This window comes from Deinococcus aestuarii, from assembly GCF_018863415.1.
Taxonomy (GTDB): domain Bacteria; phylum Deinococcota; class Deinococci; order Deinococcales; family Deinococcaceae; genus Deinococcus; species Deinococcus aestuarii.
This window is the reverse complement of the sequence record NZ_JAHKSN010000018.1, coordinates 57672-100268: the sequence shown is the minus strand read 5'-3', so window position 1 is coordinate 100268 and position 42597 is coordinate 57672. Positions and strand designations below refer to the sequence as shown.

Genomic DNA, 42597 nt, shown 5'->3' with positions numbered 1-42597 from the left:
AGGAACTCCCTACGACAACGCGAAGATGGAGAGCTTCTACAAGACCCTGAAGACCGAGGAGGTTGACCTGCAAGAGTACGCCGATCTGGACGATGCCCGGCGCCACATCGATGTTTTTATTTACGTCTTAGGCCGGGACGCCCTTCCTGATCAGAATGGGAAGTCAGGCCAGCCCGAACCAGCAAGCCAGATTTTTTTTTAGGCCACTGAAGGCCGTTCCGCAGATCTGGCCGGTTCGGGCGCTCTGCTCGAAGACTGAACGCTATCCAAGGCACAGAAGCCTGCACCGTAAGAACCAGTTCCGAGCGAGCTCGACCTGACGACTTCACCCTACCTCTTGGGAGGTTTGTGATGCACGTACTCGGCCTGGACATCGGCAAGGACACTGTTTTCGCTCACTTGCTCCTGATCGGTGGGGCTCACCATTCGCTCGTGGCGGTGCCCAACACCGCCGCGGGCTTCGACCAACTCCTGCGCTGGGCGGGGAAGCACCATGTTTCCCCAGACGAGCTACACGTGGTGATGGAAGCGACGGGGGTGTACTGGGAGAGCTGCGCGCAGCACCTTCATGAACAGGGCTGCACCGTCAGCGTCGAGAACCCAGCGCGGATCAAATATTTCGCCCGCTCCACGTTGCGCCGTGGGAAAACGGACGCGATGGACGCGGAAATTATCGCCCAGTACGGGTTGAAGATGCAGCCAAAGGCGTGGACGCCACCCAGTCCCGTTCTTCAGGAACTCAAGCTGTTGGTCCGTGAACGGTCCGCACTGCTGGTGACGTTGAACGCCGAGCAGAATCGGCTTCATGCGATGAACCACCGAGCAACAGCGAGCACCACGCTGGTTGGCCTGATCCAGGAACGCGTGGCGTTCCTGAAAACCCAGGTCGAGGCCCTGGAAACGGCGATGCACGAGCTGGTCGAGTCCCAGCCTGTTCTTTGCGAACCCCTCTCCCTGTTGATGACCATTCCCGGCTACGGCTTCTTGACCGCGGCCAGCGTCCTGGCCGAGACCGATGGCTTTGCCCTGATCGAGACGGGGACGCAGATTGCCGCCTACGCGGGAATTGCACCGGCTCCCTTCGAGTCTGGCAGCAGCGTTCAGGGGCGTGGTCGAATCTCGAAGGTTGGGAACGCCCATCTACGCCGCACCGCGTACCTGGCGGCTTCGGGCGCCAAGCACACGAAGGGTCGCATGGGCGAGTTCTACCGCCACCTGCGAGCAGGGGGAAAACCGCCCAAGGTCGCCCTGATCGCCCTCGGACGCAAGTTGTTGCGGACAGGTCTGGCGGTCGTGAAGTCGGGTCAGCCGTATCAGGAAGCCTACTGCCGACCCCAACTCCCCAGCCCTTGACGACCCTGCACCGAGACGCTATCTGCGGACCTCTACAACCGCCGCCGACTGCACTCCAGCTTGGGATACGTCCCACCCGTCGAGTTCGCTGCCTGCTACACTGCCGCCCAGACGTGACTTGCCCCGCGGTCCGCCCGATTGGGTTCACTCCAGGCCCTCGACGCCCTGGTCGATGGCTCGCGTCAACAACTCTTCCAAGTCGTCCGGCAGGTAGCTCTGGGTCATATCCCTCTAGCCTCAGTACCTGACAACTCAGGTTCCGGCGGCTCCTGGCACGGGAAAAGGAATGGTCAGGAGATTCAGGTACGTCTGCTGACGGTGGCGGTTTCAACATGACCAGGAGGGGCGGAACAGATTTGACCACTTCGAGGTAGCAGCCCCCCCCGGCCTACGATTCGCGGTGAATCGGAGGTCAGGATGCTCGGAGGCGCCCAGGTGCGACAAATCATCGAACTCAAGGCCACAGGACAGACCATCAGCGGCATCGCCCGCACCCTCGACCTCAGCCGCAACACCGTCAAGAAGTACCTGCGAGCCCCTGGCCTCCCCCAGCCCAAACCTCGCCCCCAACGGGGAAGCAAGCTCGACCCCTACGTCCCCTACCTCAAGGAGCGCATCGGGCAGGGCGTCCTGAGTGCGGTCGTCCTCTTGCGCGAGGTGCAAGCCCAGGGCTACACCGGGCAGTACACGGTGGTCAAAGACTTTCTCCGCCCATTTCGGCGGACACGGGTGTCCGCCACCCGGGTGACGCCCCGCTTCGAGACCGCGCCTGCGGTGCAGGCGCAGGTGGACTTCGGGCGCTACAGCTACCTGAACCTCGAAGGGCAGACCCGGTCCATCTGGGCCTTCGTGATGGTGCTGGGCTGGTCCCGCGCGCTGTACGTCGAGTTCATCCGCAAGGCCGACACCGCCAGCTTCATCCGCTGTCATCTCAACGCGTTCGCCTATTTCGGCGGACTCACCCAGACCATCCTGTACGACAACACCAAGCAGGTCGTGCTGGAACGTGATCAGAACGGTGAACCCGTTTGGAACGCGCAGTTCCTGGACTTCTCGCTGCGGTTGGGCTTTTCCATCCGGTTGTGCCGCCCCTACCGGCCCCGCACCAAGGGGAAGGTAGAGAGTGGGGTCGGGTACGTCGAGAAGAACTTCTGGCTAGGGGCGCGGTTCGTGGACGACGCCGATCTCAACCGTCAAGCCAGGCACTGGCTTGACCACGTGGCGAACGTCCGCACCCACGGCACCACCCGCGAGAAGCCCGTGGAACGGCTCGCCCAGGAACGCCGATCTCTGACCCCACTCCCTTCACGGGAATCTTTGTCGGTGTTCGTGCGGGAGGTGCGCAAGGTGGCCTGGGACGGGTTCGTGTCGTACGGCGGCAACTTCTACGGCGTCCCGTGGCGCTACGCCGGGCAGACGGTCGAGGTGCAGGCCGACCACCTGGAGGTACAGCTCTTCAGTGGGGGGACGCGCATCGCAGTGCATCCCCGGTCAGCCCAACGGGGGGCGCGCTTCCTGGCGGAAGCGCAGTACGACGGGCTGCCCACCCCTGGAGACGACTCCCGGCGCCGTCGGGCCTTGCTCGCCACCCAGACCGAGGGTCTGTCCGAGATGCAGGTCGAGCAGCGGTCGCTGGCCGAGTACGAGGCGTTGGTCGCCGTCGGGGAGACGGCGACCCTGGACGAGGTGCTGGCGACCGTGTTCCGGGACGGTGAGGCATGATCGCCGTCGAACGATGCCGCACGGCCTTGGAGGCCCTGGGCTTGCCGCATGCGGCAAGCCTGCTGGAGAGCCGCCTGGACGCGGCGGCCAAAAAGGAGCTGCCGTACGCGGACTTCCTGGCCGACCTGTTGCGCATCGAGGTCACGGCTCGGGACGAGGAAGGCCGTGCCAGACGGTTGAAACAGGCCCGCCTGCCTTTTTTGCGGTCCCTGGAGCAGTTCGACTTCGCCTTCCAGCCGAGTGTCGACAAGCGCCTGGTCAAGGAGCTGAGCACGCTGTCCTTCGCCGCCGACGGGCAGAACGTCATCCTGCTGGGCCCGCCCGGCGTCGGGAAGACGCACTTGGCCGTGGGACTGGGCCTGGCCGCCATCACGCATGGGGAGACGGTGCTGTTTGTGCCCGCAGGGCAGCTCATGGAGGACCTGCGCAAAGCGCAGGCCCTGAATCGACTGGAACACCGCCTGCGGTACTACGCCAAGCCCAAGCTGCTGGTCATCGACGAGTTCGGGGTCTGGCCGTATGACCGCTTGGCCGCCAACGCCCTGTTCGGGTTGATTGCGGCGCGGTACGAGCGGGGCAGCGTGATCCTGACGGCGAACAAGGGCTTCGCCGACTGGGGCGAGGTCCTGGGGGACCCGGTGGTGGCGAGCGCGATCCTGGACCGACTGTTGCACCACAGCCATGTGCTGAACATCAAGGGCGAGTCGTATCGCCTACGGGAGAAGAAAAAGTCCGGGCTGTTCCCCAGCGCACTGCTGGGGAACAGTGAGGTCAGTCAGGAGGTGCAGCGGCCGTAAACGTCAGGGGGGTGGTCACACCTATTCCGCCGAAACTGCTCACGACGAAGCCGACATTGACACTGCACCCCGCTGGCTGACCACCGTAGGGCGTCGGCCAAGAGTTCCCAACCGTACTGAGCCACCCCCACAGCCTTGCGTCCATGCTTCTTCACGGGAATCGGTCGTGTCTCCGACCGCCAAGTGCCCACCCGGACCATCCAGACCAACGCCAGGGTGAGCAGTCCGAAGAGCCGCTCGATGCGAGCGGCTTTCACCATGTGCGTCTCCTCCAACCCCAGCCCTCGGGATTTCAGGGCACTGAAGGTGCATTCGATCGTCCACCGCTGCCGATAAACTGCCAGCGTTGCAGGGATGCTCAGGTCAGAAGCGACGATGACGCGCTCGCCCTCTGGGGAGAGCGTCGCCACCACTTGCATCCGGCTCCCGTACACCCAGGCCCGCTCGAACAAGGCGCGCACCTGACCGCATTCCAGAAGCTGGAACGCGTCCCGCACAAACTCGTCATCCAGCCGCGTGTTCTCCCGCAGCCGAATACAGCGGGGAATCCGCCGTTCCCGGAGAAAGGTGAACCAGGCTTGCCCGACGAACTCCCGATCCGCGACCAGGGCTTTCCACCGACGGGCGGGAAGGTCCTGGAGCAGACGGGCCACCAGGCGCATCCGGGCGGTACTGTCGCTGTTGCCGCCGTGCGGCAACGCGACCCAGACGAGCGGGAGCGTCACACCGCTGAGCACCACGCCCAACACCAGCAGGTTGAGTTCAGCCTGACCGTGCTGCCAGTTGGTGCGGTCCAGGGCGAAGAGCAGCTTTCCGGGGGGGAAGGAGCGGGAGGATGACCCGCAACACATCTTCGCCCTGGAGTTGGGGATCGTGCAGGCAGCGCGCCACCCGGCGTGTCTTGGCTTCAGACGAAGCAGCGCCGGGGAGATGCAGGGCCACCCGGCGATGCCGGGTGGACTGAGCTTGCACCAGCCCAGCGATCACATCGGCGACACGTTGCAACGTGTCGCGGCGCAGGTGGGGCAGGTGCGTTTTCAGCAGTTCAGCCAGGGCGGTAACGTCAGGGGGAGCGGCAGTCGGTGTCATGGCGACCCCAACATGCCGCTCTTTGCTCTGCCTGAACGTCCCACGCGGCCTTGCCCCTCCGAGGGGTCGAAAACGGCCGTCAGGACGCTACCTACCTCAAGTTGTCAGGTACTGAGCCCTCTAGCTTAGGCTCGCTGAAGCCAACACGGAGGAAGAATTGAGGAGACGGGAATGTCGGTGTCACGCCAGCGACCCGGTAACCCTGTTCCAACGCAGAGCGTTCATTTAGGCGTAGACCGCCAGCGGGAGCTGTTCTGTTCCCCGCCATTTCCGGTATGTCTGGCACGCGATTCCTCCCGTACTGTGTCTCGAATGAGCCTCGAGTTGCTGGCCGCCAACCTGACCCTCCGGGGCCGGGCCGACCGGCTGTCGCGCCTCAACCCGGACGCGCGGCGCAAGGAGGGCATCCGCGCCGCGCGGGACTCGGACGTGGAGGGTCTGTGGGGGCTGCAGGAGGCGTTCCTCGTGACCTACGGCAGCCGGGGCCGCAGGCAGGCTTCCGGTGAGTCCGGCACCTGGAGGCGTAGGGCCTAGCCCCCAGCAGCGTGCAGGTCTGGCTCTCAGCGGGCCCGGCGCTGTACGCCGCCTTGCGCTGGGCTGGGGCGACCGAGGCCGCCCCCTTCACCAACTGAAGGTCGCCCACGACCCGGTGCCGCGCCGGGAGAAGCGCAAGCCGTACTCGGGCGGGGACGTCGCCACGCTGCTGCATGCGGGCCCACAAGAGGCGGTCATCGTGGTGGCTGGGCGCACATTGCGGGCTACGGGCCAGCGAGATGGCGACGCTGCTCCGCAAGGACATCCACCTGGATGCGGGCAAACCGTATCTGGGGGTGATCGGCAAGCGCCAGGATGTGCGCTCTCGCGCACGGCGGTGCGGGTGCTAGGCGGGTGGCTAGAGACGTCCGCCCACTACGGGCCGCACGTGCTGCCTATCCGCACCCGGCAGGGTGTGGAGAAGGCGCTCGGGCGGGTCTGTGATCAGGCAGGGGTGCGCTACCAGCGCCGCGAGGTGCACAGCCTGCGTCACAGCGCGGGCACTCGGACCTACGCTGAGAGCGGGGACCTACTCGCCGTGCGCGACACACTGCGGCACCGTGACGTGTCGAGCTCGCAGATCTACTTGGACTACGCTAAGGCCGCGAAGAAGGTCAACCGGGACCGATGACCGCCCAGTCGACAGCTACTTGGGCTTCGACGGCTTCGGCGAGGGCTTGGCTGGCTTCGGCTGGGGCTTCGGGGCGTTACCCCTCTTCTGCTCTCTCTGCGCGTTCTCGTTGTTCCCATTCTTCTTCTTCGGCACTACGGCGACCCCCTTACCAGCACTCTAACCCAGGGAGCGGAACACCAGGATTGAAATGAGAATTGCGAGGACCGCCAGGATGATCTGCTGTTGGTTGACCAGCCCGAAACGGTAATTCCGAATATCGTGCATCTGCTGCGTGTTGCTTGTCCAGGTTGACTGCATCTGATAGAGAAGATCCGAGACTTCGCCGTTCGCGTTGCAAGGAAGAGAGGAAGTACGTCTGGGACGTGTGGTAGACGTACTTAGTTGTCACCCTGCATTCTGGCGAGCCGTGACACAGACCCCTCCACCTACCTGTTTAAACGCCAGCGTGCCCGTCGCACCCTGTCCGCAGTGCGGACAGGAAGCCCGTCGCCGCTGGGATGTCACCCGCAAAGCACTTGACGCCCATCTGGAAAATTCGGTCGTCCTTCACGTGACGGTGAGTGTGCACCGTTGCACCCCCTGTTGTCGGTACTTTCGCGTCCAGCCGCCCTTTCTTCGGAAAGGGGCGACGTACACGCAGCGCGTGTACGACAAAGCCCTTCAGACCGTCGAGACGGATGGCCTGCCCTTTTGTCGCGTCCCTGCGCGTCTGGCTCGTGATTTTCATGTGCAGCCCTCCCAGACGACCGTACGCCGTTGGTTCCGGATACCTCTACATGAAGCGCCACCCGCGCCGGACCCCACTGCCTTCAGCGGCGTGCTGTGCGTGGATGAGGTGTACCAACGAGATAAGGCGGTGCTGCTGGCAGTGGACCCGCACGGGAGCGATCCCTTCCTAGCAACCCAGGTCGTGGTTGGCGATCTCCAACCTGCCCATCTGGAGGCGTTTTTCCGGGAACTGGAAGGAGCAGGCATCGTCCCACGCCAGCTTGTGACCGATGAAAGCCGCCTCTATCTGCCGGTGGTGAAGAAGGTGTGGCCCGAGGTCACTCACCAACTGTGCTTGTTCCACGTGGGGAAGAACATGAACGAGCGACTGACCGAACTGTTGCGGGCCTGGCGTCATACGCTGCCGACACCCACCATCGAGAAACAGGGGAGGCAGTCGTTGCGGGGCCGTGTCAAGGATCAGGACTCACCGTTGGCGCAGCGCAAGGCAGCAGCCATTCACGAGGTGTTCCGCGTTCTAGCCCCAAGCACCCGAAAACAGCCGTTAGGCTCAAGCGGTGAGCGGAAGCGGCTGAGGTCAACGTCGTCGCGCCCAAAGGGGGTGGTGTGCTTGCACCGCAGTGGCGTCATCAGGGCCAGCACCTCATCCGGCAAGTGATGCCCTCAGCTCTCCAGGTCATAGCCCTTTATGCGCCCAAGGGTAGAGTAGAAGCCGTGAACGCCTCTGGCGATGACAGCTTGAGGTCCAGCGAGACCGCCCAGGGTCCTGCGCTGCACCCCCTGCGGGAGACGAGTGTTTACCACCCCGTCGCCGTGTATCGCTGTGGCGACACCGTCGTCAAGGAAACCGGGCCCTGGGCGGCCAGCGTCCATGCCCTGCTCGGGCACCTCCAGGACAACGGCTTCCAGGGCGCTCCCCGGGTCGTGGGTACGGGCTTCGACGCGCAAGGGCGCGAAATCCTCACCTATATCGAGGGCGAGTTCACGCATCCCGGCCCGTGGAGCCTGGAGGGCGCCGCTGCGGTCGGGACCCTGCTGCGTCAACTCCACGACGTCACGGCCAGCTTCCATCCACCGCGGGACGCCGTCTGGTTTCCCTGGTTCGGCCGCGCCCTGGGGGAAGGGGCGCGGGTCATCGGGCACGGCGACGTGGCCCCATGGAACATCGTGGCCCGTCAGGGTCGTCCTGTCGCCCTGATCGACTGGGAGCGCGCCGGTCCCGTTGATCCCCGGGTGGAACTGGCGCAGGCGTGCTGGCTGAACGCCAAGCTGCACGACGATCTGGTGGCGGAACTCGAAGGGCTGCCTCCGCTTCGGGAGCGCGCCCGCCAGTTGCGCGCGATGGTGGACGCCTACGGCCTCTCCGCCGCGCAGCGGAGGGGGTTCGTGGAGCTGATGATCGAATTCGTTGTGCATGACACGGCGAACGAGGCCGACGAGGCGAGGATCGGGCCGGAAGGCGGGGCGGCCACCCCGAAATTACTGTGGGGCCTGGCCTGGCGGGCGCGTGCCGCCGCCTGGCTGTGCCGCCATCGCCGCGTCCTCGAGAACGCACTGAGCTGAGCTTGGACGCCGAGACCAGATGCAAGAGGGTGGTGCGGCCTTGACGCACAGCCGGGGCTTCTCCGTATCGTGACGCCTTGACGGCTGTTCTCGGGTGCTTGGGGCTAGAACGCGTCTTCCGGCTACGCGAGGCCGGATTGTCGCAAGGCGCCATCGTGCGCATGACCGGACATGGCATCAACACCGTCAAGAAGTGGTTGGCAGGACCACGACCGCCTGAAGTTGATCCGGGCGCGGTTCAACCGGCGGTCATACTGAGCCCACCCCCGGAGGGGTGGGCGTCCTGGGAGCAAGTGGGGCAGGTGCGGAACAGCTTGTTGGGGCATAAGGGATGGCTGCTGGGCCAGGCGGCTCGCTGGACGGATGAGCAGCGCACTCGGTTTGCTGTGGTGTTGGATTCCCCGCTGGGAGAATCGATGCGAACCGTTCGGGCCCTGATTGAGGGCTGGTACGGCCTGTGGCGCTGTCAAGATGGCAGCCGCCCAACCGTCGCTGAGAGCCGAGCACGCTTTGAGGAATGGTCAAAAGACCCGCGCTTCCACGCAGATGCCGTGCTGAGTGGGTTGGTGAAACGGCTGGCGGGGAAGTTTGAACAACTGGTGCCCTTCCTGAGCGAGCTGTCCTGGCAGGGAACGAATAACGCGGCAGAACGGGTAGCCCGGGCTTTCCGTCGCTGGCAACGTCCACATTACCGCTTGCGAACCCAAGCGTCCCTGGAGCGGCAACTGTCAGGCCGAAGAAGTCGGCTGGGTCAAGACCTTTCGCCTGCGGGCAGATGTACAAGGGGGCGCAACATCACGACCTTGGCGCTTTGAGCTCAGGAGTACAACGCGAACGGCGAAGTCTCAGAAGATCCCGATACGTCTTACACCCTTTGTATACCGCCTCAATCTCCGTTTCCAGCTCGGCGACACTCCATCCCATCCCCTGGACCTTCTGGTTCTGAACGGCGAGCGCCGTCAGGTACACCACCACCAGGATCAGAATGAAGCAGGCGGCGAACAGAAGCCGGTCGAGGTCTTGAATGTTCGAGGTTTTCAGGAAGCTCAGGATCGGGATGGTCGCCAGGGCGACGACTCCATTCTGTCGTGCCCGCTCCTCGGCGACCTTGGCATTCGCCAGCACCCGGTCGAATTCCGCCTTCGAGAAATCCAGCAGCTTCTCGCTAGGTTTCTCCTGGAAAGCGTCGAGAGCTGGGCACACCCACATGAATACCGCGGGGGCAGACGGCTCAGGTGCTGAGGGCGAAGGCGGCTGGAAGTCATTCGCCGCCATCTCATGCAGGTGGTCGCGTAAGGCCTCGGGCAGCTTCCCGCGCAGAGCGTCCTCACTCTCAGCCCCCACGTGCAGGTCGGGCAGATCGGGAAAGCTAGCCTGCCAGCTTCCGCCCTGCTCTTTAATCAGCGCCAGGTATGGGTCTTGCATGACGTCCCCCTGCTCAAACTCTACGGCGCTGGCACGTCAGTCTGCGTAAGACGCCGTAGGCTCTCCTTACCCTCCTTCATCACGGCCAGCAGGCCACCTTGTCCCGCTCCAAGCTCGCCGCGAAGACCTGCATTTCACAGCTCTCATTCTCCTTGGCCTGCAAAAGCCACGCTTCCACGTCCTGCACGCATTTCTCGCGTACCGCATGCACAAAGCGGTGGGTCAGTTCACCCACCGAAGCCAACGCAGGCAGTTTCTCCGTCAGTGCGGACAGAACCTGGTGTTCCTCCGGGCTCAGCTTTTCCGGATCGCGCCAGATCAACCAGGCCAAAGCTTTGGGCGTGAGTCGTAGCCCCCATAAGCGCTCACGCCCATAGACGAGGCACTCGACTCGGGCGGCCTGGGTCTTGGTTGCCTCTGCTCTTGCCCAGAGGCAACCAAACACTCATATCGGCGATCACCAGCCGGAGAGCCGCCGCCTCAGTCCCTCCTCACTCCACTTGGCGTAGATGCGCGCCGTCTCCAGCGCGGAGTGGCCCAGGTGCCGGGCCACGTCATCGAGGGTCGCGCCCTCCCGCATCAGCCGCGTCCCGGCATAGTGCCGCAGGGCGTGGTGCCCCCGGTAGGAGACGCCCGCCCGACCGCACAACCGCTGGAGCCGCTCCACCGCCGCCGGGTAGCTGCCCCCGATCACGGCTTCCCCACGAGGCAAGGAGGCCAGGGCTGCCCGGAGGCTCTCCCCGAACACGACCTTGCGTCGCTTCCCACCCTTGCCCGAGCGCACTATCAGTTCGCGTGCGGCGAGGTTGACGTCCGCCCACTGCAAAGCTAGGGCTTCGCTGATTCGAAGGCCGCCATGCGCGCACAGCAGCAGCAGGGCCTGCATTCGGGGCTCGGCCGCGTCCAACAACGCCCGCACCTCCGCTTCGCTGTAGGGGGAGCGCTTGTCCCACGCTGCCGTCTTGTCGCGAACCGGCTGCACGTCGGAGAACGGAGCAGCCTGACTCGCCTCCGCCCAGCGTAACGCCTTATAGAACAGCCGCACCCCCGCGAGCTGCACCCGGGTACTCGCCGGACTCAGCCCCCCCGCCTCGACCGTCCGGACAAAACGAACTCCATCCTCGGTCGTCATTCGCAGCAGGTTCACCGCCTGCTCCCCCACATACGCTAGGAACCGCCCGACCGCCCAGCGGTAGGCCTTCAAGGTCCGGGGGCTGGTCGCCGTCCCGCTCGCTCCGTGCAGGGTGAGGTACGCCTCGGTCAGACTCCACAGGGCCTCCCCGTCCCGGTCCCTTGCCGCCTCGACTGCCCGGCGTCTCCTCTCTTCAGGCAGCAGGTCACCCCAGCCCTTGGCCCGGTCGAGGGCTGAGCCCCGGTACACGTCGAGTGTCATGACCCCATAGATAACACACCTTAACTCTGGGTCGGGCGCAGAGCAGCGGGGATGTTCAAAACTGTAGGACGGTCAAGCTTTACTTCCTACACTTATGAACATGGCAGGTGAAGGGGCGGAACCGGTGCTCGAACTGTTCGCCCACCACGGCGGGTACCTGACCTCACGGGACGCGGCGCGGGCAGGCGTGCCGGGCGTGACCCTCACCTGATTGTTGCGGCAGGGGGTGATCGAGCGGCCCCAGCGCGGGGTGTACCGCTTGGTGGACGTGGGGACCCAGCCGAAGTCAACGCGGAGGCCGGGGACCTCCTGAAAGTGCAGTTGCGCTTCCCCTATGCCTACCCCTGCCTCGTCGGCGCCCTGCACCTGCACGGGTTGCCTCGGCCTGCCCGGCATCCTCCGTCAGCTGGCCCACCACGTTCGTTCCGTCCTGGACAAGCTCGAGCCCGGCGTGCAGGCGTTCGAACAGGGGAAGGTGGTCCCGCACCCAGGCCAGCAGCGCCCCGGGATGGACGTCGACGGGCAGCGGGAGACGGCGCACGCCGCCGTGGTACTCCTCGGGGGCAAAGCCCTTGGGCCACTCGGAACAGGACCTGAGGACCAGCCTTCCGTTGCGCCTCATGGATATCTTCAAGGGATCAGCCCCCTTGTACCTAATTGAGATTAGGCTAATTTTTGTTATACTGACTCGTGTTTCTGGGACGCCGTCAGGAGTTGACCCTGCTCGAACGGGAGTATGGCCGTCCCCGTCCCTCATTGATTGTCGTGCGGGGGCGGAGACGGGTCGGCAAGTCCACCCTGCTGCTGCACAGTCTGCGGGACCGGCCCTCGGTCTACTACCAGGCCAGCCGCCTCACCGCCGCCGACAACCTGGCCCTCTTCCGGCAGGCCGTTGTCACCGCCCTTGGAGATGATCCCGTGCTGGCCGGGCTCAGCACCTGGCCGGCGCTGCTGGCCTATCTGGCCGAGCAGGCCCGCACCCGGCCCGGCCTCACGGTCGTGCTCGACGAATTCCCGTACCTCGCCGACGCCGAGCCCGCCCTCCCCTCGCTCATCCAGGGGGCCTGGGACCGGATTCAGGCCACGGGCCTGCCCCTCAAGCTGGTGCTGTGCGGGTCGAGCATCAGCTTCATGGCCGAATTGCTCGCCGAGCGCAACCCCCTGCACGGGCGACAGACGCTCGACATCGACCTGGCCCCGCTGTCCTACCGCGAGGCGGGCGAGCGCTTCGGGGACTGGCCCCTCGACGAGCGGCTGAAGGCCTACGGCGTCTTCGGCGGGATGCCCTACTACCTGGCGCTGTGTGACCCGACACGGACCTTGCAACAGAACGTTGAGGAAGTGATCCTCGAACGCGGCGCTCCCCTGCACGACGAACCGACCCACCTGCTCCAGTCCGAACTCACCAGCGTCGCCCGCTACGCCTCGGTGCTGCGGGCGGTGGCGGACGGGTGCACCCAGTGGGGCGAGATCGTCAGCCGCCTGCCGGAACTGGGGTCGGGCTCGCAGCTCGCCCCCTACATGACCCGCCTCGAGGGGCTGCGACTCATTGACGTGAGCCGCTCCCTGGACAATGACGAGCGCGCCCGCAACCGGCGCTACCGGCTGGGTGATCCCTTCCTGGCCTTCTGGTACCACTTCGTGCTGCCTCACCGCTCGGCGCTGGAGGCTGGGCACGTGGACTGGGTGTACGGACAGCGGATCGCGCCGCAGCTCGACCGCTTCCTGGGGGCGACCTTCGAGGGGATCTGCCGGGACTTCATGCGGCGCTACGGTCAGGAAGTGTTCGGGGTGCCCGCCCGGGAGGTGGGGTCGATCTGGGCGGCGGACTACGACCTGGACGTGGCGGCGACGCTGCTCGACGGGCGGGTGGTGTACGGGGAATGCAAGTGGTGGGAGGACCTGGTGGGGCTCAACGTCCTCGGGAAGCTGCGGGAGTCGGCACAGAAGACCCGCTACGGGGGCGGGGAAGCGGAGTTGGCGCTGTTCTCGCGGCGGGGCTTCACCTCCGAGGTGCAGGGAAGTGGCGTGACGCTCGTCGATCTACCCCGGCTGTACGGGGGGCCAGCGGCTTAAAGGCGTGTGGGGTGGTCGGCTCGGCCACTCCCGCGGGGAGGTCAGCTCACCGGGCTGGGCAACCGCGGCAGACCCCGGCGACGGCGCTGGACCCCGGAGCACCTTCATCCTGGACGGTTGGGGCGACGGCCTGCTCCGCCACGCCCACGGGAGGAGGCGACGGTTCCAGGCTGGAGAACGCCCCGTGAGGGGCGTTTTTCGTGTCTACCCGATGCGCCACCTCGCGTAGTTCCGTGTGGGCGGGATAGCCGATGTTCGCCCTCCTGACCTCGGATAGGCTCCGCTGCGGCAGCGTGGAGACTGCCGAACAGGAGACCCGTCATGGCCGAACGTCAAGTCATCAAGGAGCGTGCCCGCCTCTTCCCCCACGAGGGCGCCGACCGCCTCGAACTGTGTAAGGTCGGCGCCTTCCAGCTCGTCGTCCGCAAGGGCGAGTTTCAGGACGGCGACCCCATCGTCATCGCCCCCGAGCGCGCCGTCCTGCCTCCCCACCTCGCCCAGCGGTACGTCAACGCCGAGACCAGCGCCTCGTACCTGCACGGCCCCGAGCACGACCGGGTCGGCCCGGTCCGCCTGCGTGGAGAACTCTCCCAGGGCGTGATCCTCCCCGGCGAGGGGCTGGAGGACCTTCCCTTCGGCGAGGACCTCTCGGGGCACCTGGGCATCACCTTCTGGGAACCGCCCATCCCGATCCACATGGCGGGTGAGGTCGCCCCTCTTCCCGTGGTGGGGCACTACATGCATCACGACGTCGAGCAGTTCGGCATCTACGCCGGGGAGTTCCAGGCGGGTGAACCCGTCCTGGCTCACGAGAAGCTTCACGGCTCGCAAGGCATCTACTACCGCACTGCGGCAGGTGAGTGGCTGGTGACCAGCAAGGGGCTGTCCCGCAACCGCCTCACCCTCAGGGAGAACGCGGGCAACGTGTACTGGCAGGCCGCCCGGAACGTCGGGCTGTTCGAGGCGGCGGACGCGGCCTTCCTAACCGGTGAGGTGCAGGTGTTCGGGGAGGTCGTCCCGGTGCAGAAGGGCTTCACCTACGGGACTCGCCAGCCGACCGTGTTCGTGTTCAAGCTCGTTCACGAGGGCCATGTACTCCCCCGCGCCGAGTGGCCGACGTGGTTCGTGGAGCACGCCGTCCCACTGCTGTACGAGGGACCCTTCGACGTGGCGACCCTGCGGGGGCTGCGCAACGGCCTGGAGACCGTCTCGGGCCAGGGCATGCACATCCGCGAGGGGATCGTGGTGACGCCGCTCGTCCCGCGCCTCACGAGTGACGGGCGGGACCTGAACCTCAAGCTGATCTCCGACGCCTACGCCAAGAAGGAGACCGGGGAGGAGTACAGCTGATGCCTCTGCTGAATGTCATCGACGTGGAAGCGACCTGCTGGGAGGGTGAGCCCCCGCCCGGGCAGCACAACGAGATCATCGAGATCGGCGTGTGTGTCCTCGACCTGGGCACGCTGGAGCGGGTGGAGAAGCGCAGCCTGCTCGTGCGCCCCGAGCACTCCGAGGTCAGCGGGTTCTGTATTCAACTGACGGGCCTCACGCCCGAAGAGGTGGCGAGCGGTCTCCCCTTCTGGGAAGCCTGCGAGGTGCTGCGCCGTGACTTCCAAAGTGCCTCACGCCCGTGGGCGAGCTGGGGCGACTATGACCGCCGGCAGTTCGAGCGGCAGTGTGAGGGGGACGTGCCGTACCCGTTCGGCGCGGGTCACACCAATGCCAAGGGGGTGTACGCGGCCGGGTACGGGCTGAAGCGGGCGGGGATGGTCCGGGCGCTCAGGCACGCGGGGCTGCCGCTGGAGGGCATCCACCACCGGGGGGCGGACGACGCCTGGAACATCGCAGCGCTCATCGCCCGGATGGTGCGCGACGGGGTGTGGCAGCGGGCGGCCCTGCAAGCCCTGACCGACCTCGACCAGGAACTGGGCCTGCTCTGATGGCACCGGGCTGCGCACCCGGGCGTACTCATGGCGCTGGACGGCCGGGCACGTCCAACACCGCGAGCACGGCTGGAAGCCAGGGGCCAGGTCATCAGCACTGCTGGGGCACCTGGTCGTCTGGTCACACCACCACGGCCAGGCCGCCGTCCTCGTTCGTGCAGGGCCCGGAAGATGAGGACCAGGGCACATCGGGCAGCTCCACCGCAGCTCAGGGGCTACGCTGGGGCAGTGAATGCTATCCACCGGAACAACCTCCTCCTGGTGGGGGCGTGGTTCCCCCCCGCACGCCGGGCATGAGATCGGCAGAGGAGCCTGCCCATGAGACTGGTCTGCATCGCCGACACCCACGGCCTGCACGACCAGGTCCGCCTCCCGCCCGGGGATGTCCTGCTGCACGCCGGGGACGTGAGCTGCCATGGTCGGCTCGACGAGATCGGCCGCTTCCTGAGCTGGTTCGGCCGGGTCGGTGACTTCCGGCACCGGGTGATGATCGCGGGCAACCACGACTTCGCCTTCGAGCGCACGCCCCACCTTGCCGAGGGGCTGATCCCGGACAACGTCACCTACCTCAAGGACTCGGGAGTAGAGCTGGACGGCGTGCGGTTCTGGGGCAGTCCCGTCACGCCCGAGTTCATGCGCTGGGCCTTCAATCGCACCGACGAGGAGTTGCGACAGCACTGGGGACAGCTCCCGGCGGGGGTGGACGTCGTGGTGACCCACGGGCCGCCCCGGGGCGTCCTCGACCGCGTGCTGCCGGAGGGTCAGGCCGTCGGGTGTCCGCACCTGGGCTGGGTGATCGAGCATTTGCGTCCCCGGGTCCATGTGTTCGGGCACATCCACGAGGGGTACGGCCGGGAGAAGCGCGGCGGGGTGCAGTACCTCAACGCCGCCGTGTGCGACGCCCGCTACCGGGTGAGCCAGCCACCTCAAGTGGTCGACGTGGGGGAGATGAGCGGGTAGGCGCGACGACCCGCCGCATCGGCTATTCGGGGCAGTTGTGCTGCCGGACAGTCGCTTCGCAAGCACCAGAAAGCGGGAAACGCCGGTGCCCACCCATCAACCCACGCTGGAGGTAGCTTCGGTAATTGCACGGCTGGTCCATTGAAAACGGCAGGCCCACAGGGGAACGAGACCCGATTCCAACATTTTTGTACGTACAAAAATTGCGGAATCGGGTCTTGTCTCCCACAGGTCCTCTCCCTCAGCGCCGCGAGTCGGGGATCACCTCCTCGAGGGGCCGCCACCCGGTCATTCGTTGCACCCGGACAGTCAGGGCCGTCAGCTCCCCACTACCAACGGGGTCGAGCGCGAGGAGTTCCCGCTCGGCCCACGCCAGCCATCCCTGGAACGCCTCGGTCCCGGTGTCGGGGGCGCCCTGCGTCTGGGCTCGCACCCAGTCGAGGTAGGCCCGCAGCCGCTGACCCTCCTCCCAGCGCCGGGCGTAAGCCAGCAACGTCTCCCGGCAGGCCTGCTCCTCCTCACGCCGCCGCCGGAGTTCCGCCTGCCGCTGCGCCTCGAGCATCCGCAGCCGCTGGGTCTCCAGCTCCTGCTGCCGGCGGCGCTCGGCCGCCACCGCCTCGGCCCGCCGCCGCTGTTCGGCCCGCCCCGGCACCGCCCGGAACGCGCCGATGATCCCGGACATCTGGTCCTCCAGCGGGAGGGGTCCGTCGCGCCAGGTGGCTGTGGGCACGTCCCCCGTGGGGTCCAGCACCAGCAGGCTCAGCTCCCCCGTCCCCCGCGCCTTCTGCCGCGAGGGTGTGTCCCAGGTGGAGCGGGCGGGCAACAGGGGCAGCCCCTCCTGCGCCTGAGCCTTCTCCTTGAGGCGCAGCCGGACCTGCTCGCCCCCCACCTCGAGGAAAGTCGAGCGGTGCTGCGCCGTGACCGTCATTCCCGCGGCGCGGGCCTCCTCGATCAGCCGCGACATGACCTGTAAGGCCCGCGGCAGGGCGTCGCGGGAGACCATCAGGTCCAGGGACTCCGTCGTGCCGGTCCAGGGGGGAACGAGGCGACCCCACACGTCGGTGTCCGCCCCCTCGTAGGCCCGCTCGGTGCGCTGCACCACCCGGGGACGGGGGGACGTCTGCGCCACAGGGGGTGGCACAAAGGTGGGCCGCTCAGGCTTGGCCTTCTTCGTCGGTGTCTCACTCTTGGGCAGGGGGACCCGTTTCACCGGCTGTCCCGCCCGCAGCCGGGCCCAGTAGCCGCGGGGCGGCTTGGGAATGTTGCGCCGCGCGCAGGCCTTGGTCAGGGCCGTGCCCGTGATGCCGAGGTCGGCGGCCACCTCCTCGGCCGGTTTGGACCACACCAGGTCGTACAGCTCTTCGCGGGAGGGCCAGGTTCGGAACATGCTCCCAGCATGTCAGGAGCGAGCGCCTGGACACGCACGTTCTTCCAGGTTTTCGTCATCCTGCTCGTCCAGCGAACACTACGGAAGCTGCCGGATCGTCTGCATCGGGAGGAACAGCTTGAGTGGCTGATCCCTGAAGGGGACGAAACCCAGCCGGGCGTAAATTTCCGCCCCCTTCTCGTTCTTGGCGTCGAGGACGACCGCGTAGGACGCTACGGTCTCCGCCGCCCGTGCGGCCTGGCGCAGGGCGTGCAGGATCAGATTGATGCCGATGCCCTGACCACGCAAGTCCTTGTGGATGGCGACGCGGCCCAGGAGGGTCACCGCCACCTGCGGATAGGGAAACCTCTGGGCCTGGGTCCCGCTGAAGGCCTCCTGACGCGGCACGCTGGCGGATGAGAGGGTGTAATACCGTGTCTCCTTCAGATTGAATTGGTCAAGGTAGCTATATATCTAGGCTTATAGGTTTGTACACACCTATACGCCTTCTGCTCCTCCAACCGTGGCCCCTCTCAGGTGAGGATTTGCGCCGCAGGCGGAATGTTCTTTGCCCTAACCTGAGCAGCAAGGACCTCCCCTTGAACACTGCCGACCTGCTCGCTGAACTTGAACCCCTGACCCACCATGCCCGCGTGAGGCGCATGGTCGAGGTCGGTCGCCTTCCCGCCCGGGAGCGGGACGCTCTCCTTGACGAACTGCTCCGCGGTGCCGTGTATGAACGGCGTCTGGCGGCCTTCGCCTGTTTCGGCAGCCGGGACGGGGAGCGTGCCTCTCAGGCAGCCCTCGACCCTTCCCGTCACGTCCACGGTCTCGCCGTCCGGCTCGTGGCGATGCTGTGCTCCGATGAGCAACTCCTGGCCCTTCTGGGGGAGCTGCCCGCCTCCCGCCACCGCCCGATGCTGGGTCGGTGGCGCCAGGCCGGGCGGCCCAGCACCCCCGTCGACACCTGGATCGAGCAGCTTCTGGAGCAGGGCCGGCGGCAGGAGGCCTGGTCCGTCCTGCCGTACGCCTCTTCCACCCTGGTCGAGCGGCTCTTCCCCGAGTTGCTGGACGACGGCGGATGGACGACCGGCCCGGGCTGGGAACGGACGGCCCGCTGGCATCCGCAGGTGGCCGGGCAGGAGCTGCTGAGGCGGGCGCGGGCGAGCACCGAGTTCTCCGCCCTGCTCACGCGTCAGGTGAATATCATCTTGCCCGGTCTGGGGGAGCGTGCGCCGGACCTCGCGCTGGCCCTCGTCCGGGAAGTGGCGCGCACCACCCCCGTAACGGGCCTGATGCTCTGGAAGCTGGCGGTCACCAGACCACAGGAGGTGGCGGCCCTCATGCTGGATTCGGAGGACGCCCCGCCGCCCTTCCTGAACCTGACTCCGCGCCTGCGCCGTCTCCCGCCGGAGGTGATCGAGGCGTTGCTCCGCCGCAGGCCGGGGGTGGTGCCCGGGGCGGAGCAACGCTACGGGAAGTTACGGTCCGAACTCCGCGCGCGGCTGGCCCCGGCCTTCATCGACGTGTTCAGGACGTTGGAAGGGCTCCTGCCCCTGCCTGTCGTGCACCACCTGCCGGCGGAGCTGCGGGTCCGGGAGGCCCGGCGTCACCTCCGCCTGCCCTTTCTCCAGACGCGGGTCCTGCCAAGGCTCCAGTACGCGGCCTTTCTCCCGTGGGAGGAGGCGCGGGCGGTCCTGAACGAGCCCCTGCGGTCACCGGACGCGGAGCAGCGCGCTCAGGCCCTCACCAGCCTGGCCTTCTGTATTCGGTACGAGCGTTCCCGGCAGGTGGAACTGCTGGCCCTCATGACCGCGCGACGCAACGAGCAGGATCCGGTGCGCCAGGCGATGCTGCGGGGTCTGGCCGAGCTGCCCCCCGGCTTGTGGCAGGAGGAGAGCCTCGACGCCGCGGGGCAGGTGATCGGGGACGCGCTGAACGCCGCCGACCTCTCCCACCAGACGGCCGCTTTCGCCGAGCGGTTCGTGCTGGGCCTGCTGCCCTTCCACCCCGGGTGGAGTGCTGCCTGGCTCGCGCGGATCGTCCAGGCTCGCGGTCAGGTGAACCTTGGGGACATGGAGCGTCGCCTGACGAGGACCACGGCACGGGAGGTCGTTGCGGCGCTGCTCCCGGTGCTGCGTTCCTGGGAGACGCGGGAGCGGGAAGGCCAGCTGATCCAGGCGCTGACCGGCCTGGGCAAGTACGTGGCCGACTCCGAAGACCTGCTGCGGATACTGGAGGAACGGGTCCGGAACTCCAGGAGCACCTGGGTCTCGGCGGCGGCGTTGGGGCTGCTTCGGGAGCACGCCCGCGGGCGCTTCGCGGCGCTGGTGCCCCTCCTGCTGCGCCAGGACCCCAGCTGGGCCACGCAGCCGCCCGTGTACGAGCACCTGCACCGCGAGCGCCAGGACCTGCTCACGCCCTTCTTGGGACGCCAGGCTTTCAGTGGACGGTTCAGCACTGGGCTCACCCGCTTCGTCCTGCCCTTCGCGGCGGGCTTCACCCGCTGGACCCTGAGCCAGCAGCAGACCTTCGCCCAGACCCTGATCGAACTCAGTGGGGACGGGAAACGGGATTACCCGGGCGTCTGGCGGGCCCTGCACGGGCTGGCCGCCCTGCCCTCCCCCGTTCCGCGTGGGGGGACCTCTGCTGAGGACCCACCCCTTAAGCGACTTACGACGGTGGCCGACGTCCGGAACACCACCCTGGCGCTGCGGGACACGGCCCTGCGCGCCCTGGGCCGCCTGGACGAGGGACGGGGCGTGCCCGCGCTGCTAGGGGCGCTGGAGGACGACCGCGCCCGGATCGCCATCTACACCCTGCGGCGCCCGCTCCTCGATCTGCCTCCCGACCGGGCGCTGGAACACCTGCTGAACGTCCCACGTGAGCGGGTGACCGTCCTGAAAGAGGTGGTGCGCCTCATCGGGGACCTGCCCGGCGCCCCGGCCTCCCAGGCCCTGCTGGCCTTCGCCGGGCAGGACCTGCACCGGGACGTGCGGGTGGCCCTGCTACGGGCGCTGTGGAACCACCTGAACCGCCCCGAGACCTGGCCCGTCCTGCTGGCGGGGGCCCGGTCCGGGGACGCCGCGCTCAGTGACGGCCTGGTCCGGCTGCCGGGCCAGAACCTCACCGGGGACAGCCGGGAGCGGTATCTGGAACTCCTCCAGGCCCTCCTCACCCACCCCGAACCGCTGGTCAGGGTGGAGACCCTGCACCACCAGCGGCCGGTGACCGACCCGCAGCGCCGGTTGCTCGGCACGCTGCTGGGAAGCCTCGCCTCTCCCCACGAGCAGGAGACGGCGGCGGCCGCAAGGGTGATCTTCGCTTCCTACTCGGCCCGGGATGCAGGGGCCATCGGGGAGGCGTTCACCCGTCTGCTGCCCGACCGCCGTGCCCTGCGGGGGGCCGTCCTCGCACTTCAGGCGGCGGCCTCCGGTTCCAGACGCCGGGCCGCCCCCATCGCCGAGGCCGTGCTCGGGGCGCTGGCCGCCGACCCCCTGACCCTGCCGCTCCAGGTGAGCCTCGCCACCGCCGCGCTGGACTGGGACGTTCTGGGAGAGCGGCTCACGCGTTGGGCCGAGGGGAGCGAACTGCACGCGGAGGCATTGATGTCGGCGGTGAATGCCCTCCGCGCGGCCCGCCACCGTCCGGACGTGCAGGAGGTGGAAGTGCTGGAGCAGGCTCTTGCCGACGGCCCGGAGGGAGCAAGGCGGCTGGCCCTCGAGGCCCTGATCCTGGCAGCGGAGACGGCAGGCGGCTGGACCCCCGAGCGGTTGGGGCGCCTGCGGGCGTACCGGGCGAACTCATCCCTGCTGGTGGCGAGCACCGCGCAGTTCGTCCTGCCCGAACAGGAACTCGCCGAGGGGTGACATCAAAGGCCCCCCCAAACCCTCCTCTGCTGTGCCCGTCGGGAACTCCCGGAGAGAGATGCAATAACTATCTATCTAGGTATGTAGATAGCTTCCTATAAACCTATATTTCAAGCGTAGACGGGTGGATATTCCTTGGAAGGGCGTCTGCCGAAATCGCCCGAGTCAACCCGGGAGGATGCCCTCGAACAGGGTGCCTCGCCGATCCTCGCGAATGACCTGAAGGAGTTCGGGGAACAGGAGGGGCTGCCCCCGCTTCTCACAGCGCAGGTGGTACTCGAAGTGGGCGTGGTAGCGCTGGTTCGGGAGGACGAGGAGGTTGTCCCAGGTGTTGTTGAGGGAATCCCCATCGCGGTGGTGAACGATTTCCCCCGGCAGGAGCGAACGACCCAGCATGGTTTCGGCCACCTTGCGATGTAACAGGACCGTCCGGCCCGTCTCCCGGTCCCAGCATTTGATGTAGCGTTTGCGCCTCCGCATCTCCTCCACCTTTTCTACACTCTAGGAGACTAGGTAGATAGCTCCATAGGGCGTCATCCCTCTAGGTCTGTAACCTACTATAAACCTATAAGTACAGGAAGATATATGCAGAGTGGGATAGACACCTATAACGCTAACCACCTAGACTTGTAGCTATGAAGACGCTCGCCATTCTGAGTCTCAAGGGGGGGGTGGGGAAGACCACCACGGCGCTCTACCTGGCCGCCGTCGCGTCCAGCCAGGGACAGCCCGTGACGGTGATCGACGCCGACAGCGAGCACAGCGCCCACCGCTGGGCCGCCCACGCCGAGCTGCCCTTCGAGGTGATCCAGGGGGAACCGGACCGCCTGGCCCGGCAGGTCAAGGCCGCGGGGGCGACGGGGGGGCTGGTCATCATCGACACGCCGCCCAACTCCCGGGAACTGCTGCTGCGGGCGGGTGGGCTGGCCGACGCGGCGCTCGTTCCCGTCGCGCCCACGGGGCTGGAGGTAGACCGCTTGCGGCCCACACTGGAACTGCTGGCGGACCTCCAGGCGCAGCGGGAGGACCTGGACGTGGCGGTGCTGCTCACCCGCTACAACCCGCGGCGCCGCCTAGCCCGGGAGGCGGAGGAAGCCCTGACCGGGCTCCCCGTCCTGAATGCCCGTATCCGGGAACTTGAGGCGTACAAGGCTGCGTTCGGCGGAACGCCCACCGAGCTGGACGAGTACGCCGCCGTCTGGAAGGAGTTGCAGGAATGACCCGGAGCAAGAGACCCAAACTCGGCGAGGTCCTGCGAGGAGGAGAGCCGGTGGTGGCTGCACCTGTGACAACGACTCCCCCTGAGCCTCCTCAGCAGGGGAGGGGAGAGGTCGACACCCCTGCCCCCGTTGAGAAGCCGGTGGAGAAGATGGTGCAACTCAACGTGACGGTTCCCCCGGAACTGAGGCGGGCCGTCCGCATCAAGGCATTGCAGGAGGGAGTGGAGGTGAGCGCCGTCGTGCGAGAACTCCTCCAGGCCTGGCTCAATCAGAAGAGCTAGGCTTGTAGGCACCTATGTTTCTAGGACATCTAGAGCCTCTGGGGTCGCTCTCCAGCCTCGGAGGCAGCGAGATGAAGCCTCTGCGGACGGGGACACCCCGGAACAGGCTGTCGCCAATCTGGCGATTTACCGTGCCGTCCTGAATCGTCCGGCCGGTCATCTGCCACAGCACGCCGGGGTAGACGGTGCCCTCCGCCCCGTCAGGAATCAGGCTCATCAGATCAGGCAGGACGCGGTCGTCCCGGTGGCATGGCAGCCGCCGATAAGGGCGACGAAGTTGGTGCCGCCGACCTGGCCCCGCCGACGCCACTCGGCCTGCCCCGGGAGGGCGGTGGTGGTCCTGGGGCATTCGCGCCTGCCTGGGCTGGGATGTTCTCCAGGCGGCCGACGCCCTGCAGATCGAGGTACCGGATGGTATTTCCGGTCAACCCCTTGAAGGCGAGCTGGACGGGGTAGGCGATGCCCTGACGAATCTGGATGGTCTTGCCGAGGACCTCGGCATTGTTGAAGTGAACGCCGCTGAGAGGGAGCGGCGGTGGACCTGCTCCCACATCGGCTCCAGTTCGGTCCGGAGCTGTTGGCACTCCGTGGGTGTCAGCCCCACCAGCCGCTCGAAGGAACGCACTCGGGATTTCAGCTTCTCCAGCCGTAACACGCCTGATCTGACCTGTCCTCGCTTCTATCGCGCAACAGGTCTTGAGACCTCGCCAACGGCATCAGCAACTTGAGGCCCGCCTTCCTGCGAAGTGCACGCCGGGTCAGGGCGTTCGGGGGCGCACATCCTCCATCCTCAACCCATCATGGACGCGTGGTTCCGACGGTTCGGATGCTGGTGTTCAAAGGGGAGAAGACGGGCTTTTTCTGACCCCCATACCTCCAGCGGCAGAACGCCGGGCCTCCCGTTGACCGTGGGCAGGCTCCCGGTGCCTCTGCGTGGGGCGGCGGTCACTGAGAAGGCGGGCCCCGAACCCCGCCGTCCACCAGCACGGCGGGTGCTGGTGGACGGTGAAGGTGTCCAACTCGAAGGGGCTTCACCATCTCCGGAGCAGGTCGCCCTGTTGGCGTCCTCCTGACCCGCCTAACGCCGCAGGTGACCCAACGCGAACTGGCAGGGATCGTTTTCGCACGAGGCCATGATGACGGCGAGCGTGTAGCTCGTGCTCCGGGCATTGCTCGGCACCGTGAAGTCAACCGTGGGTCGGTCATTCATGGCGAAGTCGGAGGCGACCCGCGTATTGTTCGCGTCGTACACGACGAGGTCGAGGTCCCTGCAGTCCGCGTCACAGACGCCGAAGAAGCGGTAAGTACGGCCGCGGACGAGGGTATAGCGGTAGGTAGCGCGGCCGCTGTCCTCCAGGTCCCCTACGGTCGACGACAGGATCTCCCGGTACGGGGGCGTGTGTTCGTCCAGCATGTTGTCGTACTCGTCCTGAACGACCGACCCCATGAAGTCGTCGGCGTGGGCGAAGGGCGTGGCGGCAAGGGCGACAGCGGCAAGCAGAACAGTACGGAACATGGGCTCTCCCTGGGGACGCGGGGCCGGCACAGGCCGGGCGGGCAGTTCGGGGGGCCTGCCAGGCTGTGCGCTCCGCCCCGCGTCGGCGCACCGACCCTGTCAGTCCAGACCGCTCACCCTGTAGGTGAGGGAGACCCAGGGCGCGGCCTGCCGCCCCTGGGCTCCTGGGGTCAGCCTGCGCTGCTCCCGGGAAAGCACCGGAGAAGACCATGAGGCCCTGGGAAAAGGGTGAGGTGCCTATACTGAGAACACGTTCCGGCGTCTCCCGGTGGTCCGCGTCCGTCTCCTCAGAATGTTGGAGGTGTGGGTGGCTTCTCCCGACGTGTCAGGGTTGCGAGAGCAGATCCCGGGTCCCGTTCACCGCGAACTGGCCCGCCTTGAGCTGCTTCGGCAGTTGGACGCGAATGAGGGCCGCCTCACGGTCCTGGTGGCCCCGGCAGGCTATGGCAAGACGACCCTGCTGGCCCAGCAGGCGCGCGCCCGGCCGGGCCAGGTGGCGTGGGTCAGTCTGCGCGAGGACGACGCCGACCCAGAGGTGCTGAGCCGCAGCATCGTGCTCGCCCTGCGCCGGGTCGCGCCCGGGCTGCCGCTGCCGCAGTGGGTCCGGCGGCAGGAGTCGGGCGGCTCCTCGGAGGGGCTGGCCCTGGCCCTCGCGGACGACCTCACCGCGAGCACGGTGTCCTTCGATATCGTGCTGGACGGGACGGAGGTGCTTCAGGCCGCGGCCGAGGGCTGGCTGGAGCGCTGGCTGGACGCTCTGACCGAGGGCCACCGCGTTTTTCTGGCTGGCCGGGCGGAACCGGGAATCGGCCTCGCCCGGCGGGCGGCGCGGGGAGACGCCCGGGTACTCGGTGTGGCCGACCTGGCCTTTACCCCAGAGGAGACGGCGGCGTGCCTTCGGGACCTGCCCCCTCCGCTGGAGCCGCAAGCAGTCCATACCCATCTGGACGGGTGGCCGGTCGGGGTGGCCCTCGTGGCCAGCGGCGCGGCGCCGCAGCTCACGCCCGCCGACCTGGTGGCGGACGTCCTGGGCCAGCTGCCCCGGCCCCTGCGGGAGCGCCTGCCGGAGGCCAGCGTGCTGGAGGTCTGGACGGAGGAGGGCGCCGTCCAGGCCGGCCTGTCTCTGGCGCCCGGCTGGTTGCGCGAGGTGCGCCGGGCGGGGCTGCCCCTCACGCCCCTGGGCCGAATGTACCGGCCACACCAGCTGGTGCGCGAACTCCTCGACTCGGAACTGCGCGGCCAGGGGGAGCGGCATACCCAGCTGCACTTGGCGGCAGGTCAGGGGGCCGAGCAGGCCGGTGACGGTCTGCGCGCGCTGGGGCACTACCGCGCGGCCGGGGCACCGGGCGAGGTCCTGCGCCTGGCCGAGCACCTGGCGGCACAGTACGAGACCCGTGGAGAGCACCGTCTGGTTCGCCAGGTGCTCGAGGCCGTGCCAGCAGGTCAGTTGCCGCCCAGGCTGCAACGGCTGTTCGGCCACGCCCTGTTCGAGACAGGCGAGGCTGGCCGAGGTGAGCTGCTCCTGCGGCAATTGCGGGAGGAGGGCGGAACCGACCCACCCCTGCTGTTCTCCCTGGGCGTCCTGGCCGCCCGGGCGGGGGAGTCGGCGCGGCAGCTTGAGCTGGCCGAGGAGGGCCTGCGCTGCGCCTCCGACGCGAAGGACGTCCGGCGCCTGCTGCGTGTCAAGGCTTCCGCGCTGCTGACGCTGGGCCGGCATGTGGAGGCGGGCGAGGTGGCACGCGCCGCGGCCGACTTGGCCCACGCGGGCAACGACTTGGTGGAGTTCGGCGCGGCGCTGGCCGCGCTCCAACTCGCCTACCGCCTGTCGGGACAGGAAGAGGCCTGCGAGGCCGCGCTTCGCCGGGGGCTGGAGGTGTACGAGGCACTCGGCATGCCCAGCCGGGCGCTGCTGTTACAAAACGACCTGGCGGACCTGCTGCGCGAACGGGGCCAGGAGACCGAGGCGCTCGACCTGATCGCGCGGGCCCTGCCCGTCGCCGAGCGGGAACACAGCGTCGTGCAGGCGCTGCTGCTGGAGACGAAGGGGGACATTCACTTCTGGCGGGGGGAGAACCAGGCGGCGGCCGCACAGTACCGGTTGGCCGTGAGCTTGTGCGGCCGCTTCAAGTTCGACGCGCTGGCCTCCCGGGTCCTGCCACGCCTGGTCGAGGCCGCCCTTCGCAGCGGCGATCACCCGCTCGCCCTGGAAGCGTTGGCCTGGGCGCGCGTGGTGGCTCAGAGCCCGCAGGAACATCCGGACGCCGCGCTGCGTTTCTGCGAGGGGCTGTGGGCCCGGGCCCAGCAGGACTGGACGGCGGCGCACCGCTTGTTCTCCCAGGTGACGGGCGCCGGCCTGGGTGCGGCCTTCTCGTCTGGTATGCGGGGCGCGCTCTACGCGGCGGAGGCCGCCACCGAACTCGGCCAGTTCCGGCGCCCCGAGGCGGAGCGGGTACAAGCCGCGCTCTCGACCGCTGAGAGGCGGCACTTCTGCCCTGGCGACGGCGAGGTGCTGCGGCGGGTGGCCGCCGCCTGCGCCCGGGTCGGTCGGCCGGGGGACGCCTTCGTGCGGCTGATGCCCCCCTCGGTCCCGCGCCCCCTGTCTCTGGCGACCACGCTTCCCCTGCACATCCAGTCGCTCGGTGCCGTGCGGGTAACCCTCACGGGCACGCCGCTCCACCTGCCCCTGAGCAAGTCGGCCGAGGTGCTCGTGTGGCTGGCCCTGAACGGTGAGGCCACGCGGGACCGCATCGTGGACGCCCTGTGGGGAGGGTCGGACGAGCGGCGTCACGTGGAGTACTTCAAGGTGGCCGTGCGGCACCTGCGTCTGGCGCTGGCCGCCCATCCCGCCGTCACCTTTAACCCGCTGCCCTTCGAGGCAGGGGTGTACCGCCTCTCCGAAAGGTTCACCCTGGACCTCGACGCGGGGCTGGCGCGGCGGGCCCTCGTGTCCCTCGCCCCCCAGGACCTGCGCCGGGCGGTGGAGGCCTACAGCGGGGCGTTCCTGCCGGCGGTGGAGGCGGAGTGGGCCGAGCCGGTCCGCGCCGACGTGCTGGAGGCCACGGTGGCGGCGGCCACGACGCTCGGAAGCCAGCTCGAACGGACGGCCCCCGGGGAGGCGGTGGCGTGGTACGAGCGGGCCATCGAACTTGACCCCCTCCACGAGGACGGGCACGTCCGGTTGGTGCGGCTGCACACCTCGCTTGGACACGAGGTGGCGGCCCGTCACGCCTCCGGGCGCTACCGCCGCATGCTGCGGGAGGAGTGGGGGCGCGAGCCCGAGGAGGACCCGGGGCGAAGATTCGAGTGAAGTTGCCCTTCTCCGGGTCTTCCCCGCTGAGGGGTGATGCTGTCCGCACCTTCCACAGAGAGGAGACGAGATGAATTTCGACGACGCGGTGACGGAACTGGAGCGGATTTCCGGGATTCCTGGTGGCCCTGGCGCGGGGTATATCGTGCCCCTCCTGCCGGAGACGACCGGCCCGGCCCTGGCCTCCGTGCTGGACCTGCCGAGGTCACTGCTGCGCACGGTGGGCGAGCAGTTGGCCGACGTCGGGAATGGCGTGGCGTGGACGGAGAGCGAGCGTATCTCTGGTCTCCACGCGCTGACGACCTTCATGCTGTCCTGGCGGGCGAGACCCGAGGGGCTGATGTACTTCCAGAACGACCTGCACACGCTGTGTGGGGTGCTGATTCCCCTGAAGGGAAGGGGCCGTGCCCGCCCCTGAGCTTGGCCCCCTCACCCGCCCCCTGTTGATCACGGTAATTCTGCGGCTGCGACCGGAATTGAACGCCAGAGCCGTGGAGGAGGCTGTGGAGCGCATGCTGACCAGCGGAGAGGAGCCGGAGGACCTGACCCACCTGTGGGAGGAGGTGAATGCGGCCATGGCCGCGTTGCAGCTCAGCGCCCCTTCCGGGGAGAGGTGAGCCCGGGCAGGGGACGGGCGTGTCCTCGTGGCCACAGCGTCCATTAGGCCTTTGACCGAGAGCAGGGGGCGGGAGAGGCCAGGCAGGAGCATTCGCACGCCAAGCACCCTCGGAGGCCTGGTACACGGTCAAACTCTTTCGTCGCCCCGAGCCCGAAGAAATTTCTATGCTGGGGCCGGTGGACCACGGCCTTACCCGCTGTCGGCGTGACCTGGCGCCTTGAGGAGGAAAGGTATGGATGTAAGACGGCTACTTCCTCTTCCCCTGTTTGCAGTTGCGGCCTTGGGCTCTGCGCAGCAAGTTCCACCCTGGACGGTTGAAACGGACCAGGCCAGCGGGAACGTCACGGTGATCAACACGTCCACCCGCGCCATGACCCCAGAGGTGATCTCCATACCGTCTCAGGGTAGCTCTCCGACCACCCTTCATCTAGACGGTTGTGCCGGACCAGTGTGGACCAACAGTGCGATCGAGCCCGGGTCGGCCCTGTGTATCGAGGCCCAGCCGCATTCGGTGCTCTACATCGTGCGCGCTAGGGACGCGGGCCCTCCAGCCTTCGTGGACGCTGCCCGGGTGACGGTCGTTCAACCGGTCAAAGCTCACGCTGTCGCACCCCTGGCCTTTATCAAAGACACCAACGATGCTCTTGCCCAGCCTAAGGCCGAGGCCTGCACGTCGGCCACCGGGATCACGCTGACCCACACCACCTTGCCCAATGAGCAGGTCTTCGTCTGCCGCACGGCGAAGGGCGTCTTGCAGGGCTTTTACCCCACGGACAGTTTGGCCGCGAACACCGCCAGCCCACCTGCGGAGTTTCCTAACCGGGCGACGCGACCCGTCAAGGCGGGGGTTTACACGGTGCCCGGCAACGAGACGTTGAAAGACCTAAAGCTGACTGTTCGGACGCCCTTTTATTGGGCGCTGCTGCTGATCCTGGCTGGCGTGGTCGTGACCACGTTGGTGGGGTTGCTGCTCACCCGCTGGTCGGCCGTTCATCAGCTGAACGCCCACTTGAAGCTCCAGGGATTGAATCCCCGTGCGGTCCCCTCACTGACTGAGGGCCGCTACAGGCTCAGAACCACAAAGAAAGAGTTGAGCGCCTACCTCACCTGGTACAAATTCTGGCTACCGACCGAGCACGCCGAGCACCTCGCCCAGGCCCTCCTCTCCTGGCGCGCGCTCTCCAAGGAACTCGATAAGCTCGAAGGTCACATGCGGGCGATCAAAAGTAGGGGTAAAGAGTTCGAGGTCAAGCGGGGTCAACCATATTTCGTCATCAGTATGCTTCAGCGGGTCTTGGACGGGGGCGCGAACCTCGACAAGCGCAGTTCCCTCCCAACACAGTCCCAAACCCGGGCCATCGAGATTCTGGCAGCCATCGATGTGCAGCAGACCATTCGCGAAGCCGCGCGGTTGGCTGAGCGCCTCCTGACCTACCAGTTGGCGCGCGAGATTGGTAAGAGCCAAGAGGCGGTAGCAGCCCGTGCAGCCCTCCTGAGAAAGCTCGACGATCAGGCAGACTGGCAGGGCCTCACAGCCGCCGAGTTCCAGAAGTACGACGCAAGTTTGACGGCACTCCGCAGCACGCTGCTCGGGGCCCTGGACCTCGAGCAGGCGGGAGCGGCTAACCCGCCACTTGTTCAAATGCTGAGGACAAAGGTCAAGAGTCTGAGGCCATTCCCCCTCTCACTCAAGGGACCGTGGCCTGCTCCAGCGCCGCTTCGCCCTCTTTTGACAGACGCTGCTCGGCCGCGCCGACGTACGACGTTGTCCGTGGTGGCCCCGCCGCTGTTGTGGAATTGGCTGGCGGTGCTCGCGGGCGCTTTCGTTGCCTGGCTGTTGGGCAGCGTGACGGGTCTGCAGACGCTGTATTTCACGGGTGAGCCCTGGGGCAGCACGCCCATGGATTATGCGCGCGCCTTCGCGTACGGCGGGGTGACCTTGGCAGCCGTCGTCAGTGTGGCGAGCTTCGCCAAGACGCTCCTGCCCGCAGCCACCCTCAACCCTCCTGCCGTCACCGTCACTCCCAACGAGGGACAAGTCAAGGTCTAGGAAGAGAACGGATCGACTCGGCAGCAGCCACCCCGGGCACAGATCGCGTCGAAGGGAGAGGGCGCGATCTGTGCCCGGTCCACGCCAACCGACTGACTGCCAGGGAGATTCGACATGATCCCCCTCGTGGGCGGATGAGCTAATCCAGTACCTAGCATGGAAGGCGGGTGTTCCTGAAGTACACCTCAGCGGGGACGAGTGAGGGGCGACGCCGTTTCACTGGTCCTTCGACCTGGTCGTATGCGGTCTATTTGATCTCTGAGGACAGCTATTCTGAAGTTCCTATGAGCATGCCGTACCACGCGCAGGTCTACCGAGGGGAGGCCAGTCACGACCTAGCCACCAGCCTTATGACCGAGCGCTGATGTCAGGCTCGGCGAGGATGCCCCGCAACCTGTGCGCCGTAAGGTGCCAGGGTTAGAGTCCTCTTACTTCTTGCGAGACTGGCCGTCCAGGTACTGGCTGCTGATGATATACAGCGCCCCCTGCGTGTCGAGCATGTCCCGCAGGGGGACGCCCGCGTCCCGGAACTGTTGGTGAAGGTACCGGCAGCGGCCCACGTAGTCGGTCAACAGGTTCCCGAGCGTGCGTTTGTCGAGCCCGTCCTTCTTGTCGTAGAGCCACTCCACGGCCTTGCCGCCGAAGCTGGGGCGGTAGAACGGATGCCCGAGGGGGTCGGCGAGGAACAGGAAGTAACTTGTGACGCTCGCCCGCGTGCCTACCCCCGAGAAATGCTTGCGCTGCGTCTCACTCAGGGTGTCCAGGGCCGGGTCGAGCACACTCCAGAACTGATCGGCCCGGCCGGGATCGAGGGGTGGCGTCCACAGGACGGACAGGGCGGACCGAAACACTTCGGGTGCGCCCTTGATCATGGTGTTGAGCCCGTCCACGATCTGCCAGCTGAGCAGGTTGAGTTCCTGAGGCGGTTGAACATTGATCTGGGTGACGCCCGGGTCGGTGAGGAACGTCTGGAGCCGGGCGTGGACACGGGCGGCGCCTTCGAGCTTGTAGGCCCGCTCTCTGCGGTCGAGATTCTCCCCCTGGGTCTGTAGCCAGGCGCTGACCTCCTCCAAACGCTTCCGGAACATACTTCAGTGTAGGGAACCGCCGTTGGGACGGCTTCGTCAACTGCCCACCGTCACCTGCTGAGCCCACAGCGTCTCCAGCGAGGGACGGCGCCCTTCCACGAGGACCTGCATGGCCGCGGTCACCAGTTCGGCCCGCCGCCGAAGAAAGGTCTCGTACTCGGGCTCCAGCTTGGACCGAAGTCCCGGGCCACCTTCGGCCCCGTACTTCGCGTCCTTGAGGTCGTCCATGTCGATCAAGTGGGTCCGCAGCCTCTCCCGGACCGTGGCCTCATCGGCCCACTGCACTCGCTCCTGAAGGTAGTCGAGGGGGTCCTTGCGCCCGATGCTCCGGTTGGTCTTCCACGTGATCAGCGCGCAGTTCAGCGCGAGGTCGCCCGCCCTATCCAGCCCTGCGTCGGTCAGAAGGGCCGCCGGAAACACGTGGTGATACTCGCGCTTCTGCACGCTCTCGTAGGAGGCGGGCTGATCGTCGGCGAAGTCCCGGGCTCCCAGCAGGGTGGTGACGGCGAGGATGGCCCGGGCGCGAATCCCCACACCCTTGGGCCAGCCCGCGGCGAGGAGGGAGTCCGCTTCCGCGAGCGGAAACTCGGCGCGATTCATGACGGGCACGGTCGCCAGGTCGTGTTCGTTGAAGTTGGGGTCGAGCAGCAGGGCCTTAAGGGCCTTGAAGTCGGCGAAGGCGCGTGAGGCGGCGGCATTCTCGTAGCGGTCCGTGAAGCAGGAGGACCACAGGTACCGGCGAAGCAGGCGCTCCCCCTTGGCCGCCAGGTCGCCGTGCTCGGGAACGAGGTCGTACGCCGCGGCGATCACCGCCAAGACAGCGTTGGTAGGCAGGCGCGCGGCGTCGAAGATCCCCTCCCGGGCGAGAAAGCGGCCCATGCGGTCCAACCCGCGCACGAGCTTGGACCAGTTGTCCAGCAACTGCGTCTTGCCCATCTCCACCATGCCGCGCTCGTTTGGGAGCTTGTCTTGCAGCAGGGCCGAGGTGGTCAGCACGAGGTTGGAGAGGTTGCCGTACCGCCTGACGTGGGGGTGCTGCGTGTCGAGTTCGGCCTGGAGGTCGTGCAAGGACTTCCCCACGGCGCTCTCCAGTTCCGCGACGATGATGTCGTAGAGCGCCAGGGGCTTGCTGTTGGTGTTCATGTTGATGAAGACCTTCAGTGCCACGTCCTTGCTGGTGGAGGCGGGGAGGGACAGGAAGGGCAGGTTGAACTGCGCGACGAGAGTCCTCAGCTCCGTGATCTGCTCGTTGATCAGGCTTCTACGGTCATTGAAGGCTTCCAGTCGGGCGAAGGCGTCGGGCTCCGTGCCCGTCGGCTTCTCCGACCGGGTCGCCTCGGTCAACCAGGCCTCGATTTCCGCCTTGACGTCCCCGGGCCGGAGCAGGGAGATGGGGAGCAGCCCGCGCTGGAGACACTGTGCCGGGTCGGCCGCCCAGCGGGGCATGAGCAGGCCCTGCTTGTTGGCCCACCGCGGCACACAGCGCACCCCCATCTCGGCCTCCGTCGGGGCCCCCGAGCGATCGAGGTCGGGGAGATAGACGAAGTAGGTTTCCTGCGGGTAGTTGTTGTGCATGGCCCGCCAGAAGGCGGTCAGACGCTGCTGACCGTCCAGCAGGTGCCGGGTCACGGGTTGCGGAGCCTGGGGTTCAGCGCTGACGATGTACCTGGATTCGAACTGCTCGTGTCCGGCGACCTCCAGCATCAGGGTGACGCCCACGGGCAGGTTGTAGATCACCGTGTTGAGGAAGCTGGTGATTCGCCCCCGGTCCCAGGCCTCGTGCCGCTGAAAGCGTGGCAGCTTGATGCTGCCCTGTTGAATCTGGGTGAACCACATGCTCAGGTTCTGGTCTTGCGCCTGGCTGGACTGCTGCATGGCCGCAGTATTGAGGATGTACCAGGCTGAGCTGGCCTCGGATGAGGCAGGGTCATCCCGTTCATGAAGGAAGAAAATTCCACAAATTCGTCCCCGTTGCGACGCCGGACTGCTAGCGTGGAATCTCCACCGTGATGCGAGTCCGCTTCCGCCCGAAAGTGTCCGCTGCAACACCTGCGCGGGGACGCTGATGTCGCCGCTGCTGCGCCGTGTCCTCGATTACTTGCGAACGCACGGCCCACAGCCGGAAGAAGACCTGCTCGAAGCCTTTGGACTGAAGCGCTCCCTGCTCACGAGGATGTTTAAAGAGGCCCGCGGGCAGGTGCGTCAGCAGGGCGAGTACCTGTTTCTGCCGGGGCAGGAGGAGCGCGTCGGCGAACTGCACGGCACCCCTGCCTCCCAGGTCCGGTCGTACGTGATCCTCGACATCGAGACCACGTCGGTGGACCGCACCGAGGCGCGCCTGCTGGAGGTGGCCGCCCTGCGGATCGAGGAGGGCCGCCTGGTCGATACCCTGCAACTGCTGGTGTCGGGCGAGCGGGTGCCGAGGACGGTGGCCGAACTCACGGGCATTCAGCAGGAGGACCTCGACCGCGAGGGCCAGCCCCTCCTCGAGGTCCTTGGACGTCTGCTCAGCTTCGTAGGCGACCTGCCGGTTGTGGGGCACAACGCCCTGGGGTTCGACGTGCCGCTTCTGCGGCGGCTGTGCCGGGAGCAGGGTCTCAAGTTCGTGCCTCCCTTCGTGTTCGACACGCTGCTGCTCGCGCCGCTGGCCTTTGCAGCAGAGGACCCGCCGGTGGAGGGGTACGGCCTCGAGGGACTCCACGCCCGCTTCTGCGGGGAGGTGCACGACGACGCCCACCGGGCCCTCGCCGACTGCGCCGCCACGTCCCGGGTGCTCGACCGCATGATCGAACGGCTGCACGCGCTGCCCGCAGACCTGCGCGCCCTGCTGGCCGCGCTGCCCGTCCCCGAACTCGCGCTGGCGTTCGATCCCGTCCAGCTCGCCCGCACGGAACTCGACCGGCTGTGCTCCCGGGTAGCCGGGGTGGTCACGGGCGTCAGTGCAGTGTGGAGCGGCGGGCGCCGCGCTCAGCAGCTCGGGGAACTGCTTCCCTCGCCCCGCCCGGGTCAGGTGGAGATGGCGCGGGCGGTATCGGAGACCCTGGGTGCCCCCGGCCGCCTCGTGGTGGAGGCCCCGACCGGGACGGGCAAGACGCGCGCCTACCTGTACCCGGCGCTGCTGAGCGGGCAGCCGGGAAAGCCGGTCGTGATCAGCACCCACACCAAGCAGCTTCAGGACCAGATTGTGCAGGAGGCCCAGGACCTCGCGCAGGGGGGCTTCGAGGTCCGGGTCGTGGCCCTCAAGGGGCAGAGCAACTACCTCTGCCCGGAGCGGCTGCACCTGCTGCTCACGCGCCGCCACCGCCCTGCCGATGGGGAAGACGAGAACGGCCCGGGGCGATTGGTGATGGCGCCGGGCGAGGCCCGCGCGGTGGCGCTGCTGGCCCTGCACGTGCGCGCCGGGGAATACGGGGCGCTACCGCCCAGCGCGGTGACCCGCTCGCCGGAGTACCTGCGGGCTAAGATCGTCACCTCGACGGTCGCCAAACGCTGCCGGGACGCCTGCCCCTACTCGGGGACCTGCGCGTACCACCGCACCCAAGCCCTCGTGCCACAGGCGAATGTCGTCGTCGTGAATCACGCCCTGCTGCTGCGCAACCAACTGGGTGGTCTGGAGCAGGAGCGGTTGCCCTTCGACCGGGTCGTAGTGGACGAGGCCCACGACGTTCAGGACGCGGCCCAGTCCGCCCTGCGCCGCGAACTCGGCACCGACGCGGTGCTCAGCGTCGCCCGTGAGTTCCTGCGGCGGACCCAGGGGGAGCCGGCGGGCCTGCTGCCGACCATCGAGAAGGACGCCGCCCGGGCCGAGGACCCCCACCTCGCCGAGTACGCGCGGAAGGCGGCCTCCGCGTTCGACCTGCTGGTAACCCGGGTCGACACGTGGCAGGCCGCCTTGCAGAGCTTCGCCATGCAGTTCGGGCAGGGCAGCGAGGCGTTCGGCTTTCAGGCGGCGGTGGACCCCCTGCCCATGCAGAGCGCCGAGTGGCGTGCCGTGGCACGCGCCTCCGAGGAACTCACGGGCAGCCTGAAGTACTGCGCGGGCTTCGTCCCGTCCCTTGCCGAGCGCTCCCCCTATGGGCTCGACCTCGAGGCCCTCCTCGCGCGCCTGAACGACCAGATCGAAACCCTGGGTGTGCTGCTGGGCCGCACGCTGCCCGGGGCCCACGTGTACGCGGTCAGCGCCGACGAGCAGGCCGCGTCGCTGTGGGCCGTCCCCCTGTGGCTGTCCTCCATGCTTGAGGAGCTGTGGCAGAAGACCGGCAGCCTCGTGTTCACGAGCGCCACCCTGCGCGTGCCGGGCACGTGGGACGCGCCCGGTCGTGGGGAGGTCGCTGACTTCGGCGTTTTTCAGCGTGACCTCGCCCTTCCCGACGCCCGGTACATGGTGCTGCCTCCCGTGCTGCCGTACGCGCAGGGGCACGTGCTGCTGACAAATCACCTGCCGCTCGTCCACCACCCGGACTTTCCGACCCTCGTCGGTCAGGAACTCGACAACCTCGTGCCGCAGACCCCCCACCGGGCCCTGCACATCTTTACGGCGAACGAGCGGTTGCGGCGAGCGAGCCGGACCATGACCCAGCGGCACCTGAACTCGGTGCGGGACGGCACCCAGCGCACCGTGCAGGACCTGCGGGGTGGGGGGGCGTGGCACGCGCTGGGCTCGGCCGGGTTCTTGCAGGGGGTGGACATCCGCGACCTCGCGCTCGTCAGCCTCGACAAGACGCCCTTCCCGATCCCCGACCTCGTGCTCGAGGCCCAGCGGCGGGACGTCAACGACTTCGAGACCTACTGGAACACCCTGTACCTTCCCCGGGCAGTGCTGAAGTTCGTGCAGGGCTTCGGTCGCCTGATCCGCAACGACCGCGCGGGACTGCCCCCGGGCGCCTTCGTGGTCTGGGACAAGCGCCTCGCCTTCGCGCACTATCAGGACCGTTTTCTTGGGGCGCTGCCTATTCCCCCGGAGAATGTGCGCCGGGCCCGCGACCGCGAGGACTTCTACGCGCAGCTCGGCGGGCTGTGGGGCCAGCGCCTCACCTTCGGTGAACTCGTCGCGCCGAAAATGCAGGCCATCACCCGCCTGCGTGAGGAGCTGCGCGGCCTTGACGAGCCCGAGCGGCGCCGCAAGCTGGAGGAGGCGCTGGTGGAACTGTTCGAGTTCCCGCCCGGCGGCTTCCGTGAGGGGCAGTACCCGGGCGTGGCGGCGGCTCTGGGCGGCATCGACGTGCTGTCGGTGATGCCGACTGGGGCGGGGAAGAGCCTCGTGTTCCAGCTCCCGGCCTTTCTCGGGGACGGGTACACGGTGGTGATCTCCCCGCTCGTGGCCCTGATTCAGGATCAGGTGACCCGGTTGCAGCAACTCGGTCTGCCCGCCGCTGGGCTGTGGGGCGGCCTCTCGCGGGCCGAGCAGGACAGCACCCTCGAGGACGTGAGGGCCGGGCGGGTCAAGCTCCTCTACCTCGCGCCGGAACGGGTGCGCAAGAGTGCGGCGGTGCGTCAGCTCCTGCAGGAGCGGCCCCCGGAGCGTGTGGTCTACGACGAGGCGCACACCCTGCTGGAGTGGGGGCACGACTTCCGGCCGGACTACCTGCACGTCTGCAAGGAGTTGCAGGGGCTGGGCGTGAGGGCGGCGGTGAGCGCCTTTACCGCCACGGCGACTCCCGAAACCCGCCGGAAGCTCGTCAGGGTGCTGAATATGGACGGCCCCGAGCGCACGGAACTCGGCGTGAGGCGCCACAACCTGTACTACGAGGTGGTGGACGTGACGAACCGGACGAACGCCCGCCTCCAGGCTGGTGGGGACGCCGCGGCGGGAGGACGCCCGCGCAAGGTCAGCCGGGACGAGGTGCTGCTCACGATGCTCGCGGGCTTGAAGACCAACGAGGACACCCGCGACGGGCGAGCCATTGTCTACGTCGGGAGCCGCGCGAAGGCCGAGCGCCTTGCCGCGATGATCGGCGAGATCGGCGTGGAGGTCGCGGCCTACCACGCCGGGCTGTCCCCGGCGGCGCGCACCGAGTTGCTCGATCAGTTTCAGGCCCGCTTGATCCGCGTGATGGTCGCCACGAACGCCTTCGGGATGGGCGTGGACGCCCCGGACATCCACCTCGTGGTGCACTACGACGCCCCCCTCTCGCTGGAGAGTTACGTGCAGGAGGCCGGGCGGGCGGGTCGCGACCCGAACGTTCAGGCGCGGGCGGTCCTGCTGTGGAGCACGGGCAGCGAGCGCCGGGCACGGTACCTCATCGACCACAGCTACCCCGACCTCGCGCAGGCCCAGGCGCTCCTCAACACCCTGCACGGCGGGGTGACCTACCCCACCCTCTCGGAACTCGGGCAGCGCGAGGGAATGGACCTGAACACGCTGCCCACCCTGCTGCACCTGCTGGAGGTGAGCGGGGCCATCCGGTACACCTACGTTCCGGGGCTGTGCCGGGTCTACCCCTATTACGGCGTCCCGCTGCCGGAGGAGCCCTGGGTGCACGAACTCGTGGAGCGGACTCGCCGGGAACCCGCCCACCTGTCCCGGCTCTACCGCGCGAACGCCGCGACCCTCGAGGACCGTCTCATCCAGTGGCAGCGTGAGGGCCGCCTCGGGGTGATGCTCCTTGAACCCGCGCTGCACATCGACGTCCGGCAGGACCGCCTGCACCTGACGGATTACGAGGGGCAGGTCGCCGGGCTCAAGCGGGCGAAGCACGAGCGCTTCCGGGAACTCAAGCGGATGCTTCTCGACCGTCAGACCTGCCGCGGCTATCAACTGCAACTGCACTTCGAACACCAGGGCGAGCGGTGCGGCAATTGCGACGTCTGCGCGCCGGGCCGCCCCGCCCCGTGGGAGGGGGTGGAGGTGGACTTCGAGGGGCTGTGGAATCCCCGCAAGGAACTGCTGCGGCTGCTGGCCTATCTGGAGAGGCAGAACCATCCCGTCGGCCGGGGCACGCTCGTCCGCGTGCTGCGCAATGAGGAGGCCAAGGCCTTTCAGGGGGGCGGGCAGGACGCTGCCGCGAAGCCGAAGGAGTTCCACTGGATCGAGAAGAGCGCGCCGAACTTCGGCAAGCTGCGCTTCCTCAAGCCGCAGTTGATCCGGGACGACCTTGAGCGGCTGTGCGCTGAAGGGCTGGCGCTGGTGGAACTTCGCAGCTTCCGGGCGGGCCGCGAGCCCCTGCCGGTGGTGGTGCTCACGGACCAGGGGCGGAGGGAGGTCAAGCGATGGACGGCCTCCTGACCCGCGAGATCGAGGTCATCTTCCTCGAACGCCTTGCCCGGGACCCCGGGGCCAGCGCGTGGGATTCGGTGCAGCTCACGGAGGTGGACGTGCTCGGCGCGCTCAGGAGGAGGACCCCACACCTGCACGTCGGAGTGGAAGAGCTTCTCGCGGCGGCCCGGGTCAGCCCGGCCCTGAGCTGCCGGGCGGCAGCACCCGCCGTGGTGGATGGGCAGCTCTCGCGGCACACCCTCCACTGCCATCCCCGCCGCCTGCCAGGGGCCACGCCCACGTCCGGCCAGGCCGACTTCGCCCGCCTCGCGCGCGAGTTCAATGCCGCCGCGCGGCAGCCCGTCGCGGGCCTGTCCCGAGCGGAACTCCACCTGAGGGGCGGCGAGGGCACCCTCACCGTCCATAACAGGGGGTACGGCACGGACGACGATCTACAGGTGATCGGCGTGGATGGCCCGGTCTGGCTGATGGCGGCCGTGGACGGCCGGCGCGTGGAGTTGCGGGCGAACCCGACCCATAACGGCTGTTACCGGGGTCCGGTCACCGTGCGGACCAGCGCGGGCGTGGCAACGTGCGTGGTGGCCTCGCACCAGTGGCGCTGCCCGCCCCTCACCACCGACCCGGTCGGGTGGCGCGCGCTCGTTACGCGGCACGCGCATCTCGATGAGGAGGCGAGCGCGCAGGTGGTCGAGGAGGCCCTGACGGCCGCCGGATACCGCGCCCTCGCGGGGGGCTTTTTCGCGCTGCACAGTCATGGGCGGGACGCTGGAACCGGGAGCGCCCCACCCCCGACCTGCACGTGGCAGATCACCGCCGAGCACCTGCGGGAGGTCCGCCTGCCCGCCGAGGGGCATGCACCACTCGTGCGGCTGTACGGCCCCGGGGGCTCCGACCGCTACGACGTACCCTTCGACGGGGCGGCCCTGCACGGCGAGGTGCTCGAGGAACTGTTCCAGATGTGGGACGTGCGGGCGGGGCGGGAGTTGCGCCTGAGGCCCTACCGTGGGCACTACCAGTTCGAGGTGCATCGTCCCGGGACGTGGTTGAACGTCGCGGCCGTGGAATACGGCGTGGTCGGAACCCTGCACGCCCTCCACCGCACGCCGCACTTCTGGGACCAGCTCGAGGAGTGGCTGGGGGAGGCGCCCGTCCGCGTCCTGCTGCACGGCGCGGAGCCGGGCCTGTTCGGCGAGATGCAGAAGCGCTTTCCGGGGCGTCTGACCCTCCGGCTCACCGACCAGCCGCCCGGGGCGGACCGCCTCTACTTCACCTTGGCGGCGGGACAGCTGGAGGCCCGGGGCCTGCCGGACGGACAGCTTCTGAGGGGGGGCGTGTGGCCCGAAGCCCTGTGGAAAGCCGCGACCCCGAGGGTGAGGTCCATGCCGGGGGCGGCGGCACGGCCTGCTTCTCCCGCTCCGGCCACGAGTGGAGCGACCGCGCCCTATGCCATCTGGACGGGCGCGGTCGGCCACCCGCTGCAAGTGCGGCCAGACCGGGTGCTGCACAGTGTCAAGGAAATCCTCGGGGTGGAAGGGCCTATGGTGGGCCACCACCTCTACGCCCGGTACGGCGCGGCGCTGGGCGCCCCCGCGGGCCGCGCCGCCTTGACCCCGCTGGCGCTCAGGCGGGCGTTGAACCCCATCCTCTACCGCGCCACCCAGGGGGGAGAACTGCTCGCCGAGGATGAGTTCGGCTGCGGAGGGCAGATCGGGCTGGTGTACCGCCTGCCGGGCCAGACCGTCCGGGCCCGGTTGAAGGGCGACCGCGGCCTTGACCGCATCCCGCGCAGCGAGTTGCGGGCCGTCGTCGGGCGCCTTCCCGACCGGGGCGGGATGCCCGAGGCGGAGCAGGTCGCGTGGGTGCTCGAGCAGTTCGGCTTCGGACGCTTTCTCGTGGGCGGGCCGGAGCAGATTCGGCCCCTGCTGCGGGAACTCGACCGCCCGGCCGTGGTTCCCTCGCAACGCCGTCGGGCGCGCTGATCAGTTGGACAGACGCTCGAGCCGTGCGAACTCCAGCGCCATGCGCTTCGTGCCGCCCTCGAAGCGGATGAGCGCTTCCGTCTGCGCGCCCACCTGCTTGACCTGAACGACCTCCCCGTCCCCGAAGCGCGCGTGGCGCACCCGGGTGCCCGGGGTGAGGGGCCGGCCCGGGACCGGGGTGACCGTGCGCCCGAGGGCGTCCACCCCGCCCTGCGGGGTGCCCCTCGGTGCTGAGCCAGGCCCGGGCTCCAGTCGACCGCCCCGCCGGGCGGCCAGCACCGCGTCGAGGTCGGGCCACTCGTGCGCCCCCGTGTCGTCCGCCTCGAGCGGGCCGTGCGCCGCGTACCGCCGCAGATCCAGCAGGCCCCGGACCTGCCGGGCCGCCTCGTCGTCGCTTGCGCGTACCTTCTCGTGCCCGGCCAGCCCCCGTATATGCCCTAGCACGCCCCGGCGCACCTCCGGCCTCAGCCACCGCTGCACGAAGGCCTCGTGCTCGTACTGCCCGAGGACCTCGGCTGCCTCCAGCGTGTCCCCCGCCGACCAGGTGCGCGGCAGGCGCTCGAGGAGTCCGGCGAGGCGGTCGTGCTGGCCCACAACCCGGTCGTACTCCACGTCCTCGAGGAAGCGGGTGGTGTCGTCGGCCTCGCCGACGATGAGGTGCAGCTCCTGCCTCGCGCGGGTCATGGCGACGTAGAACACACGGCGCTCTTCCTCGCTCGCGGCGGGGTCGGGATGCGGTTTGGTGCTGTAGATCGCCGTGGTGCAGTCGGGAATGATCACCACCGGCCACTCCAGCCCCTTGGCCCGGAAGGCGGTCATGATCGTGAGCCTAGGGTCTTCCCGGTCGGAGCGTCGGCGCAGGGTCTCCTCGTAACGCACCTGCTCGTGAAGCTGCGCGAGGTGGGTCACGAGTTGCCCCAGCGAGCGTGTGTGCGCCATCTCCGCCAGCGCGTCCACCATCCCGGCGCGCTCCTCCCCGAACTCCGTGGTCGGGGCCGTGCTGATGAGATGGTCGCGGTACCCGATGGCCCCCACGAAGTCCAGCAGCGCGTCCCGGCCCGGGGTGGTGCCCATGTCCTCGGTGAGGAAGCCCAGCCAGGTCGCGAGCAGGGTGACCGGTCGCGCCACATGGGGAGGCTGTCCCGCCGCAAAGGCCTCGAGCGTCGCCGCGAGGGTCTGTCCACCCCGCCAGGCGTCCCGCGCGACGCGCTCGATATCCGGGACGCGCAGGTACCGGGAAGGGCGGTTGGCGACACTCTTCCAGTGCGCCTGCACCCGCTCGCGCCGCTCGGTGGTGAGCAGCTGCCCGGCGAGCACATCGAGGTCCGCGAGGGCGAGTTCGAGGTACGCCGTGAGGGTGGTGACCTCGGCGCGGCGGTAGAAGGGGGCGGCCCCGATAAGGCGGTACGGCACCCGCTCCTCAAGGAGCACCTGCTCGATCTCGGCAGACTGCGCGTAGGTGCGCAGCAGGATCACGATGTCGTCCGGCTCCCTTCCCTCGCTCAGGGCCTGCATCGCCACCCGGGCGGCCTCGCCCGCACGCGGGGGGTGGAGGTGCACGCCGCCGCCCTCCCGGGTGGCACGGAGCCGCTTCGGCGCACGAATCCGGTTGCGGCTGATGACGCGGTCGGACAGGGCGATCACGCCCAGCGGACAGCGGAAGTTGGCGGGAAGGGTGTATTCCCGCGCCCCATAGCGCTCCGTGAAGCCGAGGATGAACCGGGGGTGTGCGCCGCGCCACTGGTAGATGGTCTGGTCGTCATCCCCTATAGCCATGTACGACCGGCACTTGAAGGCGACGAGGTGCATCATCTCGCTCTGGGCGAGGTTGACATCCTGAAACTCGTCCACGCTGACGTAGTCCCACA

At 67.9% G+C, this 42597-nt stretch carries 31 protein-coding genes and 1 pseudogene (1 of these 32 cut by a window edge); 21 read left to right on the top strand and 11 right to left on the bottom strand.

The genetic code is table 11. The features are described 5' to 3' along the window. The 4 genes from IC605_RS18265 to istB all read left to right on the top strand — a co-directional run. On the top strand, positions 1-202 hold a 202-nt coding region (locus IC605_RS18265; RefSeq protein WP_216327509.1), incomplete at its 5' end, for an integrase core domain-containing protein. 149 nt (positions 203-351) lie between these two features. After that, positions 352-1353 carry an IS110 family RNA-guided transposase gene (locus IC605_RS18260; RefSeq protein ID WP_216327507.1) on the top strand — a complete coding sequence of 334 codons (1002 nt, stop codon included), beginning with the start codon at positions 352-354 and terminating at the stop codon, positions 1351-1353. 435 nt (positions 1354-1788) lie between these two features. After that, positions 1789-3075, top strand: a complete 1287-nt coding sequence (istA, locus tag IC605_RS18255) for an IS21 family transposase (RefSeq protein WP_216327505.1) — start codon at positions 1789-1791, stop codon at positions 3073-3075. After that, positions 3072-3872: an IS21-like element helper ATPase IstB gene (gene istB / locus IC605_RS18250; RefSeq protein WP_216327503.1), complete on the top strand. Its 801-nt coding sequence runs from the start codon at positions 3072-3074 to the stop codon at positions 3870-3872. Before istA ends, istB begins: the two co-directional genes overlap by 4 nt. On the opposite strand, the pseudogene IC605_RS18245 reads toward istB, so the two are convergent. Next, positions 3851-4961, bottom strand: a pseudogene (locus IC605_RS18245) (IS4 family transposase). The gene istB and the pseudogene IC605_RS18245 overlap by 22 nt on opposite strands. A 312-nt stretch (positions 4962-5273) precedes the next feature. Between IC605_RS18245 and IC605_RS18240 the strand changes: the two are divergent. The 4 genes from IC605_RS18240 to IC605_RS18225 all read left to right on the top strand — a co-directional run bounded on the left by IC605_RS18240 (position 5274) and on the right by IC605_RS18225 (position 8421). Then, entirely contained in the window at positions 5274-5495 is a 222-nt protein-coding gene (locus IC605_RS18240; protein WP_216327497.1) for a hypothetical protein, read from the top strand. Next, entirely contained in the window at positions 5464-6126 is a 663-nt protein-coding gene (locus tag IC605_RS25430) for a tyrosine-type recombinase/integrase (protein ID WP_343216662.1), read from the top strand. Before IC605_RS18240 ends, IC605_RS25430 begins: the two co-directional genes overlap by 32 nt. A gap of 646 nt (positions 6127-6772) precedes the next feature. Further along, complete coding sequence (locus IC605_RS18230) at positions 6773-7516, top strand: hypothetical protein (RefSeq protein ID WP_216327493.1); 744 nt, start codon at positions 6773-6775, stop codon at positions 7514-7516. Positions 7517-7572: 56 nt separating this feature from the next. After that, positions 7573-8421 carry a phosphotransferase gene (locus IC605_RS18225; RefSeq protein ID WP_216327490.1) on the top strand — a complete coding sequence of 283 codons (849 nt, stop codon included), beginning with the start codon at positions 7573-7575 and terminating at the stop codon, positions 8419-8421. Positions 8422-9216: 795 nt separating this feature from the next. Here the strand turns inward: IC605_RS18225 and IC605_RS18220 are convergent. The 3 genes from IC605_RS18220 to IC605_RS18210 form a co-directional block, all read right to left on the bottom strand. After that, positions 9217-9846: a type II toxin-antitoxin system HicB family antitoxin gene (locus IC605_RS18220; protein ID WP_216327487.1), complete on the bottom strand. Its 630-nt coding sequence runs from the start codon at positions 9844-9846 to the stop codon at positions 9217-9219. A 79-nt stretch (positions 9847-9925) separates the two neighbouring features. Then, positions 9926-10177: a hypothetical protein gene (locus IC605_RS18215; protein ID WP_216327485.1), complete on the bottom strand. Its 252-nt coding sequence runs from the start codon at positions 10175-10177 to the stop codon at positions 9926-9928. Positions 10178-10303: 126 nt separating this feature from the next. Further along, positions 10304-11239, bottom strand: a complete 936-nt coding sequence (locus IC605_RS18210; RefSeq protein WP_246581012.1) for a tyrosine-type recombinase/integrase — start codon at positions 11237-11239, stop codon at positions 10304-10306. A 100-nt stretch (positions 11240-11339) separates the two neighbouring features. Here IC605_RS18210 and IC605_RS18205 point away from each other — a divergent pair, with 100 nt between their 5' ends. From IC605_RS18205 to IC605_RS18185, 5 genes are all read left to right on the top strand, one after another. Beyond that, entirely contained in the window at positions 11340-11450 is a 111-nt protein-coding gene (locus IC605_RS18205; protein WP_216327483.1) for a type IV toxin-antitoxin system AbiEi family antitoxin domain-containing protein, read from the top strand. A gap of 479 nt (positions 11451-11929) precedes the next feature. Next, positions 11930-13315, top strand: a complete 1386-nt coding sequence (locus IC605_RS18200; RefSeq protein ID WP_216327482.1) for a DUF234 domain-containing protein — start codon at positions 11930-11932, stop codon at positions 13313-13315. A 321-nt stretch (positions 13316-13636) separates the two neighbouring features. Continuing rightward, positions 13637-14665, top strand: coding sequence for an RNA ligase (ATP) (locus IC605_RS18195; RefSeq protein WP_216327480.1), 1029 nt, complete (start codon positions 13637-13639; stop codon positions 14663-14665). Beyond that, entirely contained in the window at positions 14665-15255 is a 591-nt protein-coding gene (locus IC605_RS18190; RefSeq protein ID WP_216327476.1) for a 3'-5' exonuclease, read from the top strand. Before IC605_RS18195 ends, IC605_RS18190 begins: the two co-directional genes overlap by 1 nt. A gap of 321 nt (positions 15256-15576) precedes the next feature. Beyond that, positions 15577-16218: a metallophosphoesterase family protein gene (locus IC605_RS18185; RefSeq protein WP_216327473.1), complete on the top strand. Its 642-nt coding sequence runs from the start codon at positions 15577-15579 to the stop codon at positions 16216-16218. Between the two features lie 241 nt (positions 16219-16459). On the opposite strand, the gene IC605_RS18180 is transcribed toward IC605_RS18185, so the two are convergent. Beyond that, positions 16460-17605: a hypothetical protein gene (locus IC605_RS18180; protein WP_216327470.1), complete on the bottom strand. Its 1146-nt coding sequence runs from the start codon at positions 17603-17605 to the stop codon at positions 16460-16462. A 78-nt stretch (positions 17606-17683) separates the two neighbouring features. Further along, positions 17684-17992, bottom strand: a complete 309-nt coding sequence (locus IC605_RS25210; protein WP_343216661.1) for a GNAT family N-acetyltransferase — start codon at positions 17990-17992, stop codon at positions 17684-17686. Between the two features lie 191 nt (positions 17993-18183). On the opposite strand from IC605_RS25210, the gene IC605_RS18170 reads away from it, so the two are divergent. Beyond that, positions 18184-21453 carry a hypothetical protein gene (locus IC605_RS18170; RefSeq protein WP_216327467.1) on the top strand — a complete coding sequence of 1090 codons (3270 nt, stop codon included), beginning with the start codon at positions 18184-18186 and terminating at the stop codon, positions 21451-21453. 165 nt (positions 21454-21618) lie between these two features. Here the strand turns inward: IC605_RS18170 and IC605_RS18165 are convergent, their stop codons facing one another. Then, the gene (locus tag IC605_RS18165; protein ID WP_216327464.1) at positions 21619-21933 is read right to left on the bottom strand and encodes an HNH endonuclease; all 315 of its coding nucleotides are present in this window, start codon (positions 21931-21933) and stop codon (positions 21619-21621) included. Between the two features lie 155 nt (positions 21934-22088). Here IC605_RS18165 and IC605_RS18160 point away from each other — a divergent pair, with 155 nt between their 5' ends. Next, a complete protein-coding gene (locus IC605_RS18160) occupies positions 22089-22673 on the top strand; it encodes a ParA family protein (RefSeq protein ID WP_216327461.1) in 585 nt (194 codons plus the stop codon). Beyond that, positions 22670-22954 carry a hypothetical protein gene (locus tag IC605_RS18155; protein ID WP_216327458.1) on the top strand — a complete coding sequence of 95 codons (285 nt, stop codon included), beginning with the start codon at positions 22670-22672 and terminating at the stop codon, positions 22952-22954. The genes IC605_RS18160 and IC605_RS18155 overlap by 4 nt, the downstream gene beginning before the upstream one ends. A gap of 1078 nt (positions 22955-24032) precedes the next feature. On the opposite strand, the gene IC605_RS18150 is transcribed toward IC605_RS18155, so the two are convergent. Beyond that, positions 24033-24470, bottom strand: coding sequence for a hypothetical protein (locus tag IC605_RS18150; protein WP_216327455.1), 438 nt, complete (start codon positions 24468-24470; stop codon positions 24033-24035). Positions 24471-24777: 307 nt separating this feature from the next. Here IC605_RS18150 and IC605_RS25425 point away from each other — a divergent pair, with 307 nt between their 5' ends. The 3 genes from IC605_RS25425 to IC605_RS18135 all read left to right on the top strand — a co-directional run bounded on the left by IC605_RS25425 (position 24778) and on the right by IC605_RS18135 (position 30446). Next, complete coding sequence (locus IC605_RS25425; protein WP_216327452.1) at positions 24778-27777, top strand: AfsR/SARP family transcriptional regulator; 3000 nt, start codon at positions 24778-24780, stop codon at positions 27775-27777. A 70-nt stretch (positions 27778-27847) separates the two neighbouring features. Next, the gene (locus IC605_RS18140; protein WP_216327448.1) at positions 27848-28195 is read left to right on the top strand and encodes a hypothetical protein; all 348 of its coding nucleotides are present in this window, start codon (positions 27848-27850) and stop codon (positions 28193-28195) included. Between the two features lie 772 nt (positions 28196-28967). Continuing rightward, complete coding sequence (locus IC605_RS18135; protein WP_216327445.1) at positions 28968-30446, top strand: hypothetical protein; 1479 nt, start codon at positions 28968-28970, stop codon at positions 30444-30446. Between the two features lie 428 nt (positions 30447-30874). Here the strand turns inward: IC605_RS18135 and IC605_RS18130 are convergent, their stop codons facing one another. Together IC605_RS18130 and IC605_RS18125 are read right to left on the bottom strand one after the other, a co-directional pair. Continuing rightward, positions 30875-31534 (bottom strand): hypothetical protein, encoded by a 660-nt coding sequence (locus IC605_RS18130; protein ID WP_216327442.1) that lies wholly within the window; start codon positions 31532-31534, stop codon positions 30875-30877. A gap of 36 nt (positions 31535-31570) precedes the next feature. Next, positions 31571-33409 (bottom strand): DUF262 domain-containing protein, encoded by a 1839-nt coding sequence (locus tag IC605_RS18125; RefSeq protein WP_216327439.1) that lies wholly within the window; start codon positions 33407-33409, stop codon positions 31571-31573. A gap of 190 nt (positions 33410-33599) precedes the next feature. Here IC605_RS18125 and IC605_RS18120 point away from each other — a divergent pair, with 190 nt between their 5' ends. Then, positions 33600-38759: a RecQ family ATP-dependent DNA helicase gene (locus IC605_RS18120; RefSeq protein ID WP_246581011.1), complete on the top strand. Its 5160-nt coding sequence runs from the start codon at positions 33600-33602 to the stop codon at positions 38757-38759. Continuing rightward, entirely contained in the window at positions 38744-40729 is a 1986-nt protein-coding gene (locus IC605_RS18115; protein ID WP_216327435.1) for a hypothetical protein, read from the top strand. The genes IC605_RS18120 and IC605_RS18115 overlap by 16 nt, the downstream gene beginning before the upstream one ends. Here IC605_RS18115 and IC605_RS18110 read toward each other — a convergent pair whose 3' ends face one another. Then, positions 40730-42597, bottom strand: the 3' portion of a protein-coding gene (locus IC605_RS18110; protein ID WP_216327431.1) for an ATP-dependent helicase. It continues 667 nt past the right edge of the window; only the last 1868 of its 2535 coding nucleotides appear in the window; its start codon lies beyond the right edge, outside the window; it ends in the stop codon at positions 40730-40732.

Excerpts from the sequence above, each read along its gene's own strand:
- IC605_RS18180 (WP_216327470.1), bottom strand. The coding sequence starts at position 17,605 with ATGTTCCGAACCTGGCCCTCCCGCGAAGAGCTGTACGACCTGGTGTGG.
- IC605_RS18210 (WP_246581012.1), bottom strand. The coding sequence starts at position 11,239 with ATGACACTCGACGTGTACCGGGGCTCAGCCCTCGACCGGGCCAAGGGC.
- IC605_RS18125 (WP_216327439.1), bottom strand. The coding sequence starts at position 33,409 with ATGCAGCAGTCCAGCCAGGCGCAAGACCAGAACCTGAGCATGTGGTTC.
- IC605_RS18260 (WP_216327507.1), top strand. The coding sequence starts at position 352 with ATGCACGTACTCGGCCTGGACATCGGCAAGGACACTGTTTTCGCTCAC.
- IC605_RS18195 (WP_216327480.1), top strand. The coding sequence starts at position 13,637 with ATGGCCGAACGTCAAGTCATCAAGGAGCGTGCCCGCCTCTTCCCCCAC.
- IC605_RS18160 (WP_216327461.1), top strand. The coding sequence starts at position 22,089 with ATGAAGACGCTCGCCATTCTGAGTCTCAAGGGGGGGGTGGGGAAGACC.
- IC605_RS18205 (WP_216327483.1), top strand. The coding sequence starts at position 11,340 with ATGGCAGGTGAAGGGGCGGAACCGGTGCTCGAACTGTTCGCCCACCAC.
- IC605_RS18240 (WP_216327497.1), top strand. The coding sequence starts at position 5,274 with ATGAGCCTCGAGTTGCTGGCCGCCAACCTGACCCTCCGGGGCCGGGCC.
- istB (WP_216327503.1), top strand. The coding sequence starts at position 3,072 with ATGATCGCCGTCGAACGATGCCGCACGGCCTTGGAGGCCCTGGGCTTG.
- IC605_RS18130 (WP_216327442.1), bottom strand. The coding sequence starts at position 31,534 with ATGTTCCGGAAGCGTTTGGAGGAGGTCAGCGCCTGGCTACAGACCCAG.
- IC605_RS18140 (WP_216327448.1), top strand. The coding sequence starts at position 27,848 with ATGAATTTCGACGACGCGGTGACGGAACTGGAGCGGATTTCCGGGATT.
- IC605_RS18120 (WP_246581011.1), top strand. The coding sequence starts at position 33,600 with ATGTCGCCGCTGCTGCGCCGTGTCCTCGATTACTTGCGAACGCACGGC.
- IC605_RS18185 (WP_216327473.1), top strand. The coding sequence starts at position 15,577 with ATGAGACTGGTCTGCATCGCCGACACCCACGGCCTGCACGACCAGGTC.
- IC605_RS18190 (WP_216327476.1), top strand. The coding sequence starts at position 14,665 with ATGCCTCTGCTGAATGTCATCGACGTGGAAGCGACCTGCTGGGAGGGT.
- IC605_RS18155 (WP_216327458.1), top strand. The coding sequence starts at position 22,670 with ATGACCCGGAGCAAGAGACCCAAACTCGGCGAGGTCCTGCGAGGAGGA.
- IC605_RS18220 (WP_216327487.1), bottom strand. The coding sequence starts at position 9,846 with ATGCAAGACCCATACCTGGCGCTGATTAAAGAGCAGGGCGGAAGCTGG.
- IC605_RS18165 (WP_216327464.1), bottom strand. The coding sequence starts at position 21,933 with ATGCGGAGGCGCAAACGCTACATCAAATGCTGGGACCGGGAGACGGGC.
- IC605_RS18115 (WP_216327435.1), top strand. The coding sequence starts at position 38,744 with ATGGACGGCCTCCTGACCCGCGAGATCGAGGTCATCTTCCTCGAACGC.
- IC605_RS18150 (WP_216327455.1), bottom strand. The coding sequence starts at position 24,470 with ATGTTCCGTACTGTTCTGCTTGCCGCTGTCGCCCTTGCCGCCACGCCC.